We start from the raw sequence: 44007 nt of genomic DNA, 5'->3' as shown, positions 1-44007 counted from the left end.
GGCCCCGGCGTCCGCCCGCGCTCCCTCGACGCCCGCGCGCTGGCCGCGCTGGCCGCCAACCCAGGCTGCCGGCGCCGCGCGCTGCTGGACGGCGCGGGCATCGACAAGGGCGCGCTGGCCCGGGCGCTGGGCTCCCCGGCCGCGTACGGACAGTCCCAGTTCGCGATCGTCCGCGGCCATTCCTTCGAGGCGCGGGTGATGTCCGACGGCGGCACGGAGCTGCTGCGGCTGCTGCACGAGCGGCTGGCGCCAGGCACCCCGCCGCCCGAGCCCGGGGAGACCGCCACCCCGGACCTGTCCGCGGCCGGGCCCGAGGGCCGTACGGCGCGCACCGCGCTGGCACTGCGGGCGGCGACCGCGGCCGGCAGGTGGACGCTGCTCACGCACCCGATGCTGGCGGTCGAGGTGGCCGGCGCGCCCGCCTATGTGGAGCCCGACGCGGTGGTGGTGCATCCGGACGGCAGCTGGACGGTCGTGGAGGTCAAGTCCTTCCCGATGATCGACGGTTCGGCGGACGCCGCCAAGGTGGGCGCCGCCGCCCGGCAGGCCGCGGTGTACGTCCTCGCCCTGGAGGCGGTGGCCGGGCCCGCCGCCGCGTACACGGGCCGCGAGGTGACGGTCCGCGACCGGGTGCTGCTGGTGTGCCCCAAGGACTTCTCCAACCTCCCGACCGCCGCGGCCGTCGACGTCCGCAAGCAACTGGCCGCCACCCGGCGGCAGTTGTCCCGCCTCACCCGCGTCGAGGACATCGCCGCGGCCCTCCCGGAGGGGACCACCTTCGACCTGCGCCTCGCGGACGACGGGAAGACCGCCACCCGCCCGTCCGGGGAGCTGACCGAGGCCGTCGAGGCGGTCGAGGCGGCCTACGCCCCCGAGTGCCTGGCCGCCTGCGAGCTGGCCTTCCACTGCCGCGGCCGCTCCCGGGCCGAGGGCGCGGTGGAGGCCCTGGGGCGCGGCGTGCGGGGCGAGTTGGGCGCGCTGCGCACGGTCGGGGAGGTGCTGGCGGCGGCCGGTCCCGCCGGCTCCGGGCCCGCGGCCGACGCCGCCGGGGACGATCCGGCCGTCGTCGCGCTGCGCCGGGCCGCCGCGCTGCGCGCCGAGGCACTGGGCGGGGCCGCGCTGCCGGGCCCGCGAGCGGAGGACGCGGAATGCCACTGATCGATACGCTCGCCCGGATGGAGGCGGTGGCCGCGGGCCGCGCGCAGCCGCGGTGCACGGTCCGCCACCGCCATCTCTCCCAACGGCCGCTGGTCCTGGTCCCGTTGACGACCGCGGGCGAGGCCGGGGCCCCGCTGGGCGCCCTGGTCGGCACCGATCGCGAGAAGCCGGCGCTGCTGGCCGTCCCCCAGCCCCGCGACCGTGATCTGCGGTTCGCGTTCCTCGCCGAGCTGGCCGAGGAGGTGCTGCCGTATCTGGACGGCTTCGCCGACGCCGTCGGGTGGGAGGAGCGCAAGGAGACCGACCCGGAGACCGGCAAGAAGGTACCGGTGCAGGTCGAACTGTGCGCGGACGCGCCGCAGGTGATCGTGCCCAGCGGCGGCGGGGTCGAGTACGTACGGCTGCTGGGCCGCTCGATGCGCTTCCGGCGCACGGCCGAGCAGGAGCCGGACGCGCCCCACCCCGCGCCGCCGCACGTCCCGCTGCTGGGCCGCTGGCTGACGCATCTCGGCGAACGGTCCCGGGTCCCGGGCTCCGCCCTGCTGCTGTCCATGACGGACCTGCTGACCCGCCACTGGGCCAGCGGCCAGAGCGCGCTGGAGGACCAGCACCTGGGCGCGCTGCTGGCGTGGATCGACCCGCCGCCGGGCCGGACGGGCCAGGAGGCCGCCGCCTACGCCGAGTCGGCGCGGGGCGCGGACGGGCAGCTGCGGTGCCCGCCGGCCGGCCCGGCCACCGACCCGGCGTTCGACAACCGCCTGCTCGCCCCCGCGACGGCCCGCTACGACGCCGGGCTGCCGGGCGCCGAGGAGGCGCTGCGCACCCTGCTGGAGAGCCAGTTGCGGCCGGCGTGGGACGCGGTGTGGCACGGCATCGACCTGCTGCGGGAGCTGCCGGAGGGCGCCCGGGTCGCCGACCGCTGGAAGCGCGACCGCTGGTCGTACACCGCGCACCGCGACCGGGTGCGGGCCGGCGAGCCCCCGCAGCCCCGGCGGGACGACGCGGTCACCGCCGCGCAGAAGCTGGCCGCCCGGGAGAGCGCGCAGGCCCAGCTCGACGCCCAGGAGGCCCTGGACGACCCGCTGGTGATGGCGGGCCGCCGGCTGGCCGGCGAGGCGTTCTCGGGCACGGTCACCGCCGTCGAGATGGCCTTCTCCGAGGGCAGGCGGCCGATGCCGCGCCCGCTGGTCACGGTGCGCACGGACGACCGCCCGCAGCTGTCCGCGGGCGTCCGGCTCCACCGCCCGCTGCCGGACGGCCGGACCCAGACCGCCGAATTCGTCGCCTTCGAGGAGGGGGACCAGGGCGCGCCGGTGGTGCGGCTGACGGGCGGGATGGGGCGCGGGAAGACCCCGGAGCCCGGTTCGGTGCCGGAGCCGCCGGACCCGGTGTGCTGGACGCTGTTCGAGCACTCCCCGCGCGGCGGCCCGGAGCTGCCCGACCCCGAGGACACGCCCTGGACCCACGGCGGCCCGCCGCCCGCCCCCGGGGCGCCGCACGACGCCCCCGACCCCGTGACCACGGAGGACTTCCTGTGATGGGCCAGCGTCCCGCGACCGCCCCGGAGAGGACCGCCGCATGACGGCCGCTCAGGCCCACCGCCCCGGCCCCGGCCGGCCCTTCGACCCCGCCGCCGCGGCCGCCGCGGCGACCGACCGGATCCTCCACGACACGCTGCACGGCACCCTGCGCGGAGTGGTCGTGGACTCCCCGCCCGGCGCCGGCAAGTCCACCCTCGTGGTGCGCGCGGCCCGCGAACTCGCCGCCGCCGGGCGCCCGCTGATGGTGGTGGCGCAGACCAACGCGCAGGTCGACGACCTGGTGCTGCGGCTCGCCGGGAAGGACCCGCAGCTGCCGGTCGGCCGGCTGCACAGCAGCGAGCCGGGCTCCTTCGACCCGGCGCTGTCCGCCCTCCCTTCGGTCCGTACGTCCGCGAAGGCGGCCGATCTGGCCGGGATGGACATCGTGGTCTCCACGGCCGCGAAGTGGGCCTACACCAAGGTCGACGAGCCCTGGCGGCACGCCATCGTGGACGAGGCCTACCAGATGCGCTCCGACGCGCTGCTGAGCGTCGCCGGGCTCTTCGAACGGGCGCTGTTCGTCGGCGATCCGGGCCAGCTGGACCCGTTCAGCGTGGTCGGCGCGGAGCAGTGGGCGGGGCTGGCCTACGACCCGTCGTCGAGCGCGGTGGCCACGCTCCTGGCGCACAACCCCGGGCTGCCGCAGCACCGGCTGCCGGTCTCCTGGCGGCTGCCCGCCTCGGCCGCGCCGCTGGTCTCCCGCGCGTTCTATCCGTACACCCCCTTCCGCAGCGGCACCGGCCACGGCGACCGCCGGCTGGCGTTCGGGGTGCCGGGCGACGGCTCGGGCGTGGACCGCGTGCTGGACGAGGCCGCCGAGTCCGGCTGGGGCCTGCTGGAACTCCCCGCCCGCCGTACCCCGCGCACCGACCCCGAGGCGGTGCGCACGGTGGCCCGGGTCGTGCGCCGCCTCCTCGACCGCGGCGGCGCCACGACCGGCGAGGCCGGGCCGGACGCGGCCGAGGCCCCGGCCCCGGCTCCCCTGACGGCCGGCGGGATCGCGGTCGGCACGGCCCACCGCGACCAGGCGGCGGCCGTCCGGGCCGCGCTCGCCGAGCTGGGGGTGACGGGCGTCGCGGTGGACACCGCCAACCGCCTCCAGGGCCGGGAGTTCGAGGTCACGGTCGTGCTGCACCCGCTCTCCGGCCGCCCCGACGCCACCGCCTTCCATCTGGAGACCGGCCGGCTGTGCGTACTGGCCTCCCGCCACCGCCACGCCTGCATCGTGGTCTGCCGCGCGGGCGTCGCCGACCTGCTCGACGAACACCCCTCGACCGAACCGGTCCGCCTCGGCGTCGCGGTCAAGTTCCCGGACGGCTGGGAGGCCCACCACGCCGTCCTCGCCCACCTGGCGGAACACCGGGTGGCCTGGCGTCCGTAGCTGTCCGGCCCGCTCTCCCACCGCCGCGGCCGGGTCCGCACGGGCCGGGCGGACGGGCCCGGGCGGGGCGTACTTGCGCGGGGCGGGACAATGGAATGCGGCACACGATCTGGAGGTAGGTACATGTCCGAGCCGCAGCCGGCTCCCGACCCGCGTGGTGCGGCACCCGGACCACGGCGGATGAAGCCCGCGCAGCTGCTCTTCGAGCCGCCCGAGGCCACCGCCGACCCCGAGCACTTCTTCGACCTGGAGTCGATCGAGGACCCGCGCGAGCTGCTCGGCCGCGCCACGGAGCTGACCCTCGCCTTCCGCGCCGCGGCCGACCGCGCCACGGAGTTCCAGGCACTGGCCGCGGCCCAGTTGGCCGACCCCAGCCGGTTCGACCGGATGCCGCTGGCCACCCTCGCCGAGCAGGCGGAGTGGACCGAGGACTACGCGCAGAAGATGATCGAGTTCGGCCGCAGCCTGATGCGCAGCAGCAGCGCGCTGCCCGGCGAGTCGGACTGACCGCACCCGCACCCGCACCCGGCCGGCTCCCGGGGGCGCCGCCCGCCCCGGGCGCCTCCCCCGGCCCGCGGTCCGTGATCATGGGCCGCTGGCATATGCGAGGAGCGCAAGATACCGGCTCCGGCCCGGCCCCGCCCCGTTTTCCCCGAATCCGCGAAGACCTCGCGCGCCGACTGGGTAGACCTGTCCCCATGAGCGACTGGCTGCCCGACACCCCCCGCACCCTGGCCTTTCCCACCTCGGCCTATGTCACGCTCGCCGGCGCCGACTGGCTCGCCTCGGCCGGACCCGATCCGGACGCGGCACACGCGGCGTGGGCCGCCCAGCCGTCCGCCCCGAGCGTGCTGCCGTGCGGCACCGCCTTCGACGTCATCAACGCCCCCGCGCTCTTCGGGCGGCGGATGGTCGACCACTTATGGTCCACCGGCCCCGGCTCGGGGCCGGTGGCCGCGCACCGCGGCCGGATCCTGCTGTTCGCCGCCCCGGGCGCGGCCCAGCGGCTGCCCGCGCTGCTGGTCTGGGAGGAGTGGGCCGCCGCCGTCCCCCCGCTGCTGTGCCACGGCAGCGGCGACGCGGTGACCGTCCCCCCGCTGCACCCCCGCCTCGGCGCCGCCGCGGCCGCCGACGAGGACCCCACCGGCCCGGCCGCCTCCCGCTGGCTGGTGGCCCCGGATGTCCGCCACCCCTGGCTGCCGGGTCCCGACGTCCTGCTGTGGGCGTGCGTCCGGGCCGCCCGCTCGATGACCGGGCCGGCGCGTGACACCGCAGCTCAGCCCCGCGTTTCGGCGCTCACCGGGGGCTGAGGCAAACCGATTTTTGCCCTCCCCCGGCAGGATGCTAATGTTTTCCCCGTCAGCAGGCGCCGCTAGCTCAGTTGGTTAGAGCAGCTGACTCTTAATCAGCGGGTCCGGGGTTCGAGTCCCTGGCGGCGCACAGACACACGAAGGCCTCCACCACGGTGGGGGCCTTCGTCGTATGCGCGCCGGGCGGGCCGTCAGCGGCGGCTGACCTTGACCGACCAGTCCCCGTCGGTGGTCCGGCCGTCGACCTGGATGCGCAGGCCGTCCTGCGCGTCGTCCATGCTCTCCCCCACCCCCAGCGGCGCGTCCGCGAGCGGCGGGTAGACCGAGGTGCCCCAGCAGGCCGAGGTGCCGGGGTGGCCGTCGAGGACCTGCACCGGCCCCGAGCCGGAGGCGGTGTCGCTGTGCACGCGGTAGACCAGCACGCCCTCGGTGCACAGCGCCCGGTCGTTGCCCTGGGCACCGCGTGCCTCGATGGCGAGGGCGCTGTCGAGCCCCGTGCGCACCACCAGCAGCCGGGGCCGGCGCCGGCCGCCGGCCTCCCCGGGGGCGGACAGCGTGCGCAGCGAGTGCATGGCCGGGCCGGTCAGATCGACGCAGTCGACCTGCCGGTCGGTGATCCAGCCGAGCCGCCACTTGTGCCAGGCGAAGGGGTCGGGCGCCAGGCCGAACTGGCTGCCCATGAGGTCCCAGTCGCCGACATAGGTGTCCCAGTCGCCCTTGCCGCCCTCCGGCCGGTGGTAGAGGTCCGGCAGATCGAAGACGTGGCCGGTCTCGTGGGCGAGGACGTTGCGGTCCGGCGGGCTCTGCTCGAAGACGGTGACGAACCGGCGCAGGTCGCGGTCGTCGGCGTGCATCGGACGGTCGAGGTTGACGACCTTGGTGGCGTCCGAGTCGACACCGGGGGCGTCCGGGTCGGCGACGAAATAGACCACGTCGTAGCGGCTGAAGTCGACGGACGGGTCGGCGGCGGCGACCGCGTCGCGCAGATAGGCCGAGCGGCGGCCGGCGTCCCAGTCGCGCCGTATCCCGTACGAGGCGGACGGGCGCGGCATCCGCACCCAGGAGCGCTGGATGTGCGGCCGCAGCCGGAACCTGCCGTACGAGGCGCGGGCGAAGAAGGCGGAGGTGGCCGGGAAGTAGTCGTGGGACAGCTCCTGCGGGGTGCTGCCGGGCCGGGCGTCCGGGAAGGACAGGAAGATCATGACGGCGTCGAGCCGGCGGTCCGGGCGCGGGTAAGCGCCGTCCCAGCTGTCGACGCCCTCGGAGTGGTGCGCGTCGGTGCGTCCCAGGGCGCACGGGAGCGCGGCCTCGGAGGCGGTGGCGGGTCCGGCGACGATGGAGGTCGCGACGAGGGCGCTCAGGGACGTGACGACGGCCGCGACGCGCCGCAGACGGCGACCCGCTCCCCCGTCGGGTGTCCGGGCGCGCGGCACATATACCTCCAGGGACGGATTCGGAGACCTCATCTACCCTGTGGCGATTTAATGCTATTCGTCCTGTTTTAGGGCCCTGGACGGGTGACGGGCGCGTCTTCGCTGACGCGTAACGGAAAGTCACAAACGACCAACCGGGCATTCGACGCGAACACAGACGGACAGAAATGGCTGAAGTTCCGTCACGCGGGCGGAGGATCCCGGCTGCGTCGCTGGATCGGCCGTCGCGCCAGCCTCTATGATCGCCACACTTTCCAGCGCGAGATCACCCCTCCATCACGAGACCAGCGCCATGCGGGAGCGAGCAGTGAGCGGACACCCCGACAGCCCGGGCCGCACGCCCGGGGCGACGCTCCCCTCAGTGACGGAGCGTAATGGTACGACCAAAGAATCCGCCGAAACCCGGCCCGCCCCCACCGGCCGCCGCGACGATGCCGGGGCCTCCCTCGGCGACTACCGCGCGGCCTTCTACGCCGGCCGGCTGGCGATGGCCGTCCTCAACCGCGACGGCCTGGTCCTCGCCGCCAACCCCGCCTTCGGCGAACTGGTCGGCGCCGCACCGGAGGAGCTGGTCGCCACCACCGCGGCCGACCACACCGACCTGGGCGCCGACCCCCGGGTGTGGACCGCCTACCGCGAGGTGCTGTGCGGGCGCAGCGACCGGCTGCGCTGCACCCGCCGGCTCAAACACCCCGACGGGCACTCCGTCTGGGTGGAGGTGACCGTCGAGCCGCTCACCCCGGAGCCGCTCAGCGGCGAGGAGCGGATGCTGCTGTCGGTGGCGGACATCAGCGACCGGCACGACCTGCTGGCCCGGCTGCGGCACCTCCAGATGCACGACCCGGTGACCCGGCTGCCCAACCGGGCGCTGTTCTTCGAGCGGCTCTCCAGCGCGCTGGAGTCCGCCTCCTTCGCACCGGCCGGCACCGGCCGGATCGGGCTGTGCTACCTCGACCTGGACGGCTTCAAGGCCGTCAACGACACCCTCGGGCACCGCGTCGGCGACCGGCTGCTGAGCGCGGTGGCGCAGCGGCTGACGCGCTGCGCGGAGAGCGCCGAGGACCGCGGGCCGGAGCACGCGGGGCACCTGGTGGCCCGGCTCGGCGGTGACGAGTTCGCTCTTTTGGTGGAAGACTCCACCGGCACCGAACAGCTGGCCGAACTCGCCCAGAACGTCCTGGACGCACTGCAGCGCCCGTTCGATCTGGCCGGGCAGCGGCTGTCGGTCTCGGCGAGCATCGGCGTCGTGGAGCGGGCCGCCGGCGGCACCACCGCGACCGGTCTGATGCAGGCCGCGGACACCACGCTGTACTGGGCGAAGGAGGACGGCAAGGCCCGCTGGACGCTCTTCGACCCGGAGCGCAACGCCCACCGGATGACCCGGCAGGCGCTCTCCAGCACCCTGCGGCCGGCCGTCGACCGCGGCGAGTTCACCCTGGAGTACCAGCCGCTGGTCGGGCTGGGGGACGGGCGGGCGCAGGGCGTGGAGGCGCTGGTGCGCTGGCGGCACCCGCAGTTCGGGACGCTGTCGCCGAATCGGTTCATCGCGCTGGCGGAGGAGAACGGCGCGATCGTCGAGCTGGGCCGCTGGGTCCTGGAGCGGGCCTGCCACCAGGCGCGGGCCTGGCAGCTGGCGCACCCGGGCCGGCCGCTGTTCGTCAGCGTCAATGTGGCCGTGCGCCAGGTGTGGGACTCCGACCTGGTCGCCGATGTCGCCGGGATCCTCGCCGAGACGGGGCTGCCGCCGCGGCTGCTCCAGCTGGAGCTGACGGAGTCGGCGGTGATGGGCTCGGCCGGCCGGCCGCTGCAGGCCCTCCAGGCGCTGAGCGACATGGGCGTGCGGATCGCCATCGACGACTTCGGCACCGGCTACTCCAACCTCGCCTACCTCAGCCGCCTGCCGGTGTCCGTGCTGAAGCTGGACGGGTCCTTCGTCCGCGGCTTCCGCTCGCAGGAGCACCCCAACCCCGCCGACGAGATGATCGTCGAGGCGCTGGTGGCGCTGGCGCACCGGCTCGGCCTCACGGTCACCGCCGAGTGCGTGGAGAGCGCCGAACAGGCCGAGCGGCTGCGCCGGATCGGCTGCGACACCGGGCAGGGCTGGCTCTACTCCCGCCCGGTGGCGCCGGACCGGGTGGCGGCGCTGCTGGCCGCCGGAGGACTCCCGGGGATCTGAGCGCCCCCGCCCGCGAGGCGCGGACGGGGGCGGCGGCGGTCCGCGGGAGCGGGTCCTCAGCCCTCGCTCGGCAGCCCGTAGGCGTCCGCGATCAGCTCGTACGAGCGCAGCCGGGCCGCGCCGCCATGGGCGTTGGCGGTGATCATCAGCTCGTCGGCGCCGGTGCGCTTGGCCAGGTCGTCCAGGCCCTGGCGGACCGCGTCCGGGGTGCCGTGGACGACGTTGCCGAGCCAGCTGTCGACGAAGCGGCGCTCGGCCTCGTCGAAGGGGTAGGCGGCGGCCTCCTCCGGGGTGGGGACCAGGCCGGGGCGGCCGGTGCGCAGCCGGAGCATGGACAGCGCGCCGGTCCGCACCTGCCGGCGGGCCTCGTCCTCCTCCTCGGCGGCCAGCGCCGCGACCCCGATCAGGGCGTACGGCTCGGCGAGCGCCTCGGAGGGGCGGAAGGAGGCGCGGTAGAGGTCCAGCGCGGGGAGGGTGTTGGCGGCGGAGAAGTGGTGCGCGAAGGCGAACGGCAGGCCGAGCGAGCCGGCGAGCTGCGCGCTGAAGCCGGACGAACCCAGCAGCCACAGGGGCGGCCGGTGCGCGGACTGCACGCCGCCGGGCGAAGTGGCCTGGACCGGGCCGGGGACCGCGTGGATCGAGGCGTACCGGTGGCCGTCCGGGAAGGAGTCGTCGAGGAAGCGGGTCAACTCGGCGAGCTGCTGGGGGAAGTCCTCCGCTCCCTCGCGCAGGCGCTCGGTGCGGCGCAGCGCGGCGGCGGTGGCGCCGTCCGTGCCCGGCGCGCGGCCCAGCCCCAGGTCGATCCGGCCCGGGGCCATCGCCTCCAGGGTGCCGAACTGCTCGGCGATGACCAGCGGGGCGTGGTTGGGCAGCATCACGCCGCCCGAGCCGAGCCGGATCCGCCCGGTGTGGGCGGCGAGATGGGCGAGCAGCACCGCGGGCGAGGAGGACGCGACGCCGGGCATGGAGTGGTGCTCGGCGACCCAGTAGCGGTGGAAGCCGCGGCGCTCGGCGGTGCGCGCCAGCTCGACGGCGGTGCGCACCGCGCCGGACGCGGTGTGGCCGGCGCCGACCGTCACCAGGTCGAGCACCGACAGCGGGACCGGGGCACCGCCCAGGGCACCGCCCCGAATTCCGTCGCCGTCGGGGAGCGTCTCGCCGCTGCCCCGGGTCATGTCCTCTTCGCCGCTCACGGTGCGGGCCCTCCTCGCGTCGCCGGTCTGCGGGGAGGACAACCGGAGAGGTTCTCCACTTATTCCCGGGCCGGATCCCGGCGGCCGGCCGACGCGCGGGCCGCGGCGGCCGGCCGCCCGGGGTCAGGCCTGTGCGGTCCGCGAGAAGAGGGTGCCGAGCACCGGGCAGGACAGGGTGCGGTCGAGCAGCCGCAGGCCCTCCCAGGCCGTGACCTGGTTCGCGGTGAGCACCGGCTTGCGCAGCTCCGCCTCCAGGGCCGGCAGATGCTCGGCGGTGTGCAGCGCGGTGTCCGGCAGCAGCACCACCTCGGCGTCGGGATGGTCGCCGGCCCGGGCCAGCGCCAGCACCTCCTCGCGGCCCCAGGTGCCGACCTCGGCGGCGGTGATGATGCCGCTGGCGCGGGTCGAGACCACCTCCGTCCCGGCAGACTTCAGGAAGGAGTGGAAACGCTCGGCGACGTCGTCGGGGTAGGTGGCCGCGATGGCGACCCGCCGGGCCCCGAGCGCCTGGACGGCGTGGGCGAAGGCGAAGGACGTACTGGAGGCGGGCAGGCCGGCGGTGGCGGACAGCTCCCGGACCTGTGCGTGGGCGCCTTCCCAGCCGAAGACGAAGCTGGCGCTGGTGCAGGCCCAGACGACGGCCTCGGCGCCGCGCTCCTTGAGCTCGTCGACGCCGGCGGCCAGCCGGGCCGCGGAGCCCATCTCCAGCAGCGCGTCGACCCGGTGGGCGTCCTCGCCGATGTCGGTGTGGACCAGCGGCAGGCGGACCGTGCCGCCCAGGAGCGCTTCGAGCCGGGGGAAGTCGTCCTCGGCGGAGTGTCCGGGGTAGAGGAAGCCGACCGATGCCATGCAGGTCTCCCTTGCGTGTACGGCTGCGGGTGCAGGGGCGTTCGTGGGTGCGTTCACGGATGGAGCGGGATGGAGCGGGATGGAGCGAGCGGTGCGGGACGGGGCGCTGCCGGCGGGCGGGGCCGCGCCGGCAGCTTCCGGGGGCCGGTCCGGACGGATCCGGACCCGGCCTCAGACCGGGGGCAGGCCTCCGGTGTCCTCGGGCGGGTAGGGCGGCGGATCGAGGCCGTCGGCCACCTCCGCCTCCGGCGGCACCGGAGACCCGGCGAAGGCGGCCTCGGGGGTCACCCGCGGTCCTGCGTCCACCGGATCCGATCCGGTCATCGCGGCCGGACCGCGCCGCGCCACCGGATCGAGCAGGGCCTGGTAGGGGCCCACCGCCTCGACGCCGATGGCGCGCAGCGCGGCCCACATCGTGACCTGGTTCGCCGACAGCACCGGCATCCGCAGCTCGGCCTCCAGCTGCGGGATGACGTCGTAGGTCGGCAGGTTGGTGCAGCTGATGAACAGGGCGTCGGTGTCACCGACCACGGCCGCGCGGGCCATGTCGACGACGTCCCGGTAGGGCACCTTCCAGATGTGCCGGGTCAGCCCGAGATACGCGCGGCCGGTGACCGTGATGCCGGCCTCGCCGAGATAGTCCTCCAGTGAGTCGGTGACCGATTTCGTGTACGGCGTGACGACGGCGACGCGCCGGGCGCCGATCTCGCGCACCGCTTCGATCAGCGCGCCCGAGGTCGTGAGAGCGGGAACCTCCCCCGCCTGGACCATGGCGGCGCACATGGCCCGCTCGCCCGCGACACCGCCGACGAAGCTTCCGGAGGTGCAGGCATAGGAGATGACCTGCGGAGACACCGCGCACAGCGCCTGGACGGCGGCGTCCAGGGTTTCGTGTTCGCTGACCAGCCGGGCCAGGTCGAGGCTGACCTCGACCGGCACGAAGGGGGTGCGGGTGAGATGGAGAGACACGTCGTCGGGTACCCATCGCCACAGCTCCCGGTCGAGAGCGAAGTCGAAGGGAGCGACGACACCCACGCCGAGCTGCGGCTGTGGGCCACCCAGAAAAGAGACGTCCATGAAGGGCCCCTAGAACAAAGCGAAGGGCTGGGATGGCCAGGCCAGTGGCCGAGGAGGATGTGCAGCCGGATCAAGCCGGGACGTCGGGACAGAGCCGTTGTTGACACGGTAGATACGACTTCTTAGCGTGGTCAATCCTCGCATCTCAGGCATCTGTCGGCGCCCCCTTTCCATGAAAGCGGGCTCACGTTTCAGAACGGTTTCTGGCTATGTCCGAAAGCACCGTCCTCGTCCTCGGATCCGACCCGCCGCCGAAGCTCGATAGGCTCTCCGGCCGGGCGCGGGTGATCTTCACCGACGAGGAGTCGCTCGCCGGCCGACTCCCCTCCGCCGACATCCTGTTGGCCTGGGACTTCACCTCCGACGCGATCCGCAGAGCCTGGCCGGAACGGGGCCCCAGGCCGGGGTGGGTGCACACCGCCAGCGCGGGAGTGGATCAGCTGCTGTGCCCGGCGCTGGTCGCGGACGACACCCTGGTGACCAACGCCCGCGGCGTCTTCGAGCAGCCGATCGCCGAGTACGTCGCCGGGCTGGTGATCGCCATGGCGAAGGACTTCCACGGCACGTGGGAGCTGCAGCGGCAGCGGCGCTGGCAGCACCGCGAGACGCTGCGGGTGGCCGGGAGCCGGGCCGTCGTCGTGGGCTCCGGGCCGATCGGCCGGGCCATCGGCAGCACCCTGCTGGCACTGGGTGTCAAGGTCGATCTGGTCGGCCGCCGGGAGCGCCGGGACGATCCGCGCTTCGGCCTGGTGCACCCCGGCGAGGCGCTCAACGGGCTGCTGGCCGAGGCGGATTGGGTGATCTGCGCGGCGCCGCTGACCGACGCCACCCGCGGCCTGTTCGACAAGGCGGCCTTCGACCGGATGCCGCGGCGGGCCCGCTTCCTCAACGTCGGGCGCGGGCCGATGGTCGTCGAGCCGGACCTGGTCGCGGCGCTGCGCGACCGGCGGATCGCGGCGGCCGCGCTGGACGTCTTCGAGCAGGAGCCGCTCACCGCGGACAGCCCGCTGTGGGACGCGCCGCACCTGGTCGTCTCGCCCCACATGAGCGGCGACACCCTGGGCTGGCGGGACGCCCTCGCCGAGCAGTTCCAGGACAACTTCGACCGGTGGTCGGCGGGCGAGCCGCTGGACAACCTCGTCGACAAACGGCTCGGGTACGTACCGGTGCAGTGACGGGGCCGGCTGCCGGGCCGCGGCGCGGCAGCCCCGCTCCCCCACGGCCGCCCCGCCCGGGGGCGGCCGACGCGCGACGCTCGGAGGACGCATGACCGACGGACCGACCCACCTCGCCGACCTCACCGCCGTCCGACTCACCGCCGGGTACGCGGCCGGCGAGTTCTCCCCCGTCGAGGCGGTCCGGGCGGTGCTGGAGCGCGCCGAGGCCGCCGGGGCCGCGACGAACTGCTTCACCCGGATCGACCCGGACGAGGCGCTGTCCGGCGCGAAGGAGGCGGAGGAGCGCTGGCGGGCCGGCACCCCCGCCGGTCCGGTGGACGGGGTCCCGGTCACCGTCAAGGACCTGATCCTGACCCGGGGCGCCCCGACGCTGCGCGGCTCGCGCACGGTGCGGGCCGAGGGTCCGTGGGACGAGGACGCCCCGTCGGTCGCCCGGCTGCGTGAGTCCGGCGCGGTGTTCGTCGGCAAGACCACCACCCCGGAGTTCGGCTGGAAGGGCGTCACCGACAGCCCGCGGCACGGGGTGACGGGCAACCCCTACGACCCGGGGCGCACCGCGGGCGGCTCCAGCGGCGGCAGCGCGGCGGCGGTGGCGCTGGGCGCGGGCCCGCTGAGCCTGGGCACGGACGGCGGCGGCTCGGTGCGCATCCCCGCGTCGTTCTGCGGGATCTTCGCGCTCAAGGCGACCTACGGGCGGGTGCCGCTGTATCCGGCGAGCCCGTTCGGGACGCTGGCACACGTCGGGCCGATGACCCGGGACGCGGCGGACGCGGCGCTGATGATGGACGTGATCTGCGGGCCGGACTGGCGCGACTGGTCCCAGCTCGGTCCGGCGGCCGGCTCGTTCCGGGCGGAGCTGGCCGGTCCAGTCTCCGGGCTGCGGGTGGCCTACAGCCCGTCGCTCGGCTGGGACGTCCCGGTGGCTCCCGAGGTCGCCGCGGCGGTGCGCGGCGCGGTCGACACCCTCGCCGGGCTCGGGGCGTCGGTCGAGGAGATCGACCCGGGCATCGCGGACCCCGTGGAGGCCTTCCACACGCTGTGGTTCAGCGGCGCGGCCCGGGTGGTGGAGCATCTCGGCGAGGCGGACCGGGCGCTGCTCGACCCGGGGCTGCAGGAGATCTGCGCGCAGGGCGCCGGGTACAGCGCACTGGACTACCTGGCCGCGGTCGACACGCGGATGGCGCTCGGTCAGGCGATGGGCCGCTTCCACAGCGCCTACGACCTGCTGGTGACCCCGACGGAGCCGATCACCGCCTTCGAGGCGGGCGCCGAGGTGCCGGCCGGGTCGGGCCACACCCGCTGGACCGGCTGGACGCCGTTCACCTATCCCTTCAACCTCACCCAGCAGCCGGCCGCGACGCTGCCGTGCGGGGTGGACGGCGACGGGATGCCGATCGGCGTCCAGCTGGTCGGGGCGCGGCACGCGGACGCGCTGGTGCTGCGCGCCGCGCATGCCCTCTACGAGGCGGGGACCGCGCGGATCCCCGCCCCGCCTACGCCCGCCGGAAGGTGAGGGACTCCCCCAGCGCCCCGGCCCGCCACAGGTCCTGGCAGGCGTCGGCCATCCGGTCCAGGCCGTCGACGACGCTGCCCCACACGATGCCCGGCACCCAGCCCGCGTCACCGTTGATCAGCAGGTTGTTGCGCTCGTAGAACAGCGCGAGGTCGACGACGGTGGCGCGGCCCTGGTGCGCGGCCCGGCTCTCGTAACCGTAGGACTTCGTCCCCAGTTGTGTGTCGGAGAAGGTGAAGTAGCACAGATCGCCGGGGATCGGGGTGATCGTCGGATTCTCCAGCGGCGGCTCCTCGGGAGCGAACGGCGCGAGCAGGGTGTAGATCTCGTTGCGGGCGTATTTGGCGTGATAGACGTCGCCGCCGAGCGGGAGTGCGTCCCACACGGCATTGCAGGTGATCGGCGCGCGGTCGTCGAGCAACTTGGCCGTGCAGCTCACGCCGCGCTTGTCCAGGGAGACTTCGATGAAGCGATCGGTCATGCCCCGATCGTAGGTGGGCAATACCGGCGTACGGAACAACTCCGGGCCGCTTGTATCAAGGGCCGGAAACGATCGGCATATATGCCGGGCGTCCGGGTAGTCGCGCGCCCATGGCTCCACCACAGGAGAACAGAATGATCAATAGAAAATTGGCCGGTGGCATCCGGCGGCGGACGCTGCTCGCGGGGGTGGCGGCGCTCGGCGCGGCGGGTGCGACGGCAGCGGGCACGGGCTGCTCGCGGGTCGATGTCTCCGGGGCGACCGGCGGCGGACACCAACTCGAGGATCTGCGGAAAAAGGGCACCGTCCGCATGGGAATCGCCAGCGAACCGCCCTATGCGTCCATCAATAACAAGGGCGAATTGACCGGCGAGGCCCCCGCGGTCGCCAAGACCATCTTCCGGCGGCTGGGCGTCAAGAACTTCGAGCCGGTACCGGTCGAATTCGGCGCATTGGTGCCGGGACTCCATTCCTTCCAGTACGACGTGATCGTCGCGGGCATGTTCATCAACAAGGCCCGCTGTGCGGCCGTCCTCTTCTCCGACCCGGATTACGAGAGCAAGGACGCCTTCCTCGTACGCAAGGGCAACCCGAAAAATATCCACTCCTATGCGGACATCGCCAAGGGGAATTACCGGATGGGTTCCGGTATCGGCTACGCCGAGATCGACTACGCGGTCGGCAACGGCGTCAGGAAGAGCGCGATCCAGACCTACGGCGACCAGATCGCCGGCATGGAGGCCCTGGAGGCCGGCCGCATCGACGTCTTCGCCGGCACCGCGCTGACCATGATCGAGGCGCTGAAGACCGGCGCCCACCCCAAGGTGGAGATGACCGCGCCGTTCACGCCGGAGGTCGACGGCAAGCCCCAGCGCGACGGCGGCGGCTACGGCTTCCGCATCGGCGAGACCAAGCTGCGCGACGCCTTCAACCGCGAACTGCACAAGATGAAGAAGAGCGGTGAACTCCTGCGCATCGCCCGGCCGTACGGCTTCACCAAGGAGTTCCAGACCGACCTCACGGCGAAGGAGCTCTGCAAGAAATGACCGGTGCTCTGTGGGGACTCTTCTTCGAGGGGCTGTGGATCACCATCCAGCTGATGGTCTACAGCGCCGCCCTGGCCGCGGCCGTGGCCTTCGGCATCGGCCTGTCCCGTACCTCGCGCTTCTGGATCGTCCGCTTCCTGTCCGGCGTCTACGTGGAGTTCTTCCGCGGCACCTCAGCACTGGTGCTGATGTTCTGGCTGTTCTTCGCGCTGCCGCTGCTGGGCTGGCAGCTGGTCGGCATCTGGGCCGGCACCCTGGCGCTGGGCCTGTCGTACGGCGCCTACGGCTCCGAGATCGTCCGCGGCGCCGTCCAGGCGGTGGCCCCCGCCCAGCGTGAGGCGGCCGTGGCGCTGAGCTTCACGCCCTGGCAGCGGCTGACGAAGGTGATCCTGCCGCAGGCCGTCCCCGAGATGATGCCGCCGTTCAACAACCTGCTGATCGAGCTGCTCAAGGGCACCGCGCTGGCCTCGCTGCTGTCCATCGGCGAACTCACCTTCCAGGCCAAGCTGGCCCGGCTGTCGACCGGCCAGAGCGCCCAGATCTACGGCATCATCCTCGTCCTCTACTTCCTGGTCGCGTTCGTCCTGACCCGGATCATGCGGGTCCTGGAGCGCCGCGCCAAGGCCTCGATCGGCCGGGCGGTGCCCCGGGGCGAGGGCTGGTTCTCCCGCAAGCTGCCCGTCGAACAGCAGGGCCCCGAGGCGCTGGCCACCGGAGGAAAGCCGTGAACAACTGGTCGTGGAGCTATGTCGGCGAGATCATGCCCGACATCCTCAGAGGGCTGTGGATCACCGTCCAGGCGACGTTCTACGGCTCGCTGGTCTCGTTCGCGCTGGGCCTGGTCTGGGCGCTGGCGCTGCGCGCGCCGAGCCGGTGGGTGACCTGGCCGGTGAGCATCTTCGTCGAGTTCGTCCGCAACACCCCGCTGCTGGTGCAGCTGTTCTTCCTGTTCTTCGTCCTGCCCGGCTGGGGGCTGACCTTCGCGCCGCTGACCACCGGTGTCATCGGCCTGGGCCTGCACTACTCGACGTACACCTCCGAGGTCTACCGCGCCGGCATCGACGGCGTCCCGCCCGGCCAGTGGGAGGCCGCGACGGCGCTGAGCCTGCCGCGCCGGCGCATCTGGATCGCGGTGATCCTGCCGCAGGCGTTCCGCCGGGTGGTGCCCGCGCTGGGCAACTACGTCATCGCGATGTTCAAGGACACGCCGCTGCTGGCCGGCATCACCGTCGCCGACATGCTCTTCCAGGCGAACAGCATCAGCGCGACCACCTTCGACTACCTGGAGCCGATCACCGTCGTCGGCGTCCTGTTCGTGGTCATCTCCTACCCCACCTCCCTCCTCCTGCGAGCCCTGGAGCGTCGCCTTGTCCGCTGACAGCAATCCCCCGAAGGACCGCACCGACGAGCCGTCCGCCCCCGCCAAGTCCGCGGCGGGCACCGAGCTGATCCGCTTCGACAAGGTCACCAAGCGGTTCGGCGGCCACACCGTCCTGGACTCCCTGGACTTCACCGTTTCGTCCGGCAAGCACGTCACCCTCATCGGCCCCTCCGGCTCCGGCAAGACCACGATCCTGCGGCTGCTGATGACGCTGCTGACGCCGGACGAGGGCACCATCAGGGTCGGCGGCGAGTACCTGACGCACGAGGAGAAGGGCGGCAAGCTCGTCCCGGCCGGGGAGAAGCACACCCGCGAGATCCGCAAGAAGATCGGCATGGTCTTCCAGCAGTTCAACCTGTTCCCCAACATGAAGGTGCTGCGGAACATCACCGAGGCGCCGGTGCACGTCCTGGGCATGAGCAAGGACGCCGCCGAGGAGCGGGCCCGCGACCTCCTCGAACTGGTGGGCCTGACCGAGCACCTCGACAAGTACCCCACCCAGCTCTCCGGCGGCCAGCAGCAGCGGGTCGCCATCGCCCGGGCCCTGGCGATGCGCCCGCAGGTGCTGCTGCTGGACGAGGTGACCTCGGCGCTCGACCCGGAGCTGGTGGCCGGGGTGCTGGACGTGCTGCGGGACATCGCCCACACCACGGACATCACGATGCTGTGCGTCACCCACGAGATGAACTTCGCCCGGGACATCTCCGACGACGTCCTGATGTTCGACGCCGGACGGGTCATCGAGTCCGGCGCCCCGGAGAAGATCTTCAGCGAGCCGGAGCAGGAGCGCACCCGGGAGTTCCTGAGCGCCGTGCTGTGAACGGCGGGCCTTAGGAGGCGGGTTCGGGTGGGATGTCCGTTCCGGGGCACCCCACCCGGTGCCGGCTCCCCCGGGAGGCGGCCGGAAAGGCCGTACGGGCCACCGGCCGAGAAGGCACCCTTGCGCGCCAACTCCCGGGGTGCGCCGGGGCGATGGCCTGTTCCGCACGCTCCGCCGGCCGCGGCCGCTCCCGGCGCGACGTGGCCGGATACCTTCGGGCCCGGCGTCTCCCGGATCGCTGGCCTCGTGACCTTGGCATATGCCAAGGGCGCTCGCCCCCCTACCGAAATCCCGGGCGCGCTTCTTTTCGGTCAAGACCCCCTCCGCCGACGGCCGTTGGCCGCTATCGTGAGGGCAGCCCCCGTTGTCGGGAGCGGCCGGGCGTCCCTCGGCCGCGACCAGCGGCGGAGGACGCAAGCGGTACCAACCTGCTAGGGGGAGACCGTGGCGCTGAAGCCCGAGCCGACCGCGCCGTTCCACTCGGTGCAGTACGCCCTGCGCGTACTCGAAACGATCTCCCGGCACGCCGGTGGTGTGACCGATGCGCAGATCGCCCGCGAGACCGGCCTGTCCCCCGGCCAGCTCGCCCACATGCTGTCGATGCTGCGGCGCGAGGGCTATGTCGAGCAGCTCACCGACGGCGCGTATGCCGTCGGCGAGTCCCTGCTGCTCCTGGGCTCGGGCAGCGAGCGCAACCAGGCGCTGCGCGACAAGCTGCAGCTCACCCTCGACCAGCTGCGCGACTCGGTCGGCGCGGCGGTCTACATCAGCCGGTACATCGACGGCGAGGTGAAGATCCTCCACTACGCCGACGGACCACTGGCTCCCAAGGTCAACGAGTGGGCCGAATTCCACCGCACGGCGCACGCCAGCGCGGTCGGCAAGTGCCTGCTCGCCCAGCTCGACCACGACGGGCGCAAGGACCACCTCTCCCGCCACAAGACCGCCCGGCTCACCTCCCGGACGATCACCAACGAGAAGGTGCTGTTCCACAAGCTCGACAGCCAGCCGCCCACGGTCCCCGTGCTCGACCTCCAGGAGTACGCCGTCGGCACGGTCTGCGCCGCCGTGCCGATCACCGCCGGTTCGACGGTCGGCTGCCTGGCCCTGTCCATGCCGCTGGAGCACGCCCACCGGCTGCGCCAGGCCGCGGACGCGCTCAACCGCAGGGCCGCGCCGGTGCTGCTGTCGCTGGCGATCTAGGTCCTCCGGCCCGGACGGCCGAGAGGCGGGCCCGGCCGCTCCTCGCCCCCGTGGGATTGGTCAGGAGCACCCCTCTCGACCAGGTAGTATTTCTTTCGTCAGCGCGCGCCGCTAGCTCAGTTGGTTAGAGCAGCTGACTCTTAATCAGCGGGTCCGGGGTTCGAGTCCCTGGCGGCGCACGTATCGAGTGGGCGTTTCCGGTTCTCCGGGAACGCCCATTCTGCTGTGTGGTGGCGCGGACGGTGTGCCCGGTGGGGCGCCGGGAGCCGCCGCGGCCTGGTCACCCGGCCGCCACCCGGCGCCACCCGCCTGGCGGGGCCGGGCGGCGGGGTCAGGCGGCGACCGTGAGCGGGGTCGAGTCGGGGCGGGCGGCCGCCTGGACCAGGGCCGTGTAGGTGCGGCGGAGGGCGATCAGGGATTCCTGGGCCTCGCGGTAGACGGCGGCGTCCGGCCCACCGCGGTGGGCGAGGGTCCGTACGGGTGCGCAGTGCCGGTCCATCGCGCTGAGCCAGGCACGGTGCTGGGCGGGGAGGTGGCGCCGCAGGAGCTGGCGCCGGCCGTCGCCCATCCGGCGGCCGCCGATGCCCAGCACCGCGTCGGCCGCCTGGAGGACCGGCGGCTCCAGGGCGCCCTGCTCGGCGAGCGCACCGAGCACGGCGCGCTGCTGCGGGGTGGCCGGGGCCGCCGCAAGGTCCGCCGCCTCGGCGAGGAGCTGGGCGCGCAGGGCGTGCTGGACACGTACCAGCCGACGCAGCGCCGTCGGGGTGGAGGAGTCGTCGGGCGAGCGGCCCGCGAGGGTCTCGGCGAGGCGGAAGAGCCAGATCCCGTGGGCCTCCAGCCGGGTCGCGGCGAGCATCAGCCGGTCCAGCCGGCTGAGCGGCTGCCCCTCGGGGGCCCAGCGGACGATCGGCACCAGTGCTTCGGTGCGGGCCAGTTGGTCGATGGGGATGTGGCGGCGCGGTTTGCGTTCGGGGGCCCAGTTGTGGAGCGCGAGGGTGGGCAGCGCGACGAACTGGTCGTGGTCGATGCGGTGCGCGATGGCCGCCCACAGGTCGAGGAAGGCCTCGTCGGCGACCTCCCGTGCGGCGGGCGCCTGCGGGTCGAGTCCGCACCAGCCGCAGGACACCGCGATCACCGCGATCCGCATCGCGGCGGCCTCCGCGTTCCGCAGCGAGAGCCGGGAGACGCGCTGCCGCAGAGCGGCCAACTCTCCCGCCCGGCGGGCCCGTTCCACCAGGGCGACGGCCGCTTCCCGGTCGGGTGCGGTCGCGGCCGCCCGGGCCGTGGCGTCCAGCCGGGTCCAGGTGCCGATCATGGAGCGGACCGGGGGCCGCTCGGGCAGGAAGCCGTGGGCGCGGGGGTCGTGCGCGGGGGCCGCGGCGGGGTCGCCGGCGGTCTCCTCGCCGCCGCCGCCGCCCGCCGCGCCGGTGGCGCAGCCCTGGTACCGGCCCGGTGGCGCGGCCTGCCGCGCGGCGGGTATGGCGCAGTCGGCGGACTCGGCCGCTCCCGCCTGCGGAGTCGCGGTCCCGTTCACAGTCACCCCCATGGACCCGGCCCCGGTCGGGGGCCCGGTCGTGATCGTCGTGTCCCCCATCAGCACTTCCCCGCGAACAGCCGGGCCAGGTGGGTGTCCAGGTCGAGGTAGCGGCCCTCGTGGCCGGGCGGGACGATCGCCGCGGTCTGCTCCAGCCAGGCGGTCAGCTCACCCGCCCGCACCGACAGCTCGCAGATGCTGTCGTCGGTGGACAGCTCGATGTGCACCCGGCGCGGTTCGCCCGGCCGGCGGAACGTCCACACCCGTACGTCCCCCTCGCCCGCCTCGTCGTGCAGCCCCGCCAGCAGCAGCTCACGGGCGAACAGCCAGGTGGCGACCGTCCGGCCGCGGCTGATGAAGGCAACCTCGACCTCGTAGGGGCGGTCACTGCGATAGCTGAACCGGCCGGCCACCGGAACAGCTTCGTCCGGCCCGAGGAGGAGCTGCATCTCAAGGGTGCGCTTGGCTGTCGACACCACGACGATCAACCTTTCCGACGGAGGGGCGAGTCCCGGGGACCCGGTCCGGGGCGCGCGTCCTGGCAGACGTAGCTGTGGAGGGTGGGGTTGCAACAGGTGGCCGAGGAGTGACGGACGCCATGGCCGGCGCCCCTCCGCGGGTGTGCGGTTTTTCGTCCTGTCGGTCGCCACAGCCTCTCAACCATCGGGCGATATCGCATGTTGACGGAGCAACTGATGATCTACCGCCCATCTGCCCCCGCTCTCGATCCTCACAGAGCGATCCGGACGGACGAGCGGCCGAAGGTCCCGAGATCACGGGACTTTTGACCGCGGCGCGATGGACCACCGGCGAGGTACGGGCGGTGCGGCACGGACGGGGGTCGCGGCGGCGGGACGGGGCCTCGGGGGCGGCGGATCGAGCCTCTGCCGGGGTGGAGGAGGCGGCCGCCCGCGGGGCGGGGCGGAGGCCGTGGTGAGTGGCGGGGATCACAGGGCGCGGGCGCGTGAGCAGGGCGGTCGGGGGTACGGAGCACCCTCCGAGTTCGTGTAAAGTTCTCCAGGTCAGCGCGCGCCGCTAGCTCAGTTGGTTAGAGCAGCTGACTCTTAATCAGCGGGTCCGGGGTTCGAGTCCCTGGCGGCGCACGTACGACTGAGGCCCCTCGCTCTGCGGGGGGCCTCAGTCATGTGCTCGGCCGGACGGGCGACCCGTCGGCCACCACTCCCTTGCGCCCGATCGCTCACGGGCCCGGACGTCGAACGGCGTGGGTGATCATCGCGCCGTCCCGCCGGCCGCCGGTCGTCGGTGGCCGGTCGTCGGTGGCAGCGCCGACGGCCCGGACCTCTCCCTGGCACGTCGTGCCCCAGAGCCGGGCGGCATCCCCTTCGCACCGTTGGGAAGGCCGCGTGCGGAAATTTGCTCCGTCACAAACAGTAATTAGCTGATCGCGCACGGGTTCGGCGGTCGGGGTCGCGCTTTCCCTTTCGCGGGCTCCCGCCTCGGCCCGGCGCGCGGCTTTAGCGATCTTCCCCGCACCGGCCGGAGCCGAGGGCAGACCTTCCCGTGCCGGCGCGGTGACCGCGCGCTCGCGGCGGCCGCCGAAATCCCCGTGCCGGGTGTCCACGTATTGGACACCCGGGCTCTTCTCCCAATCCGCCCCCGCGACAACCTGCCGAGAGTGGAGGGATTCCCCTGCAATCAGCCCATACCTTCAGCCAAATAGCTCTACGCAAGGGTAACTTCACCCAAGGCGCCAAACAGGCCGAACCCGCCATGGATCCGCCCGTCGCCCGCTTTGCCGGTGAATTCCGCCGACGACCGCCGCCTGCCGCGTCCGGAGTGCCCCAACTCCCCTGACCAGGCGGTTCTTTCGCTGCACGGTGGCATCCGCGCGGTCCGCCGCGGCACCGAGGAAAACCCCCGACGGGACGCTATTCTCGACGGCTGACGGTAGGTCGGCGGCACGGACATTACGGGTACGGGGTATCTCTCCGCGGCCACCGGAGGCGTTCCGGACCAAGAGTGGGACGAGGCCCGGCCATTGCCCCGATTTCCCTCGACAGCAGGAGAATTAGCCGCAGCCCCGGACCAATTGCTGTGCCCTGCGTCACATCGCGCCCAGTATTGCGCATTCTGTGCGCATATTCTTGAGTGACTCTTGCCATCAGGACTTCAGTTAGGGAACCTGAGCAGGTCACCCGGCAGAAAAGCGGCCGGGTTCTGTGACGTTGGAACAGTGGGGTACGCCGGGTGGCGTGATGTGAACACGGGGAACTCTCCGCTTGGCAGGATCGCGGAGGTGTTGCACACGCAACCGGAAGTGGGTCGTCACCGTCTGACGGTGCAGGTTGCCGACATTCAGAGCGTCCGGACCGACCGCGACCGCGGTACCGGGCCATCAGCAGACGGGCGCGCAGCCGACGTTGCGCGCGGGGGGATGGATCCATGACATCGCCGCCTGAGGGCGCCGGGACACAGCAGCCGTACGACTCCTCCGCCACGACACGTCTGCGCATGCCACGCCACCGCCGTCAGCGGCAGACGACCCGCAAGCCGCTGCCGCGCTACGACTACGAGCACTACAGCAGGCTGGCCGGACCGCTCACCCAGCCCGACCCGGACAAGCCCTACACCGTCCGCTACCGCTCGCTGCTCTCCGGCGAACCGCACCGCATCCGGGCCGCGCTGCTGCTCGGCGCCGCGCCGCTGGTCTCGTTCGGGCTGCTCATCTGGCTGATGCAGCCGGAGCACTGGACCGAACGCGACTACCCCGCCTACGACTTCCTGCCCGTGCTGGACGTCGTCATGCTGGTGTCGATCGGGCTGATCGAGCTCTTCCGCTGCATGAACGTGCTGTCCAACGCGCACGCCACCCTCGTCGCCCGCGACCCCATCCCCGTCATACCCGAGAGCGGCACCCGCGTCGCCTTCCTCACGTCCTTCGTGCCCGGCAAGGAGCCGCTGGACATGGTGACGAAGACTCTGGAGGCGGCCGTCAAGATCCGCCACCGCGGGCTGCTGCACATCTGGCTGCTGGACGAGGGCGACGACCCCGAGGTCAAGGAGGTCTGCCGGCGGCTGGGCGTCCACCACTTCACCCGCAAGGGCGTCCCGGAGTGGAACCTCCCCAAGGGCCCGCACCGCGCCAAGACCAAGCACGGCAACTACAACGCCTGGCTCCAGGCCCACGGCGACGCCTACGACTACTTCGCCTCCGTCGACACCGACCACGTACCGCTGGCCAACTACCTGGAGCGGATGCTGGGCTTCTTCCGCGACCCGGACGTGGGGTTCGTCATCGGCCCCCAGGTGTACGGCAATTACGACACCTTCGTCACCAAGGCTGCCGAGTCGCAGCAGTTCCTCTTCCACGCGCTGGTCCAGCGGGCCGGCAACCGCTACGGCGCGCCGATGTTCGTCGGCACGTCCAACGCCGTCCGCATCAGCGCGCTCAAGCAGATCGGCGGGCTGTACGACTCGATCACCGAGGACATGGCGACCGGCTTTGAGATGCACCGGCACCGCAATCCGCAGACCGGGAAGAAGTGGCGCTCGGTCTACACCCCGGACGTGCTCGCGGTCGGCGAGGGGCCCACGGCCTGGACGGACTTCTTCACCCAGCAGCTGCGCTGGTCGCGCGGGACGTACGAGACGATCCTCAAGCAGTTCTGGAAGGCGCCGTTCACCCTGCCCGCGGGCCGGCTCTTCAACTACTCGATGATGGTCATCTTCTACCCGATGTCCGCCATGAACTGGATTCTGGCGGCGCTCAGCTGCGCGCTGTTCCTGGGGCTCGGCGCCTCGGGCGTGGAGATCGATCCGGCCGTGTGGATGATGCTGTACGGCAACGCCTCGGCGCTGCAGATCGGGCTGTACATCTGGAACCGGCGGCACAACGTCTCGCCGCACGAGCCGGAGGGCTCCGGCGGTGTCGCGGGAATGGTGATGTCCGCGCTGTCGGCGCCGATCTACGCCCGGTCGCTGTTCGACGCCGTGCTGCGCCGCAAGAGCAAGTTCGTGGTGACGCCGAAGGGCGACTCGTCCAGCCCGGACACCCTGTTCGGCACCTTCCGGGTGCACCTGTTCTTCCTGGCCGTCTTCGGCGGCTCGCTGGTGGCCTCGTTCATCCTGGGCCACAGCCATCCGGCGATGGTCACCTGGGCCGTGCTCGCCATGCTGATCACCGCCGCGCCGATCGCCGCCTGGCGGCATTCCCTGCGTACGGAGGCACGGAAGCAGGCCGCCGCCCCGGCCAAGGGGGCCGACGGGACCGCGGACGGCGCGAGCACCGGCGGCAGCGCGGGCAGCGGCCGCACGGGCCTCGCCGACACCGTTGTCGCGGGCACGGTCGCCCTCCCGGCCGGCGCCGGTGCCGGTGCCGGTGCCACCGCGGGTACCGGGGGCGTGCGGCGGGTGGCCGCGCATGCCAGGCGGCCCGCTGACCAGGGGACGGAGCGCGCTCGGGAACGGGGCGAGGACGGGGAGCGGTCGGCGGACGGGGAGCGGTCGGCCGACCGGTCCGGGGACGGTGACCGCAGCTCCGATGAGACCGGCGAGGCGGCCGGAGAGGCGGCCGCCGCCCGTGCCGACGAGCGGGCCGGCGAGCGGGCCGACGGACCGGGCACCGACCGGGCGGCCGACCGCGCCGCCGCCCCGTCCGTCAGCGAACAGACCATGCAGATCGCCCTTGGGGGACGTCACACATGAAGTACCGTCCGAGCCGTCGCGCCCGCCGATTGGCGATAGCGACGGCAGTGGTGGTGGCGCTGGCCGGGATGAACGGGCCGGCCCTCTACGGCTTCGCCTCGGCGCAGTACCACCAGTACAAGATCAACAAGCCGGAGTACAAGGCGGCGAACGGCAAGTGGGACGTCGTCAACGTCCCGCAGAAGTACCGCATCAACACCATCCACGCGGCCCTGCTGCACACCGGGAAGGTGCTGCTGGTCGCGGGCTCCGGCAACAACGCGGCGAACTTCAAGGCGAAATCGTTCCGCACGGTCCTGTGGGACCCGGAGAAGAACACCTTCAAGAACATCCCCACGCCCAAGGACCTCTTCTGCTCCGGGCACACCCAGCTCCCGGACGGCCGGCTCCTGGTGGCCGGCGGCACCCAGCGCTACGAGAAGCTCAACGGCGACGTGAAGAAGGCCGGCGGCCTCATGATCGTCTACAACGAGAACCCGGACGGCCCCAAGACGTTCCCGGCCGGCACGCTCTTCACGGGCAAGCAGAACGGCAAGACCTTCGCCTCCAAGGACCCGGTCGTGGTGCCGCGGGCGAAGAAGAAGACCGACCCGAGGACCGGCAAGGTCACCGTCGTGCACAGTGAGGCCCGGGTCTATGTCGAGGCGCTCAAGGACGGCCGCAGCCACTCCACCGGCTCCCAGGACAACTACCGCATCCACGGCCTGACCGGCGCGGACGCCCGCAACTTCTACGGCATCGCGCAGAAGTTGTCCTTCGACAAGAAGGACTTCCAGGGGATCAAGGACTCCTTCGAGTTCGACCCGGTGGCCGAGCGGTACATCCCGGTCAGCCCGATGAACGAGGCCCGCTGGTACCCCACGCTGACGTCCCTCCAGGACGGCAAGGTGCTCTCGGTCTCCGGCCTCGACGAGATCGGGCAGGTCGTCCCCGGCAAGCAGGAGGTCTACGACCCGAAGACGAAGAAGTGGCGCTATCTGCCCAAGCGGCGCTTCTTCCCGACCTACCCGGCGCTCTTCCTCACCGACAAGGGCCGGATCTTCTACACCGGCTCCAACGCCGGCTACGGCCCGGACAACGTCGGCCGCAAGCCCGGCATCTGGGACCTGAAGTCCAACAAGTTCCAGCTGGTGCCCGGGATGAGCGACCCGAACATCCTGGAGACGTCGATGTCGGTGCTGCTGCCGCCGGCCCAGCAGCAGCGGTACATGGTGCTGGGCGGGGGCGGCGTCGGCGAGGACCCGAGGTCCACCGACAAGACCCGGATCGTGGATCTGCACTCCCCCTCGCCGCGCTTCAAGGACGGGCCGCCGCTGTACGCGAAGGCCCGCTACCCGAGCAGCGTGATCATGCCGGACGACACGGTGCTGACCACCAACGGCTCCGGTGACTACCGCGGGCGCAGCGACTCCAACGTCCTCAAGGCGGAGCTGTACGACCCGGCGCGCAACTCGGCCCGGCAGGTGGCCGACCCGCTGGTGGGCCGCAACTACCACTCCGGCGCGCTGCTGCTGCCCGACGGCCGGGTGATGACCTTCGGCTCGGACTCCCTCTACGCCGACAAGGACAACACCAAGCCGGGCGTCTTCCAGCAGCAGATCGACCTCTACACCCCGCCCTACCTCTACCGCGGCTCCCGCCCCGAGCTGACGGACCGCGGCCCCACGACGGTCCCGCTCGGCGGCAGCGCGACCTTCGGCGCCCCGCACGCCTCCGCCATCAAGAAGATGCGGCTGATGCGCCCCGGGTCCTTCACCCATGTCACCAACGTCGAACAGCGCTCGATCGCGGTGGACTTCAAGGCGACCCCGGACGGGAACGGGGTACGGGTCACCCTGCCCAAGGACTCGTCCCTGGTGCCGCCCGGGTGGTACATGCTGAACGCGGTCGACGGCCACGGAACCCCGTCGAAGGCGGTGTGGGTGAAGGTGCCGGTGGCGCAGGGGTAGCCCGCGCATCTGCCCTGTGCGGTCCCGGGGCGCGGGGACGGGGGCTCGGGTGGGGGCGCCGGGCGGCAACCCGCCCCGTCCCCTGCCCGTTGCCTCTTGCCCCATTGCCCCGTGTGCGCTACTTCGCGCCGCGGGCCAGTCCCAGTGCGTACGAGGGCCACCAGGCGCCCGCCTTCGGGCCGCCCTTGCAGGTGCCGTCCGACTCGCCCGGGCGCTTGATCCACAGGTAGTCGGCGATCAGCGGGTCGGCGGTCTTGGCCGTCGGCGGGGTGCCCAGGGCGCGCCCCGGGGGGTTGCACCAGTTCTCCGGGTCGTCGCCGCCGGGCGCCGGGCCGTTGCCGTTGCGGCTGGTGTCGATGACGAAGCGCTTGCCGCCGACCATGGCGGACAGCTGCTTGCCGTACTTCGTGTTCTCCGCGGTGGTCTGGTAGTTGGAGATGTTCAGCGCGAAGCCGTCGGCCCGGTCGATGCCGGCCCGCTTGAGGGGCTCGACCATCCGGCCCGGGTCCTTGATCCAGTGCGGATTGCCGGCGTCCAGATAGACCTTGGTGTGCGGCAGCGACTTGAGCTTGCCGACCGCCTCCGTCAGCAGGGCGTACCGCTCCTCCTGGAACTTCTGCGGGGTGCATTTGTCGGCGATGTGCGGCAGCGCGTCGGGCTCCAGGATGACGGTGGTGGGGCGGTCGCCGATGCCCCCCAGCACTCCGTCCAGCCACGCCCGGTAGGCGTTGCCGTCGGCGGCGCCGCCCTGGGAGTAGCTGCCGCAGTCGCGGTGCGGGATGTTGTAGAGGACCAGCAGCGCCTCACGGCCGGCCTTGGCGGCCGCCTCGGTGAAGCCGCGGGCCTCGCCTCGCGGGTCGTCGACGCCTATCCACTCGGCGACCGGCTGCGACGCGATCTTGTTGGCCAGGCGGGCGTCCGCGGCGTTGTCGTCCTTGCGGTACGCGGACATCTGACGGGCCGCCTTGCTGTCCGGGTTGACCCAGAACGGCGTGACGGACTTCGGGCGTTGGCCCGGCTCGGGCGGCAGGCCGTCGTCCTTGGCACCGTCGGAGGAACAGCCCGCGAGCAGCAGCACCGCCATCGCTCCCGCCGCTGCCGCACCGGGATGCGCCAGACGCCGCCGGCCGGCACCGGAGCGGCCCGTCGGCGGCCCGGCCCCGGCCGTCCGCCGCAGATTGCCGTCCATCCACTCCCCCTCGGGCACGGAACACGGCCGGCTGGAGATCACCGGCCGCCCCCATCGTGGCACACGGCCCCCCGGCCGGGTCGGCCTGTGGACGAGCCCTGCACCGTCCTCGCTAAGGGACTTGACGGGGCGCGCCCGTCATGATGCGGGACCCGCGCCCGCGTTCCCCGCCTGGAAGGACGTCAGATACGCCGCGACCACGACCACCTTCGCCGGGCCGCCGCCACGCCCCGCAGCGGCACCGCCGCCGGCGCCGTCCTCGACGATCAGCCGCAGTTCCGAACGGCCTGCCTCGTGCGGGGCGTAGACCCTGCGGGCATCGAAGCGGTCGCGGTCGTAGAGCTGGACGTCCTCGACGGTGAAGCGCACGGTGCTGCCGTCGGCGCGCCGGACGTCCACCCGCTGGCCCGGTTCGAGCCCGGTCAGCCGCCGTACGGCGAGGGGTCCGGCACCGGGGCCGCGGTCGCCGCCGGCCCGGCCCACCAGCAGCGCCGCGCCCGCCTCGCCCGGCTGCGGCCCGCCCGCGTACCAGCTGACGGTGTCCGGCGAGGCGGGCGGGGGCGGGGCCGGCAGCTCGTTCCCGTCGAGGTCCTGTGCGGCGATGCCGGCCGCCCGTACACCGAGCGCCTCGATGGTGATCCCCATGGGGTCCGTGGCCGCCGAGCCCGGCACCGGGGCGTGCGCATGCGCGGGCCCCTGACGCCCCGACGGGCGGCCGACCGCGGCCACGTCACCCGTGGTGGCGAGCTGCGCGGCCACCCCGTCCGCCAGATCACGCCCCCACAACCAGAGCCCCAGCAGCAGCACCGTCCACGCCACCCCCGCGAGCAGTTGGCCCGTGCGATGCGGGTGGAGGGGGGCGTTCCCCTTGGTCATGTGTGGCGTGGCGCCAGTATGTGGCGGCGGCATGCCCGCGTCCGCGCTTGTCGCCGTGGCCGAAGTCGCGGGCGTGGCCGAAGTCGCGGGCCCGGTCCCGGTCGTGACCATGGCCGTGGTCGCGACCGTGGCCGTGGTCGTGGTCGTGGCCGTGCGTCCCGCCGCGGGCGGCTCGCCGGGCGTACCGATGGCCGTGCCGATGGCCGTATCGATCCCGGGGCCGGTGGCGGGCAGTCTCAGGGGTTTCAGCGTTCCCGGGGGGCCATACGGGACCGAGGTCCGGCTCGTGGCCCGCGCGGCTCTCCGGGCGGCCGCGGGCCTGTCGGCCACCTCCGCGCCGCGGGCGCCGGACGGGGCGGCCACTCCGGCGGCGCCCGTCCCCCCGTCCTCGTCAGCGCTCATCGGCCCCGCCCCGTCGGGTGCGGCGCAGCCGCAGCCGGAGCCGGAGCAGCTGCCCCGCGATGACGAGGACAGCGCCGCCGGCCAGCACCAGGCCGACGGCCGAGGTGCTGCTCAGCTCGTGGCGCGACCCGGCGTCGGCGGTGGGCCGGGAGCCGGCGGGGGAAACCCCACCGGCGGCGGCCGGCAGCGCGGCCTTTCGCACGGGCGGTACCGCGGCGGCGGGCGCCGGGCAGGCGGCGCCCCATACGGCATGACACCCGGCGGCCCGCCGGGGAGCCGCGCGCCCGGGGACGTACGGAGCGGTGCGCGGGACGTACGGGGCGGTGGCAGGGAAATACGGGGCGGTGCCCGGGATGTGCGGGGCCGAGGCGACGCGGTCCCCGCCGGTGCCGGTACGGATACCGGCACCGCTCCCGTCGCCGGTACCGCCCCCGTCACCGGTGCCGTGCGCGCCCACACCACTGGCGGGCGCCGTCATCACCGCGCACGCCGCGACCGCGGCACAGAGCGCGAGGAGCCGTGAGCGCATGGTGAACCTCCGATACCTCCGAAGGTCCGCCCGGGCGAGCCCGCCCGCATCCGGGGCGGTCCGTTGCTGCGCCGTTCGGGTGGGGGGACGCCGGCGGCCGCCGGCCCGGTCGTGGCGGGCGGCGGCCGGACGGCGTCAGACCAGGTCGATGAGGTCCGCGATCGAGTCCACCACGCGGGAGGGGCGGAACGGGTGCCGCTCGACCTCCTCGGGGCGGGTCAGCCCGGTCAGCACCAGGAAGGTCTCCATCCCCGCCTCCAGCCCGGCCAGCACATCGGTGTCCATCCGGTCGCCGATCATCGCGGAGGTCTCGGAGTGGGCGCCGATGACGTTGAGGCCGTGCCGCATCATCAGCGGGTTGGGCTTGCCGACGAAGTACGGGTCGACGCCCGTCGCCTTGGTGATCAGCGCGGCCACCGACCCGGTCGCGGGCAGCGCGCCCTGCGGCGAGGGGCCGGTCTCGTCGGGGTTGGTCGCGATGAACCGGGCGCCGTCGTTGATCAGCCGGATCGCCTTCGTCAGGGCCTCGAAGCTGTAGGTGCGGGTCTCGCCGAGGACGACGTAGTCCGGGGAGTGATCGGTCAGGACGTAGCCGATGTCGTGCAGGGCGGTGGTCAGGCCCGCCTCCCCGATGACGTACGCGGTGCCGCCGGGCCGCTGGTCGTCGAGGAACTGGGCGGTGGCCAGCGCGGAGGTCCAGATGGATTCCCAGGGCACGTCCAGCCCGATGCGGCTCAGCCGGGCGTGGAGATCGCGCGGGGTGTAGATGGAGTTGTTCGTCAGCACAAGAAAGGGTTTGCCCGATTCACGCAGCCGCTTGATGAAGGCGTCCGCCCCGGGGACCGGCACGCCCTCGTGCATCAGGACGCCGTCCATGTCGGTGAGCCATGACTCGATCGGCTTGCGCTCTGCCACTGCCGGACTCCTGCCGTACGTGAGGACCAGGGCGCCGGCCGCCTCCCCCGCACACCGCGAGCGCACCCGGGGCGTACGTACGACCGACACACCCAGCCTAAGTCAGCCCCTCGCGCCCCCGACCCGGCGATGGCCGGGGATCTTCGACGGCGTCCGGCAGGGGCGCGGGCCGCGCCCCTGCCGGGCGGGTCAGCTCCCGGTGGCCGTGCGCCAGTCCTCCAGGTAGCTCTGGAGGTTCTTGTCGATGTCGTTCCAGTCCGGGTGGAAGATCTCGACGTTCTTCATGAGCGCGGCGAGCTGGGTGGCGTGGGGGTCGGTGGGCTTGATGTCCGTACGGGAGGCGAAGCCGCCGCCGACGGCGGAGACCTGCTGCTGGACCTCGGGGGACAGCAGGTAGTCGAGGAACGCGCGGGCGTTGGCGCGGTGCGGGGCGTTCTTGACCACGCCGGCGGCGTACGGGAGGGCGAAGGTGGCGGGCTTGGCACCGGGCTTGGCGGCGGGGAAGAAGATGCCCTGGTTCGGCATCGACTTCTGGTTGGCGTAGTTCATCTGGACATCGCCGTTGGCGACGAGGAGTTCGCCCTTGTCCGTCTTGGGGGCGAGCTGGCCGGTGGAGGAGGACGGGCCGACGTTGTTGGCCTGGAGCTTCTTGAGGAAGTCCATGGCCGGGCGCCGGCCGCCGAAGTCGTGCAGGGCCTTGATGAGCACGGCGGTGCCGTCGCCGGCGACACCGGGCGTGGAGTACTGGAGCTTGTCCTTGAACTTCGGGTCCAGCAGGTCCTGCCAGGTGGCGGGGGCCTTCGGCAGCTGCTTCTTGTTGTAGATGAAGCAGAAGTAGTTGTTGACGACCGAGGTCCACTTGCCGGCCGGGTCCTTGTCGGCGGCCGCGACGTGGTCGGCGCCCTTCGGGCGGTAGGTGTCCAGCAGGCCCTTGCCCTCGGCCTGCTGGATGAACGGCGGGAGGGTGACGACGACATCGGCCTTGGTGTTGGCGCGTTCGCGGGCCAGGCGCTGGACGGCCGCGCCGGAGCCGGACTCGACGTAGTTGACCTTGATGCCGGTCTTCTTCTCGAAGTCCTGGAAGACCTTGTCGTAGAAGCCGTCGCCCTGCTCGCTCTTGAGGCCGTCCGCGCTGTAGACGGTGATCTCCTTGGCGTGCGGGTCGGCGGTGGAGGCGCCGCCGCATGCGGTGAGCGAGGCGGCGAGGGTGAGGGCGCCGCAGCAGGCGGCGAGCGGCTTGCGGACGGGGCGGATGCCGGGCAGTGACATGGCGAGGTAACTCCTGGTAAGCGCAAGGGGATTCGGGAGGGTCAGCGGTAGGAGGCCTTGGTGCGGATGCGGGAGACACCGAGGAGGACGAGGAGGGTGGCGGCCATCAGGGCGACGGCGAGGGCGGCACCGGTGAAGAGGGAGCCGCGGTCGGTGGCGGCGAAGATCTGCACCGGCAGCGGCAGCCAGTCCGGCGGATAGATCATCATCGTGGCGCTCAGCTCGCCCATGGACAGGGCGAAGCACAGGCCGGCGGCCGCGGTGAGGGACGGCAGGAGCAGGGGGAGCTTGACCCGCCACAGGACGTAGGCGGGGCGGGCGCCGAGGCCGGCCGCGCTCTGTTCGTACGCCGGGTCGAGGCGGCTCAGCGCAGCGGTCACGGACTGGTAGGCGAAGGCGGTGACCAGCACGGTGTGGGCGAGGATCACGATCTGCGGGGTGCCGTTGAGCAGCAGCGGGGGCCGGGAGAAGGCCACGAGGAGGGAGAGGCCGACGACCACGGAGGGCACGGCGACCGGCAGCAGGAACAGGGCGTCGATGATCCGCCGGGTGCGGCGGCCGCACTTCTCGGCGGCCAGGGCCGCCCAGGTGCCGGCGGTGAGCGCGCCGAGGCTGGCCGCCAGCGCGGTCGCCAGGCTGGTGAGCAGGGCGTCGAGCGCCTCGCCGTGCGCGATGTCCCGGTAGTGCGCCAGGGTCGCGCCGGAGGGCAGGACTCCGCTCCAGTCCGTCGCGAAGGACGCGGCGACGATCACCAGGAGCGGCAGCGCGAAGACGGGAACGACGAGGACGAGGAAGAGCAGGTGGACGGCCCGGCGGGCGGACTTGCTAGGCACCAGCACGGTGCGCACCTCCGGTGCGGAAGGCCGGACCGCCGCCCGTACGGGACATCACCGTCCGGTAGAGGGCGTAGAGCGTCACGGACAGCGTGATGTTGACGACGGCGACGACGCAGGCTCCGGTGTAGTCGCCGTCGAGAAGTGCCTTGGTGTAGACGAGCATCGGGAGCGTGACGACGTCCTTGGCGCCGGTGAAGAGCACGATGCCGAATTCGTTGAGGCACAGGACCAGGACGAGTGCGCCGCCAGCCGCCAGCGAGGGCAGCGCCTCCGGCAGGATCACCGTCCGCACGATCCGCCAGGGGCGGGCACCCAGCGAGGCGGCGGCCTCCAGTTGGCCGGTCTCCACCTGGGAGAAGGCGGCGAGCAGCGGGCGCATCACGAACGGGGTGAAGTAGGTGACCTCGGCCAGCAGCACGCCCCAGGGGGTGTGGAGGAAGTCGAGCGGCCCGTGAGCGGCGCCCGTCACGTCCGTCCACAGGCCGTTGGCCAGGCCGGCGGAGCCGTAGAGGAACAGCAGCGCCAGCGTGATGAGGAACGAGGGGAAGGCCAGGAAGAGGTCGATGAACCGGCTGAGCGCCCGGCCGCCGGGGAACGGGACGAAGGCGATGACGAGGGAGAGCGCGAGGCCGAGGAGGAGCGCGCCGGCGGTGGCCCCGGCCGCGAGGAGCACCGTGTTCGTCAGCGCCTCGCGGAAGGACGCCTCGGCGAAGACCGCGGTGTACGGGGCGGTGGAGTGGCCGCCGTCCTCGGGGCTGACGGACTGCCACACCACCAGGGCCAGCGGGTAGAGGAAGACCAGGGCGAGGGCGGCGATCGGGGGGAGGCTCCACAGGGCGGCGGCCACGCGGCGGGGGCGGGGGCGGCGGGGGCTCGCCGCGGCCGGCGTCTCCGCGCCGGCGGCCACCACTCCCGTCCCTCCCGCTGCTCCCACCACTTCTGCTGCTTCCGTCCTAGGCATGACCCGCACCGTCCTCCGTGAGCCCCGCCGGGATGAGGACCGCGTCCTCGGGGGCGAAGTGCAGTGCGATCTCCTCGCCCAGCGCCGGTGTCGTGCGCAGTTCGCGCGGATCGGCCAGGACGCGGTGGCCGTCGACCGCCACGTACAGCCGGTGCGTCGAGCCGCGCCACTGCACCTCGGTGACCGTGCCGCGCAGGGTGTTGGCGGGGCCGCCGCCGGGCGGGCGCGCGCCGAGTCCGACGAGGTGCGGGCGCACGCAGAGGGTGGCGGCGGCGCCCCCGGCCGTGCCGTCGCCGACCGGCACCGCCAGCCGCCGCCCGGCGAAGTCGACGCCGTCGCGGTCCGCGCGCACCGTCACCGGCAGCAGATTGGCGGTGCCGACGAACGAGGCGGTGAACTCGGTGCGCGGGCGCCGGTAGAGGTCCTGCGGGGTGCCGCAGTCGCGCAGCCGGGCGCGGTCCAGGACGGCGATCCGGTCGGCCAGGGTCAGCGCCTCGATCTGGTCGTGGGTGACGTAGAGGATCGAGACGCCGGGCAGTTCGCGGTGCAGCCGGGCGAGTTCGGCGAGCATGCCGGAGCGCAGCTGGGCGTCGAGCGCGGACAGCGGCTCGTCCAGCAGCAGGACGCCGGGGCGGATGGCGAGCGCCCGGGCGAGGGCGACCCGCTGCTGCTGGCCGCCGGACAGCTCCCGGGGGTGCCGCCCGGCGTACGCGGCCATGCCCGTCATCTCCAGCGCCTCGGCGACCCGGCCGGGGATCTCGGCGCGCGGGGTCTTCCGCGCCCGGAGGCCGAAGGCGACGTTGTCGGCGACCTTCATGTGCGGGAACAGCGCGTACTGCTGGACGACCATGCCGATGCCGCGCCTGTGGGGCGGCAGCCCGGTCACGTCGCGGTCGCCGATCAGCACCCGCCCGGCGGACGGCTGGACGAATCCGGCGACCGTCCGCAGCGCGGTGGTCTTCCCGGAGCCGGACGGGCCGAGCAGGGCCAGCACCTCGCCCGGGGCGACGGTCAGATCGAGGGCGTCCAGGACGGTGTGCTCGCCGTGCCGGCCGTAGCTGACGCTGACGCCGTCGAAGCGGATGCCCGACGCGGGGCCCGGTGCGGCGGGGGCCGGGTTCCGGGCGGGTGCGGCCGGGGCAGCGGGGGCGGGCATCTCACACCACTCCCAGCAGCGCGGGCAGTTCGGCGACGGAGCCGAGGACGTGGGTGGCGCCGGCGGACTCCAGCTGCGTGCGGTCGTGCGCCCCGGTGAGCACCCCGGCGACGATCCCGGCGCCGGCCCGCCGCCCGGAGAGCATGTCGTACGAGGTGTCGCCGGCCACCGCGATCCGCCGCACGGAGTCGGTGGCGCGGGTGCGCAGCAGCGCGGTGAGGACCATGTCGGGGTAGGGGCGGCCGCGGCCGCCCGCGTCGGCCGGGCAGAGCGTCAGGTCGGCCAGGTCCTGCCAGCCGAGGGCGGCGAGCAGGGCGTCCTGGGTGGTGCGGGCGAAGCCGGTGGACAGCACCACGGTGCGGCCGGCCGCCCGCAGTGCCTCGATCGCCTCGCGGGCTCCGGCGACCGGCGCGATCCGGCCACCGTCGACCAGTTCGCCGTAGGCCGCCTCGAAGGCGGCGTTGGCCCGCCGGGCGGCCGCCTCGTCGCCGAAGAGATGGCGGAAGACGGAGATCTTGGACTCGCCCATGGTGGCCCGGACGTAGGCGAGGTGCCTTGCGTGGTCGGCGCTGCCCGGCTCCACCCCCAGGCTGCGGGCGGCGGCGTCGAAGGCCTGCTCGACCAGGCCGCCGTCGGCCACGGTGGTGCCGGCCATGTCGAGGACGACCAGCTGGATGTCGTCGGGGTCCGGGGTGCGGTCGGGGTGCGTCAACGGGCTCACCATCCCAGTTCGTTCGCGGTGGTCTCGGCGATTGCCGGGGAACAGGTCATGCCGCGGCCACCGGGCCCGGTGACCAGCCAGACGCCGTCGCGGGCCTGCTGGCGGTGCACCACGCGGCCGGTGTCGGTGCACTGTGCGTAGACCCCGGCCCAGCGGCGGCGGATACGGGGCAGCGGACGGCCGAGAATCGACTCGACGACGCCGGTCAGGTGCTCGTAGGGCTCCTCGACGGTGTCGAAGGCGAACGGCGCCTCGTACTCGTGGGTGTCGCCGATGGTCAGCCCGCCGTCGGCGCGCTGGACCATCAGCAGCTGCATCTTGTGCGCGGCGGCGGTCGGCGTCTGGGCCTGGCCGGCGTTGAGCGCGTCCAGGGCGTCACCGCGGTAGGCCGGGTAGTAGCGGAAGCTGTCGGCGTCGGCGACGGAGGTGGTCAGCGGTTCGCCGAGCGGGTCGGTCTGCATCATCTGGAGCCGCACCCGGCGCACCGGCAGCTCGGGGAGCAGCTCCCGGACCAGCCCGCCGAGCCAGGCGCCGGTGCACAGGATCACGGCGTCGCCGCGGTGGGTCTCGCCGTGATCGTCCCGCACCGCCCGCTCCCCCACCACCGCACGGACCTCCCGGCCGCCGAGGTAGGTGTACCGCCCTGACCTCAACAGCTCTTCCTTCAGGGCACGTTGGGCGGCCCGCGGTTCCACGGCCGCATCCCGCTCGCACCACAGGGCCCCGTCGAAGGTGCCGCGCAGGGCGGGGTTGATCTCCCGGGCCTGGCCGGCGTCCAGCAGCCGGTAGCCGCGGGCGGAGGCGTCCGGGCGGCGGGTGGCGGCCTCGGCGACCGCCCGCTCGGCGGCGTTCTTGACGACGGTCAGCGACCCGATGGCCCGGAACTCCAGCCCGGGCACCCGGGCCCCGATCCCCTCCCACAGCTCACGGGCGCGCAGCGCGGTCGCCAGCTCCTCGCCCCCGGCCCGCCCGCTGACCCAGATCTGCCCGAAGTTCCGGACCGAGGCTCCACGCGCCTCGGCCTCCCGCTCGATGTGCAGGACCTCATGACCCCGCTCGACCGCCTGCCAGGCATGCATGGTCCCCAGCACCCCGGCTCCGACAACTATGACTCGCATGCCCCAGACGCTCGCCGCGCCGGGTGGACCCCCGGGGACCCGTCGGCGACGCGCCGGTGAACAGGACGGCAAGCTTGGCCTAGACCCGTTATCCTCTCGTGACCAACTTGCCCGCCCGCCGGGCACCCCAAAGGGTCACGAGGCGCACAAGCGGAACCACCAACACTTCTTCGCGAAGAAACCTTTGCGAAGAAGTGTTTGCGGTCTACTGTGCGCGGCATGACTGAATCGAGCGAGAGGCCCCACGGCCCGGGCGCCGGGGCGAGCGAGGCCGTCCTGGACGCGAAGGGGCTGCGGGCCCTGGCGCACCCGGTGCGTCTGCAGTTGGTCGGCCTGCTGCGCAAGCACGGCCCGTCCACCGCCACCCGGCTCGCCGAGCGGCTGGGCGTCAACTCCGGCACGGCCAGCTACCACTTGCGCCAGCTGGGCGCGGCGGGATTCGTCGTGGAGGACGCGGAGCGCGGCAACGCGCGGGAGCGCTGGTGGCGCGCGGTGCACCAGTCCACCTGGTTCGACGACCCGGAGCTGGCGGAGCGGGAGCCGGAGGCCGCGCTGGCCTATCTGCAGTCCGTCGCCGCCACTTACACCCTGCGCGTCCAACGGGCGCTCAACGAACTGCAGACCATGCCCCGCGCATGGCGGGACACCTTCGACATGAGTGACTGGCCCCTGCGCCTCACTCCCGGGGAGGCCTCGGACCTGCAGGAGGAATTGCGGGCGGTCGTCGCCCGGTACCGGCGGGACACCCCGGAGGGCATCGCCACGGCTCCCGAGGGCGCCGAGCGCATCTCCGTGATCACCCATCTCCTGCCCGAGCCCGATGCTTCGTCCGCACCGGCGGACTCGACCGGCCCGGGGGCAGGGCCGGGAACGGAGGGGTCGTGACGAGGGCCGTTCCGGCCGGCGACGGCTTATCCGGCGGGCGGAGCCTGCGGGCGCTGGGCGGCTTGCTCGCGGCGATGGCGGTGTCGTTGACCGGGACCCGCGTCTCGGCCATCGCACTGCCCTGGTTCGTGCTCGCCACCACCGGCAGCCCCACCCGGACCGGCCTGGTGGCCTTCTGCGAGATGGCGCCTTACGTCCTGGTCAAGGCCCTCACCGGACCGCTGGTGGACCGGGCCGGGGCACGGGTCGTCTCCTGGTCCACCGACCTGGTCAGCGCGACCGCCGCCGGCACCGTCCCGCTGCTGCACGCGCTGGATCTGCTCTCCCTGCCGCTGCTGCTGCCCCTGGTCGCCCTGATCGGTGCCGCCCGCGGCCCCGGGGACCTGGCGAAGGAGGTCATGGTGCCGGAGGCGGCCGACCGCAGCCGCGTGCCGCTGGAGCGGGCCACCGGGCTGGCCGGCGTGACCGAGCGGCTCGCCGCCACCGTGGGGCCCGCCGCGGGCGGTGTGCTGGTGGCACTGCTGGGACCGCTGGCGGGGCTCGCCGTCAACGCGGGATGCTTCCTGCTCGGCCCGGTGATCATGCTGCTGACCCTGCCGCGCGGCATGGGACGGGCGGCCGGGAACGCCCCGTCGTCCGAGCGCACCACGGAGTCGGGCTACTGGAAGCGCCTCGGCGAAGGCTTCCAGTTCCTGCGCGGCGAACCGCTGCTCCTGACCGTCATCGTCATGTTCGGGATCACCAACCTCCTCGACGCGGCGTTCAGCTCGGTGCTCGTGCCCGTGTGGGCCCGCACGTCCGGCGGCGGGGCGGCCGCGATCGGCCTGACCGGCAGTGTGGGGGGAGTTGCCGCGATCGCCGGGAGCCTGGTGGCCGCGGCGGCCGCGCACAGACTGCGGCGCCGCGCGGTGTTCTTCACCGGGTTCCTGCTCGCCGGGGCGCCGAAGTTCCTGATCCTCGCCGGCCACGCCCCGATGGGGGCGGTACTCACCGTGTTCGCCATCGGCGGGTTCGGGGCGGGATTCCTCAACCCGGTGCTGGGGGCGGTCTCCTACGAACGGATACCGCCGCGGCTGCTCGGCCGGGTCAACGCACTGGGGGATTCGCTCGCCTGGGCCGGTATTCCGCTCGGCGGACTGATCGCCGGAGCGGCGGTGGCCGGCTTCGGGCTCGTCCCGGTGCTGCTGGCCGGCGGCGCCGCCTACTTCCTCACCACGAACGCGGCCGGGCTGCGGCCGGAATGGCGCGAGATGGACCGCCCGCGCGAGCGCCGCCTCCCCGGGCAGCGGCCCACGGCAGACGCTCGGGCGCCGCATCGTGACGCCGTCCCCTGACCACCGCGGACGACGGAAGGAGAACGGTCCCCGGCGGGCGCTCCCGCGCGCCGGGCCTAGCCCCCCGCCCCGCCTCCCCCCAGATGGGTCGTGAAGGAGAAGCGGTCGCCTCGGTAGAGGGAGCGGACGCGTTCCAGGGGGCGGCCGGCGGTGTCGCGGGAGAGGCGGTGGATCAGCAGCATGGGCAGGGCGCCGGGGGTGCCGATCAGGAGGGCCTCGCGGGGGGTGGCGAGGACGGTTTCCAGGCGTTCGTCGGCGTCGCCGAAGTCGATGCCGAGGTGGCGGCGGAGGTAGGCGTAGAAGGAGGAGTCCGGGGGGAAGTCGGTGGCCAGGTCAGGGACTCGTTCGACCGCGACGTAGGTGCTCTCCAGGCCGACCCGTTCGTCGTCGGCGAGCAGCACCCGTTCCATGTGCCATACGGCGTCGCCCTCCGCCAGGCCCAGGTCGGCGGCGAGCGCGGGCGGGCAGCGGAAGCGGTCGAGGGAGACGAGGTGGCGGCCGGGCTCGCGGCCCTGGTCGCGTACGCCCTCGGTGTAGCTCGCCAGGGACAGCGGCTGGGCCATCTTGGGGCCCGCGACGACCGTGCCGCGCCCCGCCCGCCGCAGCCGCCCCTCCAGGATCAGCTCCCGCAGCGCCTGCCGCAGCGTCTCGCGGGAGACCTCGAAACGCTGCGCCAGCTCGCGCTCGGTGGGCAGCACCCCGCCCTCGCCCAACTCCTCCAGCAGCGCGGCGAGGTCGACCTTGGCCGCGTAGTACTTGGGAATGCGTCCGTGCTCGGGGATGCCGGACCGGACGGGTGCGCCAGGATCCTGGCCGTACGGGAATTCCACGCGGTGATCCTCGCACCAAGGGCGGGGAGAGCCGGAGCCGGGCTAGAAAGGTCGGTATGGAACTCACCCAGATACGCCTGATGGTGTCCGACTTCCCGGCCGTCTACCGCTTCTACCGGGACGTGCTCGGGCTCACCCCGCAGTTCGAGGCCGAGCGCGGCCCGTACGCCAAGCTCAGCCCCGACACCGGGCACGCCGCGATCGCGTTGCAGGACCGGGCGCAGATGGCCGGTGTGCTGGGCCGGTTGGGGGCGGCGCCGGAGGGGTACCGCGCGCTGGTGGTGCTGCGGGTGGACGACCTGAACGCCGCCCACGCCCGGCTCACCTCACGAGGGGCGGAGTTCACCAGGGGTCCGGGCCCGATGGGTGAGCGGATGCGGGTCGCGTATCTGGAGGACCCGGAGGGGAATCTGATCGAGTTGCAGGAGTGGCTGGCGCCGCGCGAGGAGGAGAAGGAGGCCGGTGGCGCGCCGGCGTAGGAGGGGAGGGCCGCTCGTCTAGGTCGTGCGGGGAGCCGGCACCGCCCCGAAGAGCGGCGCCAGGACCAGTTCGGCCGCGCCGTCCGCGACCGTGCGGGGGCCGCCCCGGGCGAGGACCACCGGGATGGCCGCCCGGGCCGTGCTCCCGCCGCGGGTGCGGGCGCGGTCGGCCAGGGCCTCGGTCACGCCGTCGAGGAACGGTGCGGGGTGGGCCAGTACGGTGCGGCCGCCGAGCAGGACCCGGTCGATGTCGAGGAGTTCGACGAGGTTGGCGGCGCCCACGCCCAGGGCGCGGGCCGCGCCCGGCAGGTCGTCGCGGGCCACCGCCGCCAGGCACAGCGCCTCGATGCAGCCGCACCGGCCGCAGCCGCAGCGCGGGCCGTCCCACTGGATCGTCTGGTGGCCGAATTCGCCGGCGCCGGTGCGCGGGCCGCGGTAGAGGCCGCCGCCCAGGACGAGTCCGGCGCCCAGGCCGGTGCCCAGGTGGAGGTAGCCGAACGAGCCGGCGCCCGGCGGCAGGTCCCGGGCCAGGCCGAGCGCCGCCGCGTTGGTGTCCTTGTCGAGGACGACGGGCAGGCCGAGGCGGTCGGCGAGCGCGTCACGCAGCGGGAAGCCGTCCCAGTGGGGGGAACCGGTGACCCGGTGCAGCACCCCGGTGGCGTGGTCCAGCGGCCCGGGGCAGGCCGCCCCGACGCCCAGGACGGGGGTCCCGTCGGACTCGGCACGCAGCGCCGCGACCTCCCGTGCGGCGGTGGCGAGCAGCTGCTCGGCGCCCGCCTCGAAGGCCAGCGGGGCCCGGCGTACGGCGACCGCCTCGCCGGCCAGATCGGTGCGGACGGTGGTGAGTTCATCGCGGTCCAGGTGCAGGCCGATGGCGTGCCGGGCGCCGGGGACCAGCCGCAGCGCGGTGGCGGGCTTGCCGCCCGTGGAGGCGCGGCGGCCCGCCTCCGCGGCCAGGCCCTCGGCCCGCAGCCGGGCGGTGATCTTGCTGACGGCCTGCGGGGTCAGGCCGGTGTGCGCGGCCAGCTCCGGCCGGCTGACCCCGTCCTCGCCGGCCGTGCGCAGCAGCCCGAGCACCAGGGCGGCGTTGTGGCCGCGCAGTGCGGGGAGATTGGCGCCCGGACTGCCCGCGAAGGCGGCGAGGGCGACGGAGGGGAGATCGTTGCTGCTCACTCCCCCATTGTCCGCATCGCTTGCACTTTGGCAACAGCGTTGCTTAAGTGGATTCCATGAGTGCCATGAATGCGATGAGTGCCATGGGCGACCGGCGCGAGAGGGGCGAGGGGAGCGGCGGCGGCGCGGCCCAGGACCGTCCGCTCCGGGTCGGCCTCCTCGGCTACGGCCTGGCCGGGTCGGTCTTCCACGCCCCGCTGATCGCGGCGACCGCGGGCCTGCGGCTGGACGTCGTCTCGACCGCGAGCCCGGAGCGGCAGGCGCAGGCCCGCGCCGAGCATCCGCAGGTCCGTACGGCCGAGACCGCCGAGGCGGTGCTGGCGGCCGCCGACGACCTCGATCTGCTCGTGATCGCCACGCCGAACAAGACGCATGTGCCGCTCGCCACCGCCGCGTTGGAGGCCGGCCTGCCGGTGGTCGTCGACAAGCCGCTGGCCGCCACCGCCGCCGAGGCCGAGCAGCTGGCCGCGCTCGCCGAGGACCGCGGACTGCTGCTGTCCGTCTTCCAGAACCGCCGCTGGGACAACGACTTCCGCACCGTCCGCAAGCTCGTCGAGGAGGGCGCGCTCGGCGACGTCCAGCGCTTCGAGTCGCGCTTCGAGCGCTGGCGCCCGCGGCCCAAGGGCGGCTGGCGGGAGTCCGGTGACCCGGCCGAGATCGGCGGCCTGCTGTACGACCTCGGCAGCCACCTCGCCGACCAGGCGCTGACCCTCTTCGGCCCGGTCGTCTCCGTCTACGCCGAGTCCGACGTCCGCCGCCCCGGCGCGGAGGCCGACGACGACACCTTCCTCGCCCTCACGCATGCCAGCGGCGTCCGCTCCCACCTGTGGATGAGCGCCACCGCCGCCCTGCTCGGCCCGCGCTTCCGGATCCTGGGCAGCCGGGCGGGCTTCGTGAAGCACGGCCTGGACCCCCAGGAGGCCGCCCTGCGCGAGGGCCTCCGCCCCGGCGCCGACGGCACGGAATGGGGCGTGGAGCCGGAGTCCCACTGGGGCCACCTCGGCGCCGGGACCTCCCCGCAGACCGGCGGCGGCGAACGCGTACCGACACTGCCCGGCGACTACCCCGCGTACTACGCCGCGATCGAACAGGCCCTGCGGACCGGCGGGCAGCCGCCGGTGACAGCCCGGGAGGCGGCGGCCGCACTGCGGGTGCTGGAGGCGGCGAGGGTGTCGGCGGCGGAGGCCCGAACGATTCGCTGCGCTTGACGTTCTTCCCACGTTTTTGTCTTTCCCGCCGTGCGGGGTTCTCGCCGTTGCGCCTGCGGCGGGCGGGGTCCGCTGCGCGGGGCTGTCGGGTGCGGTGACGGTCCTCCGGGGCCTGGTGTGTGGACTGCTTCGCTTTACGTCCACACACCAGGCCCCTCCGGCCCGCCCCCTCCCGTTGAGGGGAGGAGAAAAGGTCCGG

38 protein-coding genes and 3 tRNA genes are annotated in these 44007 nt (G+C 73.4%); 22 read left to right on the top strand and 19 right to left on the bottom strand.

The window, feature by feature from the left end; genetic code table 11:
• From IEY78_RS30375 to IEY78_RS30350, 6 genes are all read left to right on the top strand, one after another.
• The coding region (locus IEY78_RS30375; protein WP_229700267.1) for a hypothetical protein at positions 1-1158 on the top strand (1158 nt) is incomplete at its 5' end.
• Complete coding sequence (locus tag IEY78_RS30370) at positions 1149-2696, top strand: hypothetical protein (protein ID WP_189103743.1); 1548 nt, start codon at positions 1149-1151, stop codon at positions 2694-2696. The genes IEY78_RS30375 and IEY78_RS30370, both read left to right, overlap by 10 nt.
• Positions 2697-2736: 40 nt before the next feature.
• On the top strand, positions 2737-4119 hold the full coding sequence (locus IEY78_RS30365; protein WP_189103741.1) for an AAA family ATPase: 1383 nt from the start codon (positions 2737-2739) through the stop codon (positions 4117-4119).
• A 123-nt stretch (positions 4120-4242) separates the two neighbouring features.
• On the top strand, positions 4243-4626 hold the full coding sequence (locus tag IEY78_RS30360; RefSeq protein WP_189103739.1) for a DUF8844 domain-containing protein: 384 nt from the start codon (positions 4243-4245) through the stop codon (positions 4624-4626).
• 191 nt (positions 4627-4817) lie between these two features.
• Positions 4818-5429 carry a bifunctional DNA primase/polymerase gene (locus tag IEY78_RS30355; RefSeq protein ID WP_189103737.1) on the top strand — a complete coding sequence of 204 codons (612 nt, stop codon included), beginning with the start codon at positions 4818-4820 and terminating at the stop codon, positions 5427-5429.
• 56 nt (positions 5430-5485) lie between these two features.
• Positions 5486-5559: transfer RNA gene (locus IEY78_RS30350), tRNA-Lys, on the top strand.
• Between the two features lie 61 nt (positions 5560-5620).
• Here the strand turns inward: IEY78_RS30350 and IEY78_RS30345 are convergent.
• Positions 5621-6895 carry a M6 family metalloprotease domain-containing protein gene (locus IEY78_RS30345; protein WP_373294274.1) on the bottom strand — a complete coding sequence of 425 codons (1275 nt, stop codon included), beginning with the start codon at positions 6893-6895 and terminating at the stop codon, positions 5621-5623.
• 328 nt (positions 6896-7223) lie between these two features.
• Between IEY78_RS30345 and IEY78_RS30340 the strand changes: the two genes are divergently transcribed.
• Positions 7224-9038 (top strand): putative bifunctional diguanylate cyclase/phosphodiesterase, encoded by a 1815-nt coding sequence (locus tag IEY78_RS30340; protein ID WP_189103735.1) that lies wholly within the window; start codon positions 7224-7226, stop codon positions 9036-9038.
• 56 nt (positions 9039-9094) lie between these two features.
• Here IEY78_RS30340 and IEY78_RS30335 read toward each other — a convergent pair whose 3' ends face one another.
• The 3 genes from IEY78_RS30335 to IEY78_RS30325 all read right to left on the bottom strand — a co-directional run bounded on the left by IEY78_RS30335 (position 9095) and on the right by IEY78_RS30325 (position 12157).
• On the bottom strand, positions 9095-10213 hold the full coding sequence (locus IEY78_RS30335; RefSeq protein ID WP_189103755.1) for an LLM class flavin-dependent oxidoreductase: 1119 nt from the start codon (positions 10211-10213) through the stop codon (positions 9095-9097).
• 141 nt (positions 10214-10354) lie between these two features.
• Positions 10355-11080 carry a maleate cis-trans isomerase family protein gene (locus IEY78_RS30330; protein ID WP_189103733.1) on the bottom strand — a complete coding sequence of 242 codons (726 nt, stop codon included), beginning with the start codon at positions 11078-11080 and terminating at the stop codon, positions 10355-10357.
• 171 nt (positions 11081-11251) lie between these two features.
• Complete coding sequence (locus IEY78_RS30325) at positions 11252-12157, bottom strand: maleate cis-trans isomerase family protein (protein ID WP_189103731.1); 906 nt, start codon at positions 12155-12157, stop codon at positions 11252-11254.
• A gap of 209 nt (positions 12158-12366) precedes the next feature.
• On the opposite strand from IEY78_RS30325, the gene IEY78_RS30320 reads away from it, so the two are divergent.
• Together IEY78_RS30320 and IEY78_RS30315 are read left to right on the top strand one after the other, a co-directional pair.
• A complete protein-coding gene (locus IEY78_RS30320; protein ID WP_189103730.1) occupies positions 12367-13332 on the top strand; it encodes a D-2-hydroxyacid dehydrogenase in 966 nt (321 codons plus the stop codon).
• A gap of 91 nt (positions 13333-13423) precedes the next feature.
• Positions 13424-14848 (top strand): amidase, encoded by a 1425-nt coding sequence (locus IEY78_RS30315; protein WP_189103728.1) that lies wholly within the window; start codon positions 13424-13426, stop codon positions 14846-14848.
• Here IEY78_RS30315 and IEY78_RS30310 read toward each other — a convergent pair.
• Complete coding sequence (locus IEY78_RS30310) at positions 14829-15329, bottom strand: DUF3830 family protein (RefSeq protein ID WP_189103726.1); 501 nt, start codon at positions 15327-15329, stop codon at positions 14829-14831. The genes IEY78_RS30315 and IEY78_RS30310 overlap by 20 nt on opposite strands.
• A gap of 134 nt (positions 15330-15463) precedes the next feature.
• On the opposite strand from IEY78_RS30310, the gene ehuB reads away from it, so the two are divergent.
• The 6 genes from ehuB to IEY78_RS30280 all read left to right on the top strand — a co-directional run bounded on the left by ehuB (position 15464) and on the right by IEY78_RS30280 (position 19958).
• Positions 15464-16375: an ectoine/hydroxyectoine ABC transporter substrate-binding protein EhuB gene (gene ehuB, locus IEY78_RS30305; protein ID WP_229700266.1), complete on the top strand. Its 912-nt coding sequence runs from the start codon at positions 15464-15466 to the stop codon at positions 16373-16375.
• On the top strand, positions 16372-17103 hold the full coding sequence (gene ehuC / locus IEY78_RS30300) for an ectoine/hydroxyectoine ABC transporter permease subunit EhuC (protein WP_189103722.1): 732 nt from the start codon (positions 16372-16374) through the stop codon (positions 17101-17103). The genes ehuB and ehuC overlap by 4 nt, the downstream gene beginning before the upstream one ends.
• A gap of 32 nt (positions 17104-17135) precedes the next feature.
• Positions 17136-17753 (top strand): ectoine/hydroxyectoine ABC transporter permease subunit EhuD, encoded by a 618-nt coding sequence (gene ehuD / locus IEY78_RS30295; protein WP_229700268.1) that lies wholly within the window; start codon positions 17136-17138, stop codon positions 17751-17753.
• Between the two features lie 67 nt (positions 17754-17820).
• Complete coding sequence (gene ehuA / locus IEY78_RS30290; protein ID WP_189103753.1) at positions 17821-18576, top strand: ectoine/hydroxyectoine ABC transporter ATP-binding protein EhuA; 756 nt, start codon at positions 17821-17823, stop codon at positions 18574-18576.
• A gap of 444 nt (positions 18577-19020) precedes the next feature.
• Entirely contained in the window at positions 19021-19779 is a 759-nt protein-coding gene (locus tag IEY78_RS30285; RefSeq protein ID WP_189103718.1) for an IclR family transcriptional regulator, read from the top strand.
• Between the two features lie 105 nt (positions 19780-19884).
• Positions 19885-19958: transfer RNA gene (locus IEY78_RS30280), tRNA-Lys, on the top strand.
• A gap of 152 nt (positions 19959-20110) precedes the next feature.
• Here IEY78_RS30280 and IEY78_RS30275 read toward each other — a convergent pair.
• Positions 20111-21313: a hypothetical protein gene (locus tag IEY78_RS30275; protein ID WP_229700265.1), complete on the bottom strand. Its 1203-nt coding sequence runs from the start codon at positions 21311-21313 to the stop codon at positions 20111-20113.
• Positions 21314-21372: 59 nt separating this feature from the next.
• Positions 21373-21789 (bottom strand): SsgA family sporulation/cell division regulator, encoded by a 417-nt coding sequence (locus IEY78_RS30270; RefSeq protein ID WP_229700264.1) that lies wholly within the window; start codon positions 21787-21789, stop codon positions 21373-21375.
• Between the two features lie 553 nt (positions 21790-22342).
• Between IEY78_RS30270 and IEY78_RS30265 the strand changes: the two genes are divergently transcribed.
• The 3 genes from IEY78_RS30265 (at position 22343) to glxA (ending at position 27927) form a co-directional block, all read left to right on the top strand.
• A tRNA-Lys gene (locus tag IEY78_RS30265) sits at positions 22343-22416 on the top strand.
• A 1300-nt stretch (positions 22417-23716) separates the two neighbouring features.
• The gene (locus IEY78_RS30260; protein ID WP_229700263.1) at positions 23717-25978 is read left to right on the top strand and encodes a glycosyltransferase family 2 protein; all 2262 of its coding nucleotides are present in this window, start codon (positions 23717-23719) and stop codon (positions 25976-25978) included.
• On the top strand, positions 25975-27927 hold the full coding sequence (glxA, locus tag IEY78_RS30255; RefSeq protein ID WP_189103714.1) for a radical copper oxidase GlxA: 1953 nt from the start codon (positions 25975-25977) through the stop codon (positions 27925-27927). Before IEY78_RS30260 ends, glxA begins: the two co-directional genes overlap by 4 nt.
• A 118-nt stretch (positions 27928-28045) precedes the next feature.
• Here glxA and IEY78_RS30250 read toward each other — a convergent pair whose 3' ends face one another.
• The 10 genes from IEY78_RS30250 to IEY78_RS30205 all read right to left on the bottom strand — a co-directional run bounded on the left by IEY78_RS30250 (position 28046) and on the right by IEY78_RS30205 (position 37899).
• A complete protein-coding gene (locus IEY78_RS30250) occupies positions 28046-29116 on the bottom strand; it encodes a glycoside hydrolase family 6 protein (RefSeq protein ID WP_189103712.1) in 1071 nt (356 codons plus the stop codon).
• Between the two features lie 138 nt (positions 29117-29254).
• Positions 29255-29992 (bottom strand): sortase domain-containing protein, encoded by a 738-nt coding sequence (locus IEY78_RS30245; protein ID WP_229700262.1) that lies wholly within the window; start codon positions 29990-29992, stop codon positions 29255-29257.
• 391 nt (positions 29993-30383) lie between these two features.
• The gene (locus IEY78_RS30240; RefSeq protein ID WP_189103710.1) at positions 30384-30923 is read right to left on the bottom strand and encodes a hypothetical protein; all 540 of its coding nucleotides are present in this window, start codon (positions 30921-30923) and stop codon (positions 30384-30386) included.
• Positions 30924-31058: 135 nt separating this feature from the next.
• Positions 31059-31838, bottom strand: a complete 780-nt coding sequence (locus tag IEY78_RS30235; RefSeq protein WP_189103709.1) for an HAD-IIA family hydrolase — start codon at positions 31836-31838, stop codon at positions 31059-31061.
• A gap of 189 nt (positions 31839-32027) precedes the next feature.
• Entirely contained in the window at positions 32028-33107 is a 1080-nt protein-coding gene (locus IEY78_RS30230) for a 2-aminoethylphosphonate ABC transporter substrate-binding protein (RefSeq protein WP_189103707.1), read from the bottom strand.
• A 41-nt stretch (positions 33108-33148) separates the two neighbouring features.
• A complete protein-coding gene (locus tag IEY78_RS30225) occupies positions 33149-33946 on the bottom strand; it encodes an ABC transporter permease (protein ID WP_189103705.1) in 798 nt (265 codons plus the stop codon).
• On the bottom strand, positions 33933-34904 hold the full coding sequence (locus tag IEY78_RS30220) for a 2-aminoethylphosphonate ABC transporter permease subunit (RefSeq protein WP_189103703.1): 972 nt from the start codon (positions 34902-34904) through the stop codon (positions 33933-33935). Before IEY78_RS30220 ends, IEY78_RS30225 begins: the two co-directional genes overlap by 14 nt.
• Entirely contained in the window at positions 34897-36060 is a 1164-nt protein-coding gene (locus IEY78_RS30215) for an ABC transporter ATP-binding protein (protein WP_189103701.1), read from the bottom strand. Before IEY78_RS30215 ends, IEY78_RS30220 begins: the two co-directional genes overlap by 8 nt.
• Before the next feature lies 1 nt (position 36061).
• The gene (locus tag IEY78_RS30210) at positions 36062-36784 is read right to left on the bottom strand and encodes a phosphonatase-like hydrolase (protein ID WP_189103699.1); all 723 of its coding nucleotides are present in this window, start codon (positions 36782-36784) and stop codon (positions 36062-36064) included.
• The gene (locus tag IEY78_RS30205) at positions 36778-37899 is read right to left on the bottom strand and encodes a TIGR03364 family FAD-dependent oxidoreductase (RefSeq protein WP_189103697.1); all 1122 of its coding nucleotides are present in this window, start codon (positions 37897-37899) and stop codon (positions 36778-36780) included. The genes IEY78_RS30210 and IEY78_RS30205 overlap by 7 nt, the downstream gene beginning before the upstream one ends.
• A 219-nt stretch (positions 37900-38118) precedes the next feature.
• On the opposite strand from IEY78_RS30205, the gene IEY78_RS30200 reads away from it, so the two are divergent.
• Positions 38119-38784 (top strand): helix-turn-helix domain-containing protein, encoded by a 666-nt coding sequence (locus IEY78_RS30200; protein ID WP_189103695.1) that lies wholly within the window; start codon positions 38119-38121, stop codon positions 38782-38784.
• Positions 38781-40118: an MFS transporter gene (locus IEY78_RS30195; protein ID WP_229700261.1), complete on the top strand. Its 1338-nt coding sequence runs from the start codon at positions 38781-38783 to the stop codon at positions 40116-40118. Before IEY78_RS30200 ends, IEY78_RS30195 begins: the two co-directional genes overlap by 4 nt.
• A gap of 56 nt (positions 40119-40174) precedes the next feature.
• Here the strand turns inward: IEY78_RS30195 and IEY78_RS30190 are convergent, their stop codons facing one another.
• A complete protein-coding gene (locus IEY78_RS30190; protein WP_189103693.1) occupies positions 40175-40948 on the bottom strand; it encodes a GntR family transcriptional regulator in 774 nt (257 codons plus the stop codon).
• 56 nt (positions 40949-41004) lie between these two features.
• On the opposite strand from IEY78_RS30190, the gene IEY78_RS30185 reads away from it, so the two are divergent.
• Positions 41005-41427, top strand: a complete 423-nt coding sequence (locus IEY78_RS30185; RefSeq protein WP_189103691.1) for a VOC family protein — start codon at positions 41005-41007, stop codon at positions 41425-41427.
• Positions 41428-41445: 18 nt separating this feature from the next.
• On the opposite strand, the gene IEY78_RS30180 is transcribed toward IEY78_RS30185, so the two are convergent.
• Positions 41446-42600 carry an ROK family transcriptional regulator gene (locus tag IEY78_RS30180; RefSeq protein WP_189103689.1) on the bottom strand — a complete coding sequence of 385 codons (1155 nt, stop codon included), beginning with the start codon at positions 42598-42600 and terminating at the stop codon, positions 41446-41448.
• Between the two features lie 83 nt (positions 42601-42683).
• On the opposite strand from IEY78_RS30180, the gene IEY78_RS30175 reads away from it, so the two are divergent.
• Positions 42684-43808 (top strand): Gfo/Idh/MocA family protein, encoded by a 1125-nt coding sequence (locus IEY78_RS30175; protein ID WP_189103745.1) that lies wholly within the window; start codon positions 42684-42686, stop codon positions 43806-43808.
• Positions 43809-44007 lie beyond the last annotated feature (199 nt).

This window comes from Streptomyces kronopolitis, from assembly GCF_014646275.1.
Taxonomy (GTDB): domain Bacteria; phylum Actinomycetota; class Actinomycetes; order Streptomycetales; family Streptomycetaceae; genus Streptomyces; species Streptomyces kronopolitis.
The sequence above is the reverse complement of the archived record's forward strand: the minus strand, read 5'-3'. Positions and strand labels throughout refer to the sequence as shown.

Bases quoted from the DNA above. Each gene is read 5' to 3' on its own strand.
- IEY78_RS30370 (WP_189103743.1), top strand. From the start codon at position 1,149: ATGCCACTGATCGATACGCTCGCCCGGATGGAGGCGGTGGCCGCGGGC.
- IEY78_RS30365 (WP_189103741.1), top strand. From the start codon at position 2,737: ATGACGGCCGCTCAGGCCCACCGCCCCGGCCCCGGCCGGCCCTTCGAC.
- IEY78_RS30360 (WP_189103739.1), top strand. From the start codon at position 4,243: ATGTCCGAGCCGCAGCCGGCTCCCGACCCGCGTGGTGCGGCACCCGGA.
- IEY78_RS30355 (WP_189103737.1), top strand. From the start codon at position 4,818: ATGAGCGACTGGCTGCCCGACACCCCCCGCACCCTGGCCTTTCCCACC.
- IEY78_RS30345 (WP_373294274.1), bottom strand. From the start codon at position 6,895: ATGAGGTCTCCGAATCCGTCCCTGGAGGTATATGTGCCGCGCGCCCGG.
- IEY78_RS30335 (WP_189103755.1), bottom strand. From the start codon at position 10,213: ATGACCCGGGGCAGCGGCGAGACGCTCCCCGACGGCGACGGAATTCGG.
- IEY78_RS30330 (WP_189103733.1), bottom strand. From the start codon at position 11,080: ATGGCATCGGTCGGCTTCCTCTACCCCGGACACTCCGCCGAGGACGAC.
- IEY78_RS30325 (WP_189103731.1), bottom strand. From the start codon at position 12,157: ATGGACGTCTCTTTTCTGGGTGGCCCACAGCCGCAGCTCGGCGTGGGT.
- IEY78_RS30320 (WP_189103730.1), top strand. From the start codon at position 12,367: ATGTCCGAAAGCACCGTCCTCGTCCTCGGATCCGACCCGCCGCCGAAG.
- IEY78_RS30315 (WP_189103728.1), top strand. From the start codon at position 13,424: ATGACCGACGGACCGACCCACCTCGCCGACCTCACCGCCGTCCGACTC.
- IEY78_RS30310 (WP_189103726.1), bottom strand. From the start codon at position 15,329: ATGACCGATCGCTTCATCGAAGTCTCCCTGGACAAGCGCGGCGTGAGC.
- ehuB (WP_229700266.1), top strand. From the start codon at position 15,464: ATGATCAATAGAAAATTGGCCGGTGGCATCCGGCGGCGGACGCTGCTC.
- ehuC (WP_189103722.1), top strand. From the start codon at position 16,372: ATGACCGGTGCTCTGTGGGGACTCTTCTTCGAGGGGCTGTGGATCACC.
- ehuD (WP_229700268.1), top strand. From the start codon at position 17,136: ATGCCCGACATCCTCAGAGGGCTGTGGATCACCGTCCAGGCGACGTTC.
- IEY78_RS30260 (WP_229700263.1), top strand. From the start codon at position 23,717: ATGACATCGCCGCCTGAGGGCGCCGGGACACAGCAGCCGTACGACTCC.
- glxA (WP_189103714.1), top strand. From the start codon at position 25,975: ATGAAGTACCGTCCGAGCCGTCGCGCCCGCCGATTGGCGATAGCGACG.
- IEY78_RS30250 (WP_189103712.1), bottom strand. From the start codon at position 29,116: ATGGACGGCAATCTGCGGCGGACGGCCGGGGCCGGGCCGCCGACGGGC.
- IEY78_RS30245 (WP_229700262.1), bottom strand. From the start codon at position 29,992: ATGACCAAGGGGAACGCCCCCCTCCACCCGCATCGCACGGGCCAACTG.
- IEY78_RS30240 (WP_189103710.1), bottom strand. From the start codon at position 30,923: ATGCGCTCACGGCTCCTCGCGCTCTGTGCCGCGGTCGCGGCGTGCGCG.
- IEY78_RS30230 (WP_189103707.1), bottom strand. From the start codon at position 33,107: ATGTCACTGCCCGGCATCCGCCCCGTCCGCAAGCCGCTCGCCGCCTGC.
- IEY78_RS30220 (WP_189103703.1), bottom strand. From the start codon at position 34,904: ATGCCTAGGACGGAAGCAGCAGAAGTGGTGGGAGCAGCGGGAGGGACG.
- IEY78_RS30215 (WP_189103701.1), bottom strand. From the start codon at position 36,060: ATGCCCGCCCCCGCTGCCCCGGCCGCACCCGCCCGGAACCCGGCCCCC.
- IEY78_RS30210 (WP_189103699.1), bottom strand. From the start codon at position 36,784: ATGGTGAGCCCGTTGACGCACCCCGACCGCACCCCGGACCCCGACGAC.
- IEY78_RS30205 (WP_189103697.1), bottom strand. From the start codon at position 37,899: ATGCGAGTCATAGTTGTCGGAGCCGGGGTGCTGGGGACCATGCATGCC.
- IEY78_RS30200 (WP_189103695.1), top strand. From the start codon at position 38,119: ATGACTGAATCGAGCGAGAGGCCCCACGGCCCGGGCGCCGGGGCGAGC.
- IEY78_RS30185 (WP_189103691.1), top strand. From the start codon at position 41,005: ATGGAACTCACCCAGATACGCCTGATGGTGTCCGACTTCCCGGCCGTC.
- IEY78_RS30175 (WP_189103745.1), top strand. From the start codon at position 42,684: ATGGGCGACCGGCGCGAGAGGGGCGAGGGGAGCGGCGGCGGCGCGGCC.